This window comes from Nocardioides jiangxiensis, from assembly GCF_030580915.1.
Classification (GTDB): Bacteria; Actinomycetota; Actinomycetes; order Propionibacteriales; family Nocardioidaceae; genus Nocardioides; species Nocardioides jiangxiensis.
Window position 1 is genome coordinate 447,762 of the sequence record NZ_JAUQTA010000002.1, and the last position, 56,140, is coordinate 503,901.

Annotated in this window: 53 protein-coding genes and 1 tRNA gene (2 of these 54 only partly in view); 39 read left to right on the forward strand and 15 right to left on the reverse strand. The window is 70.7% G+C overall.

The window, feature by feature from the left end; translation table 11 throughout:
- The 3 genes from gltB to pyk all read left to right on the forward strand — a co-directional run.
- Positions 1–2,414 carry the 3' portion of a glutamate synthase large subunit gene (gene gltB, locus Q5722_RS13550; RefSeq protein WP_439652498.1) on the forward strand. 2,125 nt of this gene lie to the left of the window's left edge, so 2,414 of the gene's 4,539 nt are visible here — the last part of the coding sequence; its start codon lies beyond the left edge, outside the window; the stop codon is at positions 2,412–2,414.
- Positions 2,407–3,867 carry a glutamate synthase subunit beta gene (locus Q5722_RS13555; protein ID WP_305028789.1) on the forward strand — a complete coding sequence of 487 codons (1,461 nt, stop codon included), beginning with the start codon at positions 2,407–2,409 and terminating at the stop codon, positions 3,865–3,867. The genes gltB and Q5722_RS13555 overlap by 8 nt, the downstream gene beginning before the upstream one ends.
- 116 nt (positions 3,868–3,983) lie before the next feature.
- Positions 3,984–5,444, forward strand: coding sequence for a pyruvate kinase (pyk, locus tag Q5722_RS13560; protein ID WP_305028790.1), 1,461 nt, complete (start codon positions 3,984–3,986; stop codon positions 5,442–5,444).
- Positions 5,445–5,487: 43 nt separating this feature from the next.
- On the opposite strand, the gene Q5722_RS13565 is transcribed toward pyk, so the two are convergent.
- Positions 5,488–5,560: transfer RNA gene (locus tag Q5722_RS13565), tRNA-Leu, on the reverse strand.
- 65 nt (positions 5,561–5,625) lie between these two features.
- Between Q5722_RS13565 and Q5722_RS13570 the strand changes: the two genes are divergently transcribed.
- The 7 genes from Q5722_RS13570 (at position 5,626) to Q5722_RS13600 (ending at position 11,922) form a co-directional block, all read left to right on the forward strand.
- On the forward strand, positions 5,626–6,225 hold the full coding sequence (locus Q5722_RS13570; RefSeq protein WP_305028791.1) for an ANTAR domain-containing response regulator: 600 nt from the start codon (positions 5,626–5,628) through the stop codon (positions 6,223–6,225).
- A gap of 141 nt (positions 6,226–6,366) precedes the next feature.
- Entirely contained in the window at positions 6,367–7,476 is a 1,110-nt protein-coding gene (locus tag Q5722_RS13575) for a branched-chain amino acid ABC transporter substrate-binding protein (RefSeq protein ID WP_305028792.1), read from the forward strand.
- A gap of 73 nt (positions 7,477–7,549) precedes the next feature.
- Complete coding sequence (locus Q5722_RS13580) at positions 7,550–8,566, forward strand: branched-chain amino acid ABC transporter permease (RefSeq protein WP_305028793.1); 1,017 nt, start codon at positions 7,550–7,552, stop codon at positions 8,564–8,566.
- Positions 8,563–9,747 (forward strand): branched-chain amino acid ABC transporter permease, encoded by a 1,185-nt coding sequence (locus Q5722_RS13585; protein ID WP_305028794.1) that lies wholly within the window; start codon positions 8,563–8,565, stop codon positions 9,745–9,747. The genes Q5722_RS13580 and Q5722_RS13585 overlap by 4 nt, the downstream gene beginning before the upstream one ends.
- Positions 9,740–10,525 (forward strand): ABC transporter ATP-binding protein, encoded by a 786-nt coding sequence (locus Q5722_RS13590; protein ID WP_305028795.1) that lies wholly within the window; start codon positions 9,740–9,742, stop codon positions 10,523–10,525. Before Q5722_RS13585 ends, Q5722_RS13590 begins: the two co-directional genes overlap by 8 nt.
- Entirely contained in the window at positions 10,515–11,228 is a 714-nt protein-coding gene (locus tag Q5722_RS13595) for an ABC transporter ATP-binding protein (protein ID WP_305028796.1), read from the forward strand. The genes Q5722_RS13590 and Q5722_RS13595 overlap by 11 nt, the downstream gene beginning before the upstream one ends.
- Positions 11,229–11,343: 115 nt before the next feature.
- Positions 11,344–11,922 carry a GNAT family N-acetyltransferase gene (locus Q5722_RS13600; RefSeq protein ID WP_305028797.1) on the forward strand — a complete coding sequence of 193 codons (579 nt, stop codon included), beginning with the start codon at positions 11,344–11,346 and terminating at the stop codon, positions 11,920–11,922.
- A gap of 46 nt (positions 11,923–11,968) precedes the next feature.
- Here Q5722_RS13600 and Q5722_RS13605 read toward each other — a convergent pair whose 3' ends face one another.
- Complete coding sequence (locus Q5722_RS13605; protein WP_305028798.1) at positions 11,969–12,421, reverse strand: hotdog fold thioesterase; 453 nt, start codon at positions 12,419–12,421, stop codon at positions 11,969–11,971.
- Positions 12,422–12,481: 60 nt separating this feature from the next.
- Here Q5722_RS13605 and polA point away from each other — a divergent pair, with 60 nt between their 5' ends.
- Positions 12,482–15,175, forward strand: a complete 2,694-nt coding sequence (gene polA / locus Q5722_RS13610) for a DNA polymerase I (protein WP_305028799.1) — start codon at positions 12,482–12,484, stop codon at positions 15,173–15,175.
- 61 nt (positions 15,176–15,236) lie between these two features.
- On the opposite strand, the gene Q5722_RS13615 is transcribed toward polA, so the two are convergent.
- A complete protein-coding gene (locus Q5722_RS13615; RefSeq protein ID WP_305028800.1) occupies positions 15,237–16,496 on the reverse strand; it encodes a lipopolysaccharide biosynthesis protein in 1,260 nt (419 codons plus the stop codon).
- A gap of 198 nt (positions 16,497–16,694) precedes the next feature.
- Here Q5722_RS13615 and Q5722_RS13620 point away from each other — a divergent pair, with 198 nt between their 5' ends.
- Positions 16,695–17,240, forward strand: a complete 546-nt coding sequence (locus Q5722_RS13620) for a hypothetical protein (RefSeq protein ID WP_305028801.1) — start codon at positions 16,695–16,697, stop codon at positions 17,238–17,240.
- Positions 17,237–19,537, forward strand: a complete 2,301-nt coding sequence (locus tag Q5722_RS13625) for a hypothetical protein (RefSeq protein ID WP_305028802.1) — start codon at positions 17,237–17,239, stop codon at positions 19,535–19,537. The genes Q5722_RS13620 and Q5722_RS13625 overlap by 4 nt, the downstream gene beginning before the upstream one ends.
- 40 nt (positions 19,538–19,577) lie before the next feature.
- Here the strand turns inward: Q5722_RS13625 and Q5722_RS13630 are convergent, their stop codons facing one another.
- A complete protein-coding gene (locus Q5722_RS13630; RefSeq protein WP_305028803.1) occupies positions 19,578–20,393 on the reverse strand; it encodes a class I SAM-dependent methyltransferase in 816 nt (271 codons plus the stop codon).
- Between the two features lie 120 nt (positions 20,394–20,513).
- Here Q5722_RS13630 and Q5722_RS13635 point away from each other — a divergent pair, with 120 nt between their 5' ends.
- The 4 genes from Q5722_RS13635 (at position 20,514) to rpsA (ending at position 24,819) form a co-directional block, all read left to right on the forward strand.
- A complete protein-coding gene (locus Q5722_RS13635) occupies positions 20,514–21,356 on the forward strand; it encodes a CHAP domain-containing protein (protein ID WP_305028804.1) in 843 nt (280 codons plus the stop codon).
- Positions 21,357–21,364: 8 nt separating this feature from the next.
- Positions 21,365–22,447 carry a GH25 family lysozyme gene (locus Q5722_RS13640; protein WP_305028805.1) on the forward strand — a complete coding sequence of 361 codons (1,083 nt, stop codon included), beginning with the start codon at positions 21,365–21,367 and terminating at the stop codon, positions 22,445–22,447.
- A gap of 104 nt (positions 22,448–22,551) precedes the next feature.
- A complete protein-coding gene (locus Q5722_RS13645) occupies positions 22,552–23,178 on the forward strand; it encodes a phosphotransferase family protein (protein ID WP_305028806.1) in 627 nt (208 codons plus the stop codon).
- Between the two features lie 180 nt (positions 23,179–23,358).
- The gene (gene rpsA, locus Q5722_RS13650) at positions 23,359–24,819 is read left to right on the forward strand and encodes a 30S ribosomal protein S1 (RefSeq protein WP_305028807.1); all 1,461 of its coding nucleotides are present in this window, start codon (positions 23,359–23,361) and stop codon (positions 24,817–24,819) included.
- Between the two features lie 86 nt (positions 24,820–24,905).
- Here rpsA and Q5722_RS13655 read toward each other — a convergent pair whose 3' ends face one another.
- Entirely contained in the window at positions 24,906–25,064 is a 159-nt protein-coding gene (locus tag Q5722_RS13655; RefSeq protein WP_305028808.1) for a hypothetical protein, read from the reverse strand.
- 93 nt (positions 25,065–25,157) lie between these two features.
- Here Q5722_RS13655 and Q5722_RS13660 point away from each other — a divergent pair, with 93 nt between their 5' ends.
- Both Q5722_RS13660 and Q5722_RS13665 read left to right on the forward strand, forming a co-directional pair.
- Positions 25,158–26,117 (forward strand): helix-turn-helix domain-containing protein, encoded by a 960-nt coding sequence (locus Q5722_RS13660; protein WP_305028809.1) that lies wholly within the window; start codon positions 25,158–25,160, stop codon positions 26,115–26,117.
- 70 nt (positions 26,118–26,187) lie between these two features.
- Entirely contained in the window at positions 26,188–27,219 is a 1,032-nt protein-coding gene (locus tag Q5722_RS13665; protein ID WP_305028810.1) for an SGNH/GDSL hydrolase family protein, read from the forward strand.
- Positions 27,220–27,222: 3 nt separating this feature from the next.
- Here the strand turns inward: Q5722_RS13665 and Q5722_RS13670 are convergent, their stop codons facing one another.
- Positions 27,223–28,476, reverse strand: a complete 1,254-nt coding sequence (locus Q5722_RS13670) for a class I adenylate-forming enzyme family protein (protein WP_305028811.1) — start codon at positions 28,474–28,476, stop codon at positions 27,223–27,225.
- A gap of 29 nt (positions 28,477–28,505) precedes the next feature.
- On the opposite strand from Q5722_RS13670, the gene coaE reads away from it, so the two are divergent.
- The gene (gene coaE / locus Q5722_RS13675; RefSeq protein ID WP_305028812.1) at positions 28,506–29,102 is read left to right on the forward strand and encodes a dephospho-CoA kinase; all 597 of its coding nucleotides are present in this window, start codon (positions 28,506–28,508) and stop codon (positions 29,100–29,102) included.
- An 86-nt stretch (positions 29,103–29,188) separates the two neighbouring features.
- Here the strand turns inward: coaE and Q5722_RS13680 are convergent, their stop codons facing one another.
- Together Q5722_RS13680 and Q5722_RS13685 are read right to left on the reverse strand one after the other, a co-directional pair.
- Positions 29,189–30,133 (reverse strand): sigma-70 family RNA polymerase sigma factor, encoded by a 945-nt coding sequence (locus tag Q5722_RS13680; RefSeq protein WP_305028813.1) that lies wholly within the window; start codon positions 30,131–30,133, stop codon positions 29,189–29,191.
- Positions 30,134–30,329: 196 nt separating this feature from the next.
- Positions 30,330–32,471, reverse strand: coding sequence for a S9 family peptidase (locus tag Q5722_RS13685; protein WP_305028814.1), 2,142 nt, complete (start codon positions 32,469–32,471; stop codon positions 30,330–30,332).
- A 31-nt stretch (positions 32,472–32,502) separates the two neighbouring features.
- Between Q5722_RS13685 and Q5722_RS13690 the strand changes: the two genes are divergently transcribed.
- From Q5722_RS13690 to Q5722_RS13705, 4 genes are all read left to right on the forward strand, one after another.
- Complete coding sequence (locus tag Q5722_RS13690; RefSeq protein WP_305028815.1) at positions 32,503–33,198, forward strand: LamB/YcsF family protein; 696 nt, start codon at positions 32,503–32,505, stop codon at positions 33,196–33,198.
- On the forward strand, positions 33,195–33,809 hold the full coding sequence (locus Q5722_RS13695; protein ID WP_305028816.1) for a 5-oxoprolinase subunit B family protein: 615 nt from the start codon (positions 33,195–33,197) through the stop codon (positions 33,807–33,809). The genes Q5722_RS13690 and Q5722_RS13695 overlap by 4 nt, the downstream gene beginning before the upstream one ends.
- Positions 33,806–34,657, forward strand: a complete 852-nt coding sequence (locus tag Q5722_RS13700; protein WP_305028817.1) for a 5-oxoprolinase subunit C family protein — start codon at positions 33,806–33,808, stop codon at positions 34,655–34,657. The genes Q5722_RS13695 and Q5722_RS13700 overlap by 4 nt, the downstream gene beginning before the upstream one ends.
- Positions 34,658–34,729: 72 nt before the next feature.
- Positions 34,730–35,653 carry an alkaline phosphatase family protein gene (locus Q5722_RS13705; protein WP_305028818.1) on the forward strand — a complete coding sequence of 308 codons (924 nt, stop codon included), beginning with the start codon at positions 34,730–34,732 and terminating at the stop codon, positions 35,651–35,653.
- Here the strand turns inward: Q5722_RS13705 and Q5722_RS13710 are convergent, their stop codons facing one another.
- Positions 35,654–36,970: a DNA polymerase IV gene (locus tag Q5722_RS13710; protein ID WP_305028819.1), complete on the reverse strand. Its 1,317-nt coding sequence runs from the start codon at positions 36,968–36,970 to the stop codon at positions 35,654–35,656. It abuts the gene before it with no gap.
- A gap of 129 nt (positions 36,971–37,099) precedes the next feature.
- On the opposite strand from Q5722_RS13710, the gene Q5722_RS13715 reads away from it, so the two are divergent.
- The gene (locus Q5722_RS13715) at positions 37,100–38,062 is read left to right on the forward strand and encodes a DUF4192 domain-containing protein (protein ID WP_305028820.1); all 963 of its coding nucleotides are present in this window, start codon (positions 37,100–37,102) and stop codon (positions 38,060–38,062) included.
- Here the strand turns inward: Q5722_RS13715 and Q5722_RS13720 are convergent.
- Positions 38,024–38,455 (reverse strand): hypothetical protein, encoded by a 432-nt coding sequence (locus Q5722_RS13720; RefSeq protein ID WP_305028821.1) that lies wholly within the window; start codon positions 38,453–38,455, stop codon positions 38,024–38,026. The genes Q5722_RS13715 and Q5722_RS13720 overlap by 39 nt on opposite strands.
- Before the next feature lie 128 nt (positions 38,456–38,583).
- Here Q5722_RS13720 and Q5722_RS13725 point away from each other — a divergent pair, with 128 nt between their 5' ends.
- The 8 genes from Q5722_RS13725 to Q5722_RS13760 all read left to right on the forward strand — a co-directional run bounded on the left by Q5722_RS13725 (position 38,584) and on the right by Q5722_RS13760 (position 47,524).
- Complete coding sequence (locus Q5722_RS13725; RefSeq protein WP_305028822.1) at positions 38,584–39,621, forward strand: phosphatase PAP2 family protein; 1,038 nt, start codon at positions 38,584–38,586, stop codon at positions 39,619–39,621.
- Positions 39,618–41,804 (forward strand): glycosyltransferase, encoded by a 2,187-nt coding sequence (locus tag Q5722_RS13730; RefSeq protein WP_305028823.1) that lies wholly within the window; start codon positions 39,618–39,620, stop codon positions 41,802–41,804. Before Q5722_RS13725 ends, Q5722_RS13730 begins: the two co-directional genes overlap by 4 nt.
- 6 nt (positions 41,805–41,810) lie before the next feature.
- Positions 41,811–42,548, forward strand: a complete 738-nt coding sequence (locus Q5722_RS13735) for a PIG-L deacetylase family protein (protein ID WP_305028824.1) — start codon at positions 41,811–41,813, stop codon at positions 42,546–42,548.
- 163 nt (positions 42,549–42,711) lie between these two features.
- Complete coding sequence (locus tag Q5722_RS13740) at positions 42,712–43,125, forward strand: hypothetical protein (protein WP_305028825.1); 414 nt, start codon at positions 42,712–42,714, stop codon at positions 43,123–43,125.
- Positions 43,126–43,268: 143 nt separating this feature from the next.
- Positions 43,269–43,829 (forward strand): HhH-GPD-type base excision DNA repair protein, encoded by a 561-nt coding sequence (locus Q5722_RS13745; protein WP_305028826.1) that lies wholly within the window; start codon positions 43,269–43,271, stop codon positions 43,827–43,829.
- Between the two features lie 356 nt (positions 43,830–44,185).
- A complete protein-coding gene (locus Q5722_RS13750; RefSeq protein WP_439652503.1) occupies positions 44,186–45,466 on the forward strand; it encodes an RNA polymerase sigma factor in 1,281 nt (426 codons plus the stop codon).
- A 98-nt stretch (positions 45,467–45,564) separates the two neighbouring features.
- Positions 45,565–45,954 carry a DUF1304 domain-containing protein gene (locus Q5722_RS13755; RefSeq protein WP_305028828.1) on the forward strand — a complete coding sequence of 130 codons (390 nt, stop codon included), beginning with the start codon at positions 45,565–45,567 and terminating at the stop codon, positions 45,952–45,954.
- A gap of 250 nt (positions 45,955–46,204) precedes the next feature.
- The gene (locus Q5722_RS13760; protein WP_305028829.1) at positions 46,205–47,524 is read left to right on the forward strand and encodes a prealbumin-like fold domain-containing protein; all 1,320 of its coding nucleotides are present in this window, start codon (positions 46,205–46,207) and stop codon (positions 47,522–47,524) included.
- A 63-nt stretch (positions 47,525–47,587) separates the two neighbouring features.
- On the opposite strand, the gene Q5722_RS13765 is transcribed toward Q5722_RS13760, so the two are convergent.
- The 3 genes from Q5722_RS13765 to Q5722_RS13775 all read right to left on the reverse strand — a co-directional run bounded on the left by Q5722_RS13765 (position 47,588) and on the right by Q5722_RS13775 (position 49,183).
- The gene (locus Q5722_RS13765; RefSeq protein WP_305028830.1) at positions 47,588–48,424 is read right to left on the reverse strand and encodes a DMT family transporter; all 837 of its coding nucleotides are present in this window, start codon (positions 48,422–48,424) and stop codon (positions 47,588–47,590) included.
- Positions 48,424–48,903, reverse strand: a complete 480-nt coding sequence (locus Q5722_RS13770; RefSeq protein ID WP_305028831.1) for a DUF456 domain-containing protein — start codon at positions 48,901–48,903, stop codon at positions 48,424–48,426. The genes Q5722_RS13765 and Q5722_RS13770 overlap by 1 nt, the downstream gene beginning before the upstream one ends.
- A 79-nt stretch (positions 48,904–48,982) precedes the next feature.
- Positions 48,983–49,183, reverse strand: coding sequence for a DUF7455 domain-containing protein (locus tag Q5722_RS13775; protein WP_305028832.1), 201 nt, complete (start codon positions 49,181–49,183; stop codon positions 48,983–48,985).
- 248 nt (positions 49,184–49,431) lie between these two features.
- On the opposite strand from Q5722_RS13775, the gene Q5722_RS13780 reads away from it, so the two are divergent.
- Genes Q5722_RS13780 through Q5722_RS13790 form a run of 3 tightly spaced genes read left to right on the forward strand, consistent with a single transcriptional unit; the run spans position 49,432 to position 52,327 of the window.
- Positions 49,432–51,516 carry a DNA gyrase/topoisomerase IV subunit B gene (locus Q5722_RS13780; RefSeq protein WP_305028833.1) on the forward strand — a complete coding sequence of 695 codons (2,085 nt, stop codon included), beginning with the start codon at positions 49,432–49,434 and terminating at the stop codon, positions 51,514–51,516.
- Positions 51,513–51,872 carry a hypothetical protein gene (locus Q5722_RS13785; RefSeq protein WP_305028834.1) on the forward strand — a complete coding sequence of 120 codons (360 nt, stop codon included), beginning with the start codon at positions 51,513–51,515 and terminating at the stop codon, positions 51,870–51,872. Before Q5722_RS13780 ends, Q5722_RS13785 begins: the two co-directional genes overlap by 4 nt.
- Positions 51,869–52,327 carry a PaaI family thioesterase gene (locus Q5722_RS13790; RefSeq protein WP_305028835.1) on the forward strand — a complete coding sequence of 153 codons (459 nt, stop codon included), beginning with the start codon at positions 51,869–51,871 and terminating at the stop codon, positions 52,325–52,327. Before Q5722_RS13785 ends, Q5722_RS13790 begins: the two co-directional genes overlap by 4 nt.
- Before the next feature lie 5 nt (positions 52,328–52,332).
- On the opposite strand, the gene Q5722_RS13795 is transcribed toward Q5722_RS13790, so the two are convergent.
- Together Q5722_RS13795 and Q5722_RS13800 are read right to left on the reverse strand one after the other, a co-directional pair.
- The gene (locus Q5722_RS13795; protein ID WP_305028836.1) at positions 52,333–53,766 is read right to left on the reverse strand and encodes a glycosyltransferase family 2 protein; all 1,434 of its coding nucleotides are present in this window, start codon (positions 53,764–53,766) and stop codon (positions 52,333–52,335) included.
- Positions 53,767–53,916: 150 nt separating this feature from the next.
- Positions 53,917–54,444 carry a DUF1697 domain-containing protein gene (locus Q5722_RS13800; protein ID WP_305028837.1) on the reverse strand — a complete coding sequence of 176 codons (528 nt, stop codon included), beginning with the start codon at positions 54,442–54,444 and terminating at the stop codon, positions 53,917–53,919.
- 36 nt (positions 54,445–54,480) lie between these two features.
- Here Q5722_RS13800 and purT point away from each other — a divergent pair, with 36 nt between their 5' ends.
- The 3 genes in view from purT to Q5722_RS13815 are tightly spaced (at most 52 nt apart) and all read left to right on the forward strand, a layout consistent with a single transcriptional unit that may run on beyond the window.
- On the forward strand, positions 54,481–55,689 hold the full coding sequence (purT, locus tag Q5722_RS13805) for a formate-dependent phosphoribosylglycinamide formyltransferase (protein WP_305028838.1): 1,209 nt from the start codon (positions 54,481–54,483) through the stop codon (positions 55,687–55,689).
- 15 nt (positions 55,690–55,704) lie between these two features.
- Positions 55,705–55,941, forward strand: a complete 237-nt coding sequence (locus Q5722_RS13810) for a hypothetical protein (RefSeq protein WP_305028839.1) — start codon at positions 55,705–55,707, stop codon at positions 55,939–55,941.
- A 52-nt stretch (positions 55,942–55,993) separates the two neighbouring features.
- On the forward strand, positions 55,994–56,140 hold the 5' portion of the coding sequence (locus Q5722_RS13815) for a hypothetical protein (protein ID WP_305028840.1). 57 nt of this gene lie beyond the right edge of the window; only the first 147 of its 204 coding nucleotides appear in the window; it begins with the start codon at positions 55,994–55,996; its stop codon lies beyond the right edge, outside the window.

The following is a 56,140-nucleotide window of genomic DNA, read 5'->3' on the forward strand; positions in this document are numbered from 1 at the left end:
TCGTGAAGGGCCTCGGCAAGGGCGTCCTCAAGGTCATGTCGAAGATCGGTGTCTCGACGGTCGCCTCCTACACGGGTGCGCAGATCTTCGAGTGCATCGGCCTGTCGCAGGAGGTCATCGACCGGTACTTCACCGGTACGACGTCGCGCCTGGGCGGCATCTCGATCGACACGATCGCCGAGGAGGTGGCCAAGCGCCACGCCACGGCGTACCCGAAGGACGGCATCGCTCCGGCCCACCGCACGCTGCCCATCGGCGGCGAGTACCAGTGGCGTCGTGAGGGCGAGCCGCACCTCTTCAACCCCGAGACCGTCTTCCGTCTGCAGCACGCGACCCGCCAGGGCCGCTACGACGTGTTCAAGCAGTACACGTCGGCGGTCGACGAGCAGTCCACGGCGCTGAAGACGCTGCGCGGCCTCTTCAAGTTCGACAGCGGTCGTCCGTCGATCTCCATCGACGAGGTCGAGCCGGTCAGCGAGATCGTCAAGCGCTTCTCCACCGGCGCCATGTCGTACGGCTCCATCTCGCAGGAGGCGCACGAGACCCTGGCCATCGCCATGAACCAGCTCGGTGCGAAGTCCAACACCGGTGAGGGTGGCGAGGACCCGGAGCGTCTCTACGACCCGGCCCGTCGTTCGTCGATCAAGCAGGTCGCCTCGGGTCGCTTCGGCGTCACCTCGGAGTACCTGACCAACGCCGACGACATCCAGATCAAGATGGCGCAGGGTGCCAAGCCCGGCGAGGGTGGCCAGCTCCCCGGCCACAAGGTCTACCCGTGGGTGGCGAAGACCCGTCACTCGACCCCGGGTGTCGGCCTGATCTCGCCGCCGCCGCACCACGACATCTACTCGATCGAGGACCTGGCGCAGCTGATCCACGACCTGAAGAACGCGAACCCGGCCGCCCGGGTGCACGTGAAGCTGGTCTCGGAGGTCGGCGTCGGCACGGTCGCCGCGGGTGTCTCCAAGGCCCACGCGGACGTCGTCCTGATCTCCGGCCACGACGGTGGCACCGGCGCCTCGCCGCTGACGTCGCTCAAGCACGCCGGTGGTCCCTGGGAGCTCGGTCTCGCCGAGACCCAGCAGACGCTGCTGCTCAACGGTCTGCGCGACCGGATCGTCGTCCAGGCCGACGGTCAGCTCAAGACCGGTCGTGACGTGGTCATCGCCGCCCTGCTCGGCGCCGAGGAGTTCGGTTTCGCGACCGCGCCGCTCGTCGTCTCGGGCTGCATCATGATGCGCGTCTGCCACCTCGACACGTGCCCGGTCGGCGTCGCCACGCAGAACCCGGTCCTCCGCGGCCGCTTCTCGGGCAAGCCGGAGTTCGTCGTCAACTTCTTCGAGTACATCGCTCAGGAGGTGCGCGAGATCCTCGCCGAGCTCGGCTTCCGCAGCATCGAGGAGGCGGTCGGCCAGGTCGACGCCCTCGACGTGCGCGACGCCTCGGCGTACTGGAAGGCCTCGGGTCTCGACCTGTCGCCGATCCTGCACAAGGTCGACCCGGCCGGTGACCACGGTCAGTACGCCGGTCAGACCCTGTTCAACTCGCAGGGCCAGGACCACGGTCTCGACAAGGCGCTCGACAACGAGCTCATCGCGCTCGCCAAGCCGGCTCTCGAGTCGGGCGAGCCGGTCAAGCTCGAGCTCACCGTGAGCAACGTCAACCGCACGGTCGGCACCATGCTCGGCCACGAGGTGACCAAGCGCTACAAGGGCGCGGGCCTCCCGGACGACACCATCGACGTGACCTTCACGGGCTCCGGTGGCAACTCGTTCGGTGCCTTCATCCCGAAGGGCGTCACGCTGCGCATCAACGGCGAGTCCAACGACTACGTCGGCAAGGGCCTCTCGGGCGGTCGCATCATCGTCCGTCCGGACGCCGCCTCGACGTTCAAGGCGAGCGAGCAGGTCATCGCGGGCAACACGATCGGCTTCGGTGCGACCTCCGGCGAGATGTTCCTCGCGGGCACGGTCGGCGAGCGCTTCGGCGTCCGCAACTCCGGCGCGACGATCGTCACCGAGGGTGTCGGTGACCACGGCTGCGAGTACATGACCGGCGGTCGTGTGGTCGTGCTGGGCCCGACCGGCCGCAACTTCGCCGCGGGCATGTCGGGCGGCTACGCCTTCGTGCTCGACCTGGACGAGGCCAAGGTCAACCCCGAGCTCGTCGAGCTGGCGCCGGTCACCGGCAAGGCTGCTGCCGAGCTCAAGGAGATCGTGACCAAGCACCTCCAGGAGACCGGCTCTGCGGTCGCCGAGGAGCTGCTGGCTGACTGGGATGCGGCGCTTCCGCGCTTCACCGAGGTCATGCCGAGTGACTACAAGCGCGTGCTCGAGGCCCGTGAGGAGGCCCTCGAGGAGGGTCTCAACGAGGACGAGGCCGCCGCCCGGATCATGGAGGTGCTTCATGGCTGACCCGAAGGGCTTTCTGAAGGAAGGCCGCCAGGTCGCGACCCGTCGTCCCGTCGACGAGCGCGTGAACGACTGGAAGGAGGTCTACCCCGATGGTGGCATCGGCAAGACCCTGCTTCCGATCATCACGACGCAGGCGAGCCGCTGCATGGACTGCGGCATCCCGTTCTGCCACCAGGGCTGCCCGCTGGGCAACATCATCCCGGAGTGGAACGACCTAGTGTACCGCAACGACTGGGAGGCCGCGATCGAGCGGCTGCACGCGACCAACAACTTCCCGGAGTTCACCGGTCGCCTCTGCCCGGCCCCGTGCGAGACGGCCTGTGTCCTGGGCATCAACCAGGACCCGGTGACGATCAAGAACATCGAGGTCTCGATCATCGACAAGGCGTGGGAGTCCGGCTTCGTCCGCCCCGTCGAGGCCGAGTGGCTCTCCGGCAAGACCGTGGCGGTCATCGGCTCCGGCCCGGCCGGCCTCGCCGCCGCGCAGCAGCTCACGCGTGCCGGCCACACCGTCGCCGTCTACGAGCGCGCGGACCGTGCGGGTGGTCTCCTCCGCTACGGCATCCCCGAGTTCAAGATGGAGAAGGCGCAGGTCGACCGCCGTCTCGAGCAGATGAAGAAGGAAGGCACCGTCTTCCGCACCGGCGTCAACGTCGGTGAGGAGATCACGGGGGACCAGCTCCGTGAGCGCTACGACGCCGTCGTCCTCGCCATCGGCTCGACCGTCCCGCGTGGCCTGCCGGTCCCGGGTGCGGAGCTCGGTGGCATCCACCAGGCGATGGAGTTCCTGCCGCAGGCCAACCGCTTCGCGTACGGCGACACCGTCGAGGACCAGATCGTGGCGACCGGCAAGAACGTCGTCATCATCGGTGGCGGTGACACCGGCGCCGACTGCCTGGGCACCTCGATCCGCCAGGGCGCCAAGTCGGTCACGCAGCTCGAGATCATGCCGCGTCCCTCCGAGGAGCGGCCTGCCGGCCAGCCGTGGCCGACGTACCCGATGACCTACAAGGTCTCCTCGGCCCACGAGGAGGGCGGCGAGCGCGTCTACGCGACGTCGACCGTCGAGTTCCTCGGCGACGAGAACGGCAACGTCCGTGCGCTGAAGGTCACCGAGGTCGGTCCCGACTTCAAGGCGATCGAGGGCACCGAGCGGGAGATCCCGGCCGAGCTCGTCCTCATGGCGATGGGCTTCCTCCACCCGGAGAAGGCCGGTCTCGTCGAGCAGCTCGGTGTCGAGCTGGACGAGCGTGGCAACGTCAAGCGCGACCTCGACTACAAGTCGTCGGTCGACGGCGTGTACGTCGCCGGTGACGCCGGTCGTGGCCAGTCGCTCATCGTCTGGGCGATCGCCGAGGGCCGCTCTGCGGCCGCCGCGGTGGACCGGTTCCTGACCGGCTCCACGACGCTGCCGGCGCCGATCCCGCCGACGGCTCGCCCGCTGATGGCCTGAGCAACCACCTGACAAGAGACCCCCTCCCACACGGGAGGGGGTCTTTTGCTGTCCAAGCGACGAAAGTTCGTCGTTGTGACTGTCAGGTAACCGGCCCGGACCACTAGGGTCGAGGGGTGCGGAGAGCAAAGATCGTGTGCACCCTCGGCCCTGCCGTCTCGACCCCGGACAAGATCCGGGCACTCGTGGACGCGGGCATGGACGTGGCACGGATGAACATGAGCCACGGGTCGCACGACGACCACGCCCGGATCTACCAGCTGGTGCGCGACGCCGCTGAGCAGGCAGGCCGCTCGGTCGGCATCTTCGCCGACCTGCAGGGCCCCAAGATCCGCCTGGAGCGCTTCGGCGACGGCCCGGTCGACCTCGAGCAGGGCCAGGCCTGGACCATCACCACGCGTGACGTCGACGGCAACAACCTCGAGTGCGGCACGACCTACAAGGGCCTGCCGGGCGACGTGAGGATCGGCGACCCGATCCTCATCGACGACGGCAAGGTGCGGCTGGTCGTGACCGGTGTCTCCGACACCGACGTGCACACCCAGGTCGTCGTCCCCGGCACGGTGAGCAACAACAAGGGCATCAACCTGCCCGGCGTACCCGTGTCGGTCCCGGCGATGTCGGAGAAGGACGTCGAGGACCTGCGCTTCGCGCTGAAGCTCGGCGTCGACTTCATCGCGCTCTCGTTCGTGCGCAACGCGGCAGATGCCGAGGACGTCCGCGTGATCATGCGCGAGGAGGGCCGGATCGTCCCGGTCATCGGCAAGATCGAGAAGCCGCAGGCGGTCGAGGCGATCGACGAGATCGTCGACGCCTTCGATGGCCTGATGGTCGCCCGCGGTGACCTCGGAGTCGAGTGCCCGCTCGAGGAGGTGCCCTTCATCCAGAAGACGGTCATCGAGAAGGCGCGCCGCTTCGCGAAGCCGGTCATCGTGGCCACCCAGATGCTCGAGTCGATGATCGGCGCACCCGCGCCGACCCGCGCCGAGGCTTCCGACGTCGCCAACGCGATCATCGACGGCGCCGACTGCGTCATGCTCTCGGGTGAGACGAGCGTCGGCGCCTACCCGATCGCCGCCGTGCAGACGATGGCCCGGATCCTCGCCGCCGCCGAGGAGCACAGCCTCGAGCACATGGCGCTGATCAACTGGAACCCGCGCACCACCGGCGGCATCATCGCGAAGGCCGCCGCGGAGGTCGCCGAGCGGGTCGGCGCGAAGTACGTCGTGGCCTTCACGACCAGCGGCGACTCCGCCCGCCGGCTGTCGCGCTACCGGGGCCGGATCCCGATCCTGGCCTTCACGCCCCAGGCGGACACCCGCTCCCAGCTCTGCATGGCATGGGGCGTCGAGGTCTTCCAGACCGCGACCGTCGAGCACACCGACGAGATGGTCCGTCAGGTCGACGAGGCCCTGCTCGCCAGCGGTCGCGTCGACGAGGGCGACCTGGTCGTCATCATCGCGGGTTCGCCTCCGGGCATCCCCGGGTCGACCAACGCCCTGCGGGTCCACCGCATGGGCGATGCGATCAACGAGGTCGCTCCGGCGTACCACCGCAGCACGGTCGCCGAGGACTGAACGACATCAGGGCCGCACTCCGGGGGAGTGCGGCCCTGTTGCGTGCCCCGGGTGGGATTCGAACCCACACTGGACGGTGTTTGAGACCGCTTCCTCTGCCGTTGGGATACCGGGGCGCCAGCGGCCAACCCTAGTCGCATCGCAGGTGCGCGCCGTACGCCGGGCGGCTAGCCTTGCCGCCGTGACCAGCACTCCGCCGCGCCGTGTCCTCATCGCCGAGGACGAGGCCCTCATCCGCATGGACCTCGCCGAGATGCTCGCCGAGGAGGGCTACGACGTCGTGGGCCAGGCGGCCGACGGCGAGCAGGCGATCGCCCTGGCCGAGGAGCTGCGCCCCGACCTGGTCGTCCTCGACGTGAAGATGCCCCGCCTCGACGGCATCGCCGCGGCGCAGCGGATCGCGGGGGAGCGGATCGCGCCGGTGGTCATCCTGACCGCGTTCGCCCAGCGCGAGCTGGTGGAGCGGGCCCGGGACGCGGGCGCCATGGCGTACCTGGTCAAGCCGTTCACCCGCAACGACCTGGTGCCGGCCATCGAGATGGCGGTCAGCCGGTTCGCCGAGGTCGCCGCCCTCGAGGTCGAGGTGGGTGACCTGACCGAGCGCCTGGAGACCCGCAAGGCGGTCGACCGGGCCAAGGGCGTGCTGCAGAAGGACATGGGGCTCTCCGAGCCCGAGGCGTTCCGCTGGATCCAGAAGACCGCGATGGACCTGCGCCTCTCGATGCGCCAGGTCGCGGACGGCATCGTCGAGCACGGCGCCACCGGCGCCTCCGGTGCCTGAGCCTGCGTGTTCGGTGCCGGCAAAAGTTCGGTCACGTTTCTGTTTCCACGCGCGTCGAACCTGTCGCGTGACCCGGGTCACGCACTAGGTTTCGATCGATCGCGGACATCGCCGTCCGCCTGAATCGATCGGAGACAAATCGTGCGTTTTTCCTCGAAGGCTGTTGCGGGCCTGATGCTGGCCGGCCTCGCCACGACCTCGCTCGCGGCGTGTGGTTCCAGCGACAAGGGCTCTGCCAGCGGCGACTTCTGCGGCAAGAACATCGCGTTCCTCGGAGCGCTCTCGGGCGACGCGGGTGCCCTGGGCCAGAACATGGTCAACGGCATCAACCTGGCGCTGAAGGAGTACAACGCCAAGAACGCTGACTGCAAGATCAGCCTGAAGAAGTTCGACTCGCAGGGCGACCCGGCGAAGGCTCCCGCTCTCGCCACGCAGATCATCAACGACGACTCGATCTTCGGCCTGATCGGCCCGGGCTTCTCGGGCGAGTCGCTCGCCACCGGCAAGACCTTCTTCGAGGCGGGTCTCCCGTCCATCTCGCCGTCCGCCACCGCGGACGCGATCACCCAGTCCGGCTGGACCACGTGGCACCGCGTCATCGGCAACAACGACACCCAGGGCAAGGCGGGTGTCTCCTACCTGACCGGCACCATCGGCGCCAAGAAGGTCTTCGTCGTCGACGACGGCCAGGACTACTCGAAGGGCCTCGCCGCCACGGTGAAGAAGGCGCTCGGCAGCAACATGGTCGACTCCGACCAGATCTCGGTCGGCGACACCAACATGTCTGCCGTCGTCCAGGCCGTGAAGGCCTCCGGTGCCGACGCCGTCTACTACGCCGGTTACTACACGGAGGCGGGCCTGCTCGTGAAGCAGCTCCGCCAGGGTGGCTTCAAGGGCACCTACATGTCGGGTGACGGCTCCGAGGACCCGCACTTCGTGCAGGTCGCGGGTCCGCAGGCCGCCGAGGGCGCGATCCTGACGGCTCCCGCGGGTCCGGCACCGAAGTCCTTCGACGCCACGGGCCTCTACGCCACCCAGGCCTACGACGCGTCGAACATCTTCCTGGCGGCCGTCGAGAAGGGCGTCAAGACGGAGAAGGACCTCAACGACTTCATCGGTTCGTACACCGGTGAGGGCGTCAGTGGACCGATCGCCTTCGACGACAAGGGCGACATCAAGCAGACGACGATCTACGCCTACTTCGTCAAGGACGGCAAGCTCCAGGTGAACACGCCGAAGGCGATCTCCTGACCGACTGACTCGTCCGAGCCAGGCTGCGGCCGGGGTCACCCGGCCGCAGCCCACTCACGTGGAGGGAAAGCCCTTGCACTTCGACAAGCTCTTCGGAAGTCTCGACGGCTTCCTGAGCTACACCACAGGCGGGTTGGTCTTCGGAGCCATCTACGCCCTGGTCGCCCTGGGCTACACGATGGTCTACGGCGTTCTGCAGCTCATCAACTTCGCCCACTCCGAAGTGTTCATGTTCGGTACCTTCGCGGTGGCCTGGGTGTTCGTGCTGCTGCACGGCACCGACGGCGTCACATGGAGCCTCGGCAAGGCCTTGCCCATCCTGCTCGCGGCGCTCATAGCCGCGATGGTCGTCTCCGGACTCGTGGCGCTCCTGCTCGAGCGCGTCGCCTACCGGCCGCTCCTCAAGAAGAACGCTCCCAAGCTCATCGCGCTGATCTCCGCGATCGGCGCCTCCTTCGCCCTCTCCGAGGCGATGGGCCTGCGCGACCACTTCGCCAGCTGGTTCGGCCTCGACGACAACCTGGCCGACTACGTGAGCCCCGGGGGAGCGCGTGACGTCTACTCGAACCCGGTGACGATCGAGCCGACGCCGCTGTTCTCCATCGGCGGTTACCAGGTCACCGACGTCGACCTCGTGGTGGTCATCGCCGCCATCCTGATGATGGTGGCGCTGGACCAGTTCGTCCGTCGTACCCGCTTCGGCCGCGGCATCCGCGCCGTGGCGCAGGACCCCGAGTCCGCCTCCCTGATGGGCGTCAACTCGCAGCGCGTCATCCAGGGAACGTTCCTCATCGGCGGCCTCATGGCCGGTGCTGCAGCGACGCTCTACATGATGAAGATCGGCTCCACCCGTCAGAACGCCGGGTTCATCCTGGGCGTCAAGGCGTTCACCGCCGCCGTCATGGGTGGCATCGGCAACCTCCGTGGCGCCCTCCTCGGCGGCCTGGTCCTCGGTGTCATGGAGAACTGGGGCTCCGCCGTGTTCGGCGCACAATGGAAGGACGTCGTCGCCTTCGTCCTGCTGGTCCTCGTCCTCCTCCTGCGGCCCTCGGGACTCCTGGGCGAGGCGCTCGGAAAGGCACGCGCATGAACGTCGCCACCAACGCAGGCCTCGCCTGGAACAGGGCGCTGGACCGGTTCGCCCGGATGCCCTTCATCGCCCGGTTCGCGCTCCTCTTCCTGGGCGTGCTGCTGGTCTACTCGCTCCCGTTGCTGCGTCCGCCCGTCATCACCACCACGGGTACCGACTTCGGCGGCGTGCTCTTCCTGTGTGCGGCGTTCGCGCTCGTCGCGCTGGGCCTCAACATCGTCATCGGCTACGCCGGCCTGCTCGACCTCGGTTACGTCGGCTTCTACGCGGTCGGCGCCTACGCGATCGGCGTCCTGACGTCGGAGCACTGGCACTGGCCGTTCTTCCTGATCCTGCCGTTCTCCGTCGCCATCACGATGGTGACGGGAGTGATCCTCGGTGCGCCGACCCTCCGCGTGCGCGGTGACTACCTGGCCATCGTCACGCTCGGCTTCGGTGAGATCATCCGGATCACCGTCAAGAACGTCGAGTGGCTCGGTGCCTCCTCCGGAATCAAGGACATCCCGCACCCGCCGACGATCGGGTCCGCGCCGACGCCGCCGTTCGACGAAGGTGGGCTCTTCGCCATCCCGCACCTCAAGTGGGACGGCATCGTCCCCTCGATCGATCACGAGCACACGACGGCCTTCCTCGCCTTCGGGGCGAAGGACGCCATCCCGTTCTACTGGCTGCTGCTGACGGTGCTGATCCTGGTCATCCTCGGCGACCGGCTCGTCAAGGCGAGCCGTGTCGGCCGTGCGTGGGAGGCCACCCGGGAGGACGAGGACGCCGCCGAGCTGATGGGCGTCAACACGTTCAAGTACAAGCTCATGGCCTTCGCGCTCGGCGCTGCGATCGGCGGCCTCGCGGGTTCGTTCCTCGCCAGCAGCCAGAGCGGCTTCATCAGCCCGGACAGCTTTCTGCTGATCTACTCGATGATGTTCGTCTCGGCGGTCATCCTGGGCGGCGCCGGCAACCGCTGGGGTGTGATCGTCGGTGCGGTGCTGATCGAGTACCTTCCGGAGCGCTTCCGGTCGGTCAGTGACTATCGCTACCTCCTCTTCGGCATCGCGCTGATGACGCTCGCGATCTGGCGCCCGCAGGGCCTCCTGCCCTCGGGACGCAGCCGCCGGGTGCAGGAGGTGGAGGCCGAGATCGAGGCACTCGAAGAGGGCGAGATCGAGGAGGAGAGCAATGCCTGACGCAACCCCGCTCCTGGAGGTCGACAACGTCACGATCCGCTTCGGTGGCCTGACGGCGCTCGACCAGGTGACCTTCGACATCAAGCAGGGGGAGATCCTCGGCCTGATCGGTCCCAACGGCGCTGGCAAGACGACCTGCTTCAACGTCATGACGGGCGTCTACCAGGCGACCTCGGGACAGGTGCGCTTCGCCGGCGCGCCGATCGGCAAGCTGAAGCGCCACCGGATCACGCGGCTCGGCATCGCCCGGACCTTCCAGAACATCCGGCTCTTCAAGTCCATGACGGTCCTCGAGAACGTCATGGTCGGTGCGGACGCACACAGCAAGGTGGGTTTCTTCGATGCCCTGCTGCGCACCCCGCGACACCGGCGCACGGAAGCCGAGTCCGTCGCCCGGGCCAAGGAGCTCCTCCGGCTCGTCGGTGTGAAGGCACGCCCCGACGAGATCGCTGCCAACCTCTCGTACGGCGAGCAGCGGCGCCTGGAGATCGCCCGGGCGCTCGCCACCAGTCCGAAGCTGCTCTGCCTCGACGAGCCCGCAGCCGGCTTCAACCCGGCGGAGAAGCTCGAGCTGACCAACCTGATCAAGAAGATCCGGGACGCCGGCTACACGGTGTTGCTGATCGAGCACGACATGCGGCTGGTGATGGGCGCGGTCGATCGCATCGTCGTGCTCGAGTTCGGGCGGAAGATCGCGGAGGGGACGCCTGCGGAGATCCGCGACAACCCGGCCGTCATCGCCGCGTACCTGGGAGTGGATGAAGAAGATGCTTCTTGAGGTGAAGGACCTGCGGGTCAACTACGGGCACATCGAGGCGATCAGGGGCATCAGCTTCGAGGTGCCGGAGGGCTCCGTCACCGCGCTGATCGGTGCCAACGGTGCCGGCAAGACGACGACCCTGAAGACGCTGTCCGGTCTGCGACCGGTCCGCTCGGGCACGGTGGTCTTCGACGGTGCCGACATCACGAACCTGGCTCCCTACGAGCGGGTCAAGCGAGGCATCGGCCAGTCACCCGAGGGTCGTGGGTGCTTCGTCGGCATGACGGTTCGCGAGAACCTCGACATGGGTGCGTACGTGCGCAACGACAAGGCCGCCATCGCCGAGGACCTCGAGCGTGCCTTCACGCTCTTCCCGCGCCTGAAGGAGCGCGAGAAGCAGGTCGTCGGCAGCATGTCGGGCGGCGAGCAGCAGATGGTCGCGATCGGCCGTGCGCTGATGGCCCGCCCGCGGCTGCTCCTCCTCGACGAACCCTCGATGGGGCTCGCGCCGAAGCTCATCCAGCAGATCTTCTCGATCGTGAAGGAGATCAACGACCAGGGCACGACGGTCCTCATCGTCGAGCAGAACGCCGCTCAGGCGCTCAAGCTCGCCCACCACGCCCACGTGCTGGAGACCGGTGAGATCGTCCGCTCCGGCGGTGGGCAGGAGCTCGCCGGCGACCCGGCCGTCAAGGCCGCCTACCTCGGCGGAGACGTCTGACCACCGCATGAGCGGTGCTCTGCCGGGTGTCATGAGATCTCGTGACACCCGGCAGACAACTCTTGTTGTTGAGGCATAGGCTGCCTCTCGCATCGACGACACCGGGGAGGTAGTCATGAGCCGTGCACCGTTCCAGATCCGCACCGTGCAGGCGGACGACGCTGCCTCGCTCGGTGCGCTCTGGCACGCCGACAACCGCGTCGGCCAGCACGAGGCCCTGCGGCACGACATCCCGTCGACGATCCGCAAGGTGCTCGCCAGCATGCACGACCGGATCGTGGTGGCGGTGGTCGACGAGCGCATCGTGGGTGCGGTCTACCTCCGGCTCGGGCCGCTGATGCCGCTGACCACCGACCAGGCCGTCTTCATCCACCTGCTGAAGGTGGACGAGGAGTTCCGCCGCCGCGGGGTCGCACGTGGCCTCATGCAGGCGGCCGTCAGCTGGGCCGAGGAGCACGGCACGAGCCACGTCGTCAGCGTGACCGGTGGCAACTCCCGTGACACCAACCGCTTCCTGGCCCGTCTCGGCCTCGCTCCCGCGGCGACGATCCGCGTGGCGCCGACGGCCGCCCTGCGCGCCAAGCTCCCCGTCGAGGTCCCGGCCCGCATCGGCGCCGCCGCCCCGGGCCAGCGCAACAACCTCGGTCAGGTGCTGGCCGCCCGGCGCGCCACGCGTCGTTCGCAGTCGGTCTGAGGCCGCGCGGCCTGACCCGCCCCGCAGCCTTCGGCGGCCTCGCTCCTCAGCCCTTGCTGCCCATCGGCACGAGGGCGCAGGTGATCCGTGAGGTGCAGAGGCGCTTGCCCTCCTCGTTGGTGATCACGACCTCGTACGCCGCCGAGCTGCGGCCCAGGTGGATCGCCGTCGCGACGCCCGTGACGGTGCCGCTCATCGCGGAGCGGTGGTGGGTGGCGTTGATGTCGACGCCGACCGCCATCTTGTCCGGGTAGGCGTGGATCGAGGAGCCGACCGAGCCGAGCGTCTCGGCGAGGACGACCGAGGCGCCACCGTGCAGCAGGCCGAACGGCTGGGTGTTGCCCTCGACCGGCATCGTCGCGACGATGCGCTCGGCCGAGATCTCGACGAGCTCGATGCCCATCCGCTCGTTGAGGGCGCCCATGCCCGCGGGCAGGAGGGCCAGGTACTCGTCGATCGGGAGCCCCTCGAGGGTCTCCGGCATCTCACGCTTGCTCATGACCCCATCCTGCCGGACGCCGTACAACGGCCTGTCGGCGACGGTCGCTAGAGTCGCGGGGTGACTCGCCCCCGCCTGCTGCTGCTCGACGGACACTCCCTCGCCTACCGCGCGTTCTTCGCGCTGCCGGTGGACAACTTCGCCACCGCGGCCGGCCAGCACACCAACGCGGTCTACGGGTTCACCTCGATGCTGGCCAACGTCCTGCGCGACGAGCAGCCGACGCACATCGCGGTCGCCTTCGACCTGAGCCGGCAGACCTTCCGCATGGCGGAGTACAGCGAGTACAAGGCGAAGCGCAACAAGACGCCCGACGAGTTCCGGAGCCAGCTGCCGCTGATCCAGCGGATGCTCGACGCGCTCAGCATCAAGTGGCTGCACCACGAGGGCTACGAGGCAGACGACATCATCGCGACGCTCGCCACGCAGGCCAACGCCGAGGGCATGGACGTCCTGGTGCTGACCGGTGACCGCGACTCGCTGCAGCTGGTCAACGAGGCGACGACGATCCTCTACCCGATGCGGGGCGTGTCCGACCTCGCCCGGATGACCCCGGCGGCAGTCGAGGAGAAGTACGGCGTGCCCCCGCACCGCTACCCGGAGCTGGCGGCGCTGGTCGGCGAGCAGTCGGACAACCTGCCCGGCGTGCCCGGCGTCGGCCCCAAGACGGCTGCGAAGTGGATCGCTACCTACGACGGCCTCGACAACCTGATCACGCACGCCGACAAGGTCGGTGGCAAGGCGGGGGAGAACCTCCGTGAGCACCTGACCGACGTCATCCGCAACCGTCGCCTCAACGCACTGGTCTGCGACCTGCCCCTGAGCCTGGCGCCCGCCGACCTCGGCCGCGGCGAGTGGGACCGCACGACCGCACTCGAGCTGCTCGACGAGCTCGAGTTCCGCGGCGAGCTGCGCACCCGTCTCCTCGACGTGGTGGGCGCCGACGACGAGCCCGTCGCCGAGGACACCGGCTTCGCGCTCGACGGTCGGGTGCTGGCCCCCGAGGAGGTCTCGGCCTTCCTGGCCGAGCTGGGCAACGAGCCCGTCGGCGTCCAGGTGCGGGGCACGTGGGGTTCGGGCACCGGCCGGGTCGAGGGCGTGGCGCTGGCGACGGCGGACGACCGCGCTGCCTACATCGATGCGCAGGGGCTCACGCCGGAGGCCGACGCGGCGCTCGCGGCGTGGTTCGCCGACGACGACAAGCCGAAGATCCTGCACGACTCCAAGGGACCGGGCCACGCCCTCGCGGCCCAGGGGTGGAGCCTGGCCGGGCTGGCCACCGACACCGCCCTCGCGGCGTACCTCGTCCAGCCGGACCAGCGCTCCTACGACCTCGGCGACCTGACGTTGCGCTACCTCAAGCGCGAGCTGCGGCAGGAAGCGGCCCAGGAGCAGGACGCCCTCTTCGACGAGGCGTTCCTGGACGGTGACGACGCCATCGACGCTGCTGCCACGGCAGCGATGCTCCAGGCGCGCGCCGTGCTCGACCTGGCCGTGGTGCTGACGGCCGAGGTGGAGGACCACGGCGGCACTCGCCTGCTCGCCGACGTGGAGCTGCCGCTGGTGGGCAACCTCGCCCGCATGGAGCGCACAGGCATCGCCGTCGACGTCGCCTACCTCGAGGGGCTCGAGGCGGACTTCGCCGGCGAGGTGCGGGCTGCCGCCGAGGACGCCTTCGCCGTCATCGGCAAGGAGATCAACCTCGGATCGCCCAAGCAGCTGCAGGTCGTGCTCTTCGACGAGCTCGGGATGCCGAAGACGAAGAAGACCAAGACCGGCTGGACGACGGATGCCGACGCGCTGCAAAGCCTGTTCGAGAAGACCGAGCACCCGTTCCTGCTGCACCTGCTCCGTCACCGGGACGTGACCCGTCTGCGACAGACCGTCGAGGGCCTGCTCAAGACGGTGCAGCCCGATGGACGCATCCACACGACGTTCAACCAGCTGATCGCGGCGACGGGCCGGCTGAGCTCGACCGAGCCCAACCTGCAGAACATCCCGGTCCGCACCGAGTCCGGACGCAGGATCCGGGAGGCATTCGTCGTCGGTGACGCCTTCGAGGCGCTGATGACCACCGACTACAGCCAGATCGAGATGCGGATCATGGCGCACCTCTCCGAGGACGAGCTGCTGATCGAGGCGTTCCGCTCGGGGCAGGACTTCCACGCCATCACGGCGTCGAAGGTCTTCGACACCCCGATCGACGAGATCACCGTCGAGCAGCGGGCGAAGATCAAGGCGATGAACTACGGGCTGGCCTACGGGCTCTCGGCGTTCGGGCTCAGCCAGCAGCTCAAGATCACGCCGGCCGAGGCACGGGTGCTCATGGACGAGTACTTCGAGACCTTCGGGGGCATCCGCGACTACCTCGGCGGCATCGTGGACGAGGCCCGCCGTTCCGGCTACACCGAGACCATCATGGGCCGACGCCGCTACCTCCCGGATCTCACGAGCGACAACCGGCAGCGACGCGAGATGGCCGAGCGCATGGCGCTCAACGCGCCGATCCAGGGGTCAGCGGCGGACCTGATCAAGGTCGCCATGCTCGATGTCGAACGTGCACTCGAGGCCGAGGGGCTGCGGAGCCGGATGCTCCTGCAGGTCCACGACGAGCTCGTGCTCGAGGTGGCCCCCGGCGAGACCGAGGCGCTCACCGCCCTCGTGCGCGAGCGCATGGGTGGTGCTGCGGAGCTCGCCGTGCCGCTCGACGTGTCCGTCGGCACCGGCCGTTCGTGGCACGAGGCTGCGCACTGACCCGAGGGGCACGCTGCTCACCTGAGGGGAACGCTGACCGGGACCGGCCGATCACCCGTGGTCAGGCCGCGGCGGGCACCGGCTCGTCGGCGACGACCGGGGCCGGCTGCTCGACGAGCCAGTAGCTCAGGCCGAGGAGTGCCACCAGGAGCGCGGTGTCCGCGCCGATGACCACGGCGAGCAGGCCACCGAGCGAGCCGGTGGTCAGGCCCAGCGCGACCATGCCGACGAGCGCGGCCCAGACCAGCAGGACCGAGTAGCGGCCCTGCCGGGCGATCACCGCGTAGACCAGCAGCTGCAGCATCGACAGCAGCGTGCCGAGCACGGCGAACATCCACAGCCGCGGCTCGATCGCGGCGTACTCGCCGCCGCCGACGAAGACCATCGCCAGACCGGGCAGCAGGAGAGCGCCGAGCACCGCCACCGCTCCCAGTGCCGCGACCGCGAGCAGGCTGCGGGTCAGGGCGCGTCGGCGCTCGCTGGCGGTCGACATCTGCGGGAACGCCACCACGACCACGAACTGCGGGAGGAAGAGCACCGCCTTGGTGAGGATCAGGCCCCCGGCGTACAGGCCGGCGGCGTGGTCGTCGAGGACGTTCCGGGCGATGAGGATGTCCAGGTTCGACAGGGCGAAGAACGCGAGCAGGGCCTGCGAGTTGTGCAGCGTCTCGCGGAGCACCGCGCCGGCTCCGTGCTCTCCCAGGTCGGCACCGGGAGAGCGGGTGTGCCGGAGCGTCCACCAGCCGCAGGCGACGGGCACGACCTGGCCGAGCGCCACACCGACGATCGCCGTCAGCTCGTCCGGACGCCACGCCATCAGGGCCACGCCGATCAGCAGGCGGGGGAGACCGTTGGCCATGTAGACGACCGCAAGGGGGTACCAGCGTCGCTCGCCCTGGAGGATGCCGAGCTGTCCGCCGAGCAGCGTCATCGGCACGGCCGTGAGACCCATGATCACGGCGGTCGGCAGGCTGTCGAGCCGCAGCACCGCGTCGACGACCGGAGCGAGTGCCAGCATCAGCGCGCCGAGGACCAGCGAAGCGCGCCAGCTGAGGCGCAGGATGCCGTGCTCGATCTGCGCGACGTGGTCGGGTGCCGCGGCGATCCTCCGTGCGGCCGTCGCCTGCAGGCCTAGCTGGAGGACGGAGACCACCAGGAGCGTGTTCATCATCGCCACGAGGGCGCCGTAGGCGCCGGGGCCCAGCATCCGCGCCGCGATCATGGTGAAGCCGTACGTCGCGATGCTCATGACCGCCATCGCCACGGCGATGGAGCTGCCACTGCGGAGCGCGCGGTCGATGGCACCATGCAAACGGTTCACGTCGTCGAGTCTCGCACGCGGTGGATGACGGGATCGTGAACGCACACCAGACCCCACATGACCCCCTCGTGTTGCGTGGGTCACACGCGCGATACGCTTGCCTCGGCGCTGTCATGGGGCAACGGCGGGCGCCGCGGGTTGGGAGGCCCGCTTGGAGGGAAGGGCGCCGTCACGCGCGCCCAAGAAGGGACGCCCCACATGCGCGTCAACCTGTTGTCCGGGCTGCTGCTCACCATCGCAGCAGTCCTCGTCGCCGGTCCCGGAGCCGCACTCGACTCCGGCCTCGGCGCCGTCGCACTCGCCGGCCTGGGAGCTGGCGCGGTCCTCGGACTGGTGCCCGACCACGGAGTGGCGGCCCGTCTGGCCGGCTTCGTGCTCGGCCTGGTCCTCACGTGGGCCGCGTACGCCGCCCGCGCGGCCGTGCTGCCCGACTCGACGTCCGGTCGCGTGGTCGCGACCGCTGCCGTCGTCGTCCTGGCGACGGCGGCGGTGACGGCACTGCGGCTGCCGCTGTGGTCGGCGCTGCTCGGGGCAGCGACGCTGGCCGGGACCTACGAGGCCGCCTACAGCGACGCGCCGTCGCAGGTCGCCACGACCTCGACGGACGCGGTGACGGCGCTGGTCGTCCCGCTGGTCCTCGGCGTGCTGGCCGCCGTCGGGGGCGCTGTGCTCGACACCCTCGTGGGCCGCGCCTCGGCCGCCTCGAGGTCCCACACCGCCGCGCACGCGGAGGTGACCCGATGAAGCGCCTCACCGCCCTGCTCGGGGCCTCGGCCGCGCTCGCCCTGGGCGCCTCCGCCCCCGTCGCTGCGGCTCCGCACCTCGGCGACCGGGACTCCGGCCACGCGGACATCGTCGACACCGAGACGGTCCAGGCCTACGCCGACGCCACCGGGCGGATCGACAGCAAGCGGGTCTACGAGCAGCTCGTCCTGCGCGGGTCGGGCACGGTCTCGGTGACCAACCCGGTCAGCACCAAGGGCCTGCGCAACCTCGACGGTTTCGGGGGCTTCCGCGTGGAGCACGGTGCGCAGGTCGCGACGTACGACCTCGACGAGGCCGGCGGGGTGGTCCGCGAGCGGACCGTCAGCGACCACACGGCCGCGATGCCGCTGAAGGTGTCGGTGCGCTACCTGCTCGACGGCCGGGAGGTGAAGCCCGGGGACGTGGTCGGCGCTTCGGGCCACCTCGAGGTCGAGTACACGGTGGAGAACACCACGGCCCGGACGCAGTCGGTCCGGATCCCCGATGGCAAGGGCGGTACGACGAGGCGCGACGTCCCCGTCGCGGTGCCGTTCGCGGGCTCGCTGGACACCACGCTGCCCGAGCAGTTCAGCGACGTGACCTCCGAGCGCGCCAATCTCGCGGGTGACGGACACGGTGGCACCAGGGTCGCCTTCAACCTGGTGCTGTTCCCGCCGATCGGGGCCGCGACCACGAAGCTCACCTGGGCGGCCGACGTGAAGGACGGTGTCGTGCCGGAGGCGGAGCTGATCGCCCTCCCGGTGAACCCGATGGAGAGCCCGACGTTCGCCACCGCTGCCGACGGCTACGCCAACGGCACCAAGAGCGGCAACGAGCTCGCCAGTGGTGCGCGCGAGATGGACGCCAACCTGCTCAAGCTGCGCGACGGTGCCCAGGACCTGCTCGGGGGCCTCGTGCAGCTGCGCGACGGCGCCGACACCCTCAGTGCCGGTCTCAAGGACGACGCGCTGCCGGGTGCCCGCAAGCTCGCGGACGGCTCTGCCGCGCTCGACGCGGGTCTCGCGAAGATCGACAGCGGCTCGGGTCGGCTCGCCGCCGGTGCGACGAGGCTGAGCAGCGGCACCCACGACGCGGCCCAGGGGTCGACCGACCTGCGCGACGGGCTGGCCCGGATCAGCGACGGCCTCGGCAAGCTCGCCGACGTCGACGGTCTCCCGGCTGCTGCCGACGGGGCCGCCAAGCTCAAGGCGGGCGTGGACCAGGTCCTCGCCGGCTTCGGCGCCGTCGGCACGACGGGCACGTTGCTGGACGGCCTCGCCCGGCTGGAGACCGGGCTCGGCCAGCTGGCAGGCGGCCTCCAGCAGCTCGACGGTGGACTCGGTCAGGCCAAGGGTGGCGTGGACCAGGTCAAGGCGGGACTCGACGCCGCCGTCACGGCCGGTGGCTCGATCGACCAGCTGCTGGGCGGGCTGCAGGTCCTGCTCGGCCTCGACTGCGGACCGGTCTGCCAGGGGGTCGTGACCACGAAGATCATCCCCGGCGTGCAGCAGAGCAAGACCCAGCTCACGGCGGCCCGTGACGGGCTCGGCCAGGTGTCGGCCGGTCTCGCGCAGGCGATCGGCGGGCTCCAGACGCAGCTCATTCCCGGAGCCCAGCAGGCGGCTGACGGTGCTGCCAAGGCCAACACGGGCGCGAAGCAGCTCGCGGGTGGCATCACCACGATCCGGACCGGCCTCGTCGACCTCGAGGCGGGCCTCACGGACGCGGTGGCCGGCGTGCTCCAGCTCGACGACGGCGCGGGGGCGGCGTACGCCGGGGCGGGCAAGCTCAGCTCCGGCCTGGGGCTCCTCGACGGTGGCGCCGGCACGCTGGCGTCGAAGACGGGCGAGCTCGCAGCGGGTGCCCGGGAGGCGCATGCCGGGTCGACCAAGGTCGCGGGCGGCACCCGGGAGCTCGCTGCCGGTCTCTCCGACGCGGCAGACGGGTCGGGTCAGATCGCGGACGGGCTCCACGAGGCCGCCGGGGGAGCGCCGCAGATCGTCGACGGCGCCGGGCGCCTCTCGACCGAGGGTGCCAAGGTGATCGCCGGCAAGGGCGAGAAGGCTGCCCAGGACTACGGCGAGCTCGTCGCGGTGATGAAGGCCGGTGCGACACGTGCCGACGCCGAGAAGATGGCCTACGGCGCACCCGCGGGTGCGGTCGGGCTGACGGCGTACGACGTGGTGCTGAAGGGGGAGGACGGCGCCTCGTCGCGCAACCTCACCCGGGGGCTGGTCGGCGGCGGGCTGCTCGCCGCCACGGCGGGCACCGTGCTGTTGCGCCGCCGCCTGGTCTGACCGCGTCCTCCCGCGCGGTTCAGCAGGGGCCGCGGGCGGGTCAGGTGGTGGCGACGAAGATGGCCGTACCCGGGGTGTACTTGCCCCGGATGTGCGACCAGCCGCCCCAGACCCGCTCGTGGCCCTCGGGCCACTCCGGCTCCTCGAGGCGCGTGATCCGCATGCCGGCTCCGGCCAGGATCGCGACCCAGTCCCCGAGGGTGCGGTGGTGCTCGACGTAGGACACGACGCCGGTCGCGTCGTCCACCTCGACGTAGGGGGTGCGGTCCCAGTAGGACTGCGACGCGGTCAGGCCCTCCTCGGACGGGTCGTCCGGGAACATCCAGCGCGTGGGGTGCGTGATCGAGAAGGCGAAGGTGCCGCCCGGCCGCAGCACGCGCCGCGCCTCCGCGACGGCGTGCTCGATGTCGTTGACGAACTGCAGCGCGCCGAACGACGAGAAGACGATGTCGAAGCTCGCGTCGGCGAAGGGCAGGTCGGTGCCGGTGCCCTGGACGACCGGCACGGCGATGCCGGTCTGGTCGTCGATCCGCCGCGAGTGCTGGAGCTGCCGGTGGCTCAGGTCCAGCCCGATGGCGCGGGCGCCCTGCGAGGCGAGCCAGCGTGAGCACTGCCCGGCGCCGCTGCCCACCTCGAGCACGTCCTTGCCGGCGAGGTCGGGGCCGAGGATGCGGAGCTGCTCCTCCGTCCAGCCCTCCGGCCCCCAGAGGAAGCCGACGTCGCCGAGGTACTCGCCATGGGTGGCCTGGTACTCGTCGGCATAGTTGTCCCAGTCGGGCCCGTTGGCCCGTCGTGACTCCTGCTCCGAGACCGGTCGACGCTCGACGCGGACCGGGCGGTGGGGCTGCTGCTCCATGGCGCAGGAGCCTAGGACATGCCCAGGTCGCAGGGGAGTTCTCCCCATTCCGCTGGTTCCCGTCCGCCCCGAGGGTTGGTCTCACCAACCACCGTCCACCCTCACGAACGGGAGACTCCCATGCACCGCATCCGGACCATGGCGCTGACCGCGTCGGTCGCCACCGTCGCCTCGCTCTTCGCCGCGACCGCCGCCCCCGCCCAGGCCGCGACCGCTCGCAACGGCGTCTGCGAGACCGGCGAGTTCTGCTACTCCTACAACAGCGACTTCGCCGGCTCGGTCTCCGACCACGGCACGAGGCTGGGTGACTACGGCTCGACCACGCCGTCCTGCTACACCTTCCGCACGCCCGGCAAGGCCGGCTACGGCCAGTGCGTCAAGAACAACGCCGCCTCGGTGTGGAACCGCACCTCCCAGACGATCCGCGTGTACTACAACAGCAACTACTCCGGTGCGTACGTCGACGTCGCGGCCGGCGTGAAGAGGAACCTCGCGGGCACGGCGCTCTACAACCAGAACGCCTCGCACGGCCCGAAGCCGTCGACCGTCGGCACGACGTACCCGGCGACCAACAACTATCCGTACAAGGGTGCGACCTCGGGCGTGGACCCGTGGAACTTCTACAAGGGTCAGTGCACGAGCTGGGCTGCCTGGGCCGTCCGCGACCGTCTCGGCGTCGCGTTCTCGAACTCCTACAAGGGCCAGCACTGGGGCAACGCCAACCACTGGGACGACGCCGCGCGTGCTGCCGGCATCCCGGTCTACAGCACCCCGAGGGCCGGCGACGTCGCGGTCCGCAACTCCGGCACCTACGGCCACGTGGCGTTCGTCCGCGCGGTCTACTCCGACGGCTCGTTCGTGATCGAGGAGTACAACCACGTCTCCCCGAACACGTACAGCACCCGCCGCACGACCCGGGGTGAGGGTGCCGACCAGTTCAGCGCGTTCATCCGGCTGAAGTGAGCCCGACGTTGAGGATCACTGCACACCGTCTGGCGGGTTCGCTCGCCGCCGCGGCTCTGTCGCTGGGCACCCTCGCCGGCATCGGGGCGACCGCCCCGGCCGCCGAGGCAGCCACCTCGAGCGTGACCGGCGTCGACGTCAGCGCCAGCCAGCACCCGAACGGTGCCGCCATCAACTGGACCAGCGTCGCGACGACCGAGGAGTTCGCGATCGTGAAGGCCACCGAGGGGATGTCGGGCAGCTACGACAACCCCTGGTTCGGCCGTGACTTCGACGGGGCCAAGGCGGCCGGGCTGGTCGTCGGTACCTACCACTTCGCCGACCCGGGCCTGCCCGCCGCCGACGACGCGGTGGGCGAGGCACGCCACTACTACGCCGTGGTGAAGAGCCGTCAGGGAGCGGGTGTCCTCCCGCCCGCGCTCGACATCGAGGAGGCCCAGGGCCTGACACCGGCGCAGCTGCGCACGTGGGTGTCGTCGTTCCTCGCGGAGTCGAAGCGGCTCTTCGGGCGGACGCCGATCGTCTACACGGGGCCGTCCTTCTGGGACTCGGCCGTGGGGTCGACGAGCTATGGCGGCTACCCGCTGTGGATCGCGCACTACACGACCGCGACCAGCCCGCGCCTGCCCGCCGGCTGGACCAGCTGGAAGATGTGGCAGTACACCTCGAAGGCGTCGGTGCCGGGCATCAGCCACGTCGTCGACCGGAACTACTTCAACGGCACGCTCACCCAGCTGAAGTCCTTCGCCAGCGGCACCAGCACGACGCCGGCCCGCAACGGCGTCTGCGAGGCGGGGGAGCTCTGCTACTACTACAACAGCTATGAGGCCGGCTCGATGTCGGACCACAAGGCCTCCCAGGCGGACTACGGCGCGACGCAGCCGACCTGTTACGAGTTCAAGACCGCGGGCAACGGCCAGGGCACCTGCGTGAAGAACCACGCTGCCTCGGTCTGGAACCGCACCGGCCACACCGTCCGGGTCTACTTCAACTCCAGCTACGGCGGTGCCTACCAGTCCGTCGCCGCGGGCGCGAAGGTGAACCTGAACAGCACCCTGAAGAACCAGAATGCCTCGCACCGCACGGTGTGAGGGCAGGTCGCAGCACCGGGAGGTCCCGACACGCCGCTCAGCCAGCGAGTCGGGGCCTCCTTGTTGTTGCGATCCGCCCCGGGTGCTCTGGAAGGATCGGAGTCGTGGACCCGTTCGCTGCCGACCTCAGCCCGCTGCCCGGCGGCCGGTCGGCGCAGTCGTTCCTGGCCACCGCCGGCGACGAGGTGAGCGTCGTACGGCTGTGGGCGGAGCCGGACCGCCGTGGCGCGGACGCCTATGCCATCGAGGTCGCCCTGCTGACCCTGCTCCGCGGGATCGTCCCGGTCCCCGAGGTGCGGGAGGTACGCCGGCCTGCGGGCGACATGCCCGCGCTGCTGGTCACGAGCTACCTGCCCGGGGAGCGTCTCGACGTGCTGCTGCCCGACCTCGACGACGAGGCACTGCGTCGCGTCGGTGCTGGCCTGGGTCGGGTGCTGGCCCGGCTTTCCGGCGTCGCGATGCTGCGGAGCGGCGAGTTCAGCGACGCGGAGCTGGCGATCAGCCCTTTTCCGCCGGGGGAGCGGACGACCGGTCGCGCCGTGCTCGTGCACGGTGAACTGACAGCCGCGCGGATCCTCGTGGACCCGGTGTCGTTGCGGGTCACCGGGCTCCTCGACTGGGAGGCTGCGCACGCCGGCGCTCCCGGTGACGACCTCGCGTCCGTCCTGCGCTGGGCGCCCGAGCCGCTCGCGGACGCCGCCCGATCGGCGTACGACGCTGTCTGGGGCTAGACCCGGGGGACCGCCCCGGTTGGACCTGCGTCCGTGCCCGCGCGTATCCTTACGGTTGCACCAGTTGTCTGCCCGAGTCCCGGACAGAGTGGACTTCTCGCTCACCGCCTTCCCGGTGGTGGATCGACGGCTTCTGGTGTGCCCGCACGACTTCATCCATCCAAGGACTACTTCCTTCTCATGACGAGCACCCTCTCGACTGCCCCGGACTACGACGCGCCCCAGGTGGCCGTCAACGACATCGGTTCCGAGGCCGACTTCCTCGCGGCGATCGACGCGACCATCAAGTACTTCAACGACGGCGACATCGTCTCCGGCACCATCGTCAAGGTGGACCGTGACGAGGTCCTCCTCGACATCGGCTACAAGACCGAGGGCGTCATCCCCTCGCGCGAGCTGAGCATCAAGCACGACGTCGACCCCAACGAGGTCGTTTCCGTGGGCGACGAGGTCGAGGCCCTGGTCCTCCAGAAGGAGGACAAGGAGGGTCGTCTGATCCTGTCCAAGAAGCGCGCCCAGTACGAGCGCGCCTGGGGCACGATCGAGAAGGTCAAGGAGGAGGACGGCGTCGTCGAGGGCACCGTCATCGAGGTCGTCAAGGGTGGTCTCATCCTCGACATCGGTCTCCGTGGCTTCCTGCCGGCCTCGCTCGTCGAGATGCGCCGCGTCCGCGACCTGCAGCCGTACGTCGGCCAGACGCTCGAGGCGAAGATCATCGAGCTCGACAAGAACCGCAACAACGTGGTCCTTTCGCGTCGCGCCTGGCTCGAGCAGACCCAGTCCGAGGTTCGCCAGGGCTTCCTGACGCAGCTCCAGAAGGGTCAGATCCGCAAGGGTGTCGTCTCCTCGATCGTGAACTTCGGTGCGTTCGTGGACCTCGGCGGCGTCGACGGTCTCGTCCACGTCTCCGAGCTCTCCTGGAAGCACATCGACCACCCGTCCGAGGTCGTCACCGTCGGTGACGAGGTCACCGTCGAGGTCCTCGACGTCGACATGGACCGTGAGCGTGTCTCCCTGTCGCTGAAGGCGACCCAGGAGGACCCGTGGCAGCACTTCGCCCGGACCCACCAGATCGGCCAGATCGTCCCGGGTAAGGTCACCAAGCTCGTTCCGTTCGGTTCCTTCGTCCGCGTCGAGGAGGGCATCGAGGGTCTCGTCCACATCTCGGAGCTCGCCGAGCGCCACGTCGAGATCCCGGAGCAGGTCGTCCAGGTCAACGACGACGTCATGGTCAAGATCATCGACATCGACCTCGAGCGTCGCCGGATCTCGCTGTCCCTCAAGCAGGCCAACGAGACCGACACCGCTGCGAACGTCGAGGAGTTCGACCCGACGCTCTACGGCATGACCGCCACCTACGACGAGGCCGGCAACTACGTCTACCCCGAGGGCTTCGACCCGGAGACCGGCGAGTGGCTCGAGGGCTTCGACGAGCAGCGCGCGGCCTGGGAGGAGCAGTACGCCAAGGCGCACGCTCGCTGGGAGGCCCACGTCAAGCAGCAGGCCGAGGCGAAGGCTGCCGACGCCGAGGCCGGCGAGGCGTCGTCGTACTCCTCCGAGGCCCCGGCCTCCGAGGGCGGCTCGCTCGCTTCCGACGAGGCGCTCCAGGCGCTCCGCGAGAAGCTCACCGGCGGTCAGTGATCCGTCACTGACACCCGCTGTCAACGCACGAACGGCGGTCACCCTGCGGGGTGGCCGCCGTTCGGCGTTTCCGGGACATGTGCCGGTCAGCGCGGGAAGAGCCGGGTGACCTCGCTGACCAGGAAGCCGTCGGAGTCGCGGAAGCGGTCGAGGGGAGCGGGGCCGGCGAACCGGTCGTTGCGGGCCAGGTGCACGAGGAGGCCGAACCCGGCGATCAGGACGAGGAGTGCGAGTACGGTGGTCATGGCAGAAACTTTCCTCTGATTCAATTCCTGCCACCAGTGGCAGGTATGCCGTCATCCGTTGATTTCCTGCCACGGGGGTGCGATGGTGGCGGAATGCTGACGAACGTGGCCGTGATGGTCTGGGACGGGGCCGCCCCCTTCGAGCTCGGTGTGCTCTGCGAGGCCTTCGGGCTCGACCGCCGCCAGCACGGTGTGCCGTCGCTGGACTTCGCCGTCTGCTCGCCCGGAGCGGGGCCCGTGCGGATGTCGATGGGCATGACCATGCAGCCCGAGCATGACCTCTCCCGCGTCGCCGAGGCCGATCTGGTCGCCGTGTCGGCGACCCCCACCCTCGGTGGGACGCCGGAGCCCGTGCTCGAGCAGCTCCACGCCGCGTACGCGCGCGGGGCGCGGATCCTCTCGGTCTGCAGTGGGGCGTTCGCCCTCGGCGAGGCCGGACTGCTCGACGGCCGCGAGTGCACGACCCACTGGATGTACACCGACACGCTCCAGCAGCGGTTCCCCAGAGCCCGCGTCGTTCCCGAGGTGCTCTACGTCGACGCCGGACAGGTGGTCACCAGCGCCGGCTCCGCTGCCGGGCTGGACGCCGCCCTCCACCTCTGGCGTCAGGAGTACGGCGCGAACGTCGCGAGCATGGTCGCCCGGCGGGCGGTCGTGCCTCCCCACCGGGACGGCGGCCAGGCGCAGTTCATCGCCCGGGCCGTGCCTGCATGCGACGCCGAGACCCTCGGCCCGCTGCTCACCTGGGTCCTGGAGAACCTGCGCGAGGACCACAGCGTCGAGACGCTCGCGAAGCGCGCCCTGATGTCGCCGCGGACCTTCGCGCGCCGCTTCCGCGACGAGACCGGTGCGACGCCGCACAGCTGGGTGCAGCGACAGCGGATCGCCGCGGCCGAGGAGCTGCTGGAGACCACGGAGCAGCCGGTCGAGTGGATCGCAGGGCAGGTGGGCTTCGGCAACGCGGCCACGCTGCGCCACCACTTCCTGCGGGCGCGTGGCGTGAGTCCGCAGCAGTACCGCCGGACGTTCTGTCCGGGTAGTGTCACTCCCTGAAGTGGGGTGACCTACATCGCACGGATGCGCGTGCGGGCCGTCCCGACGTCGTGGGGCTGGGAGGACCGACATGGCGAAGACAGCGCGTGCGCTCGTGGCACTCATCGTGGCGGTCTCGGGGCTGCTGGTGGCGACCGGACCTGAGGGTGCGGCCGATCCCGCTCCGGTCCGGATCCTGCTCTACGGCGACTCGATGACCCAGGGCTCGGGTGGCGACTGGACGTGGCGCTACCGCCTGTGGCAGTCCCTCACTGCGGCCTCGACGTCGTTCGACTTCGTCGGCCCGCGCAACGACCTCTACACCTACGGTCGCTGGACGCTGGGCAACGACGAGTACAAGGGGGGCGCGTTCGACCGCGACGTCGCTGCCGTGGCCGGCATGACGATGACCGCGCCGTGGTGGACGGTCGAGGCGCTGCAGTCGGAGTTCCAGCCCGACGTCGTCGTCGGCTACATCGGGATCAACGACCTGGTGAAGGGCATCGCCACCGCTGACCAGCTGGTCCAGGACTGGCGCGACCAGATCGCCGCGGCGCGTGCGGTCAACCCGACCGTCGCGTTCGTCCTGGTGCCGCTGCCGCACACCTGGCTCGGCCCGGAGATCCAGCAGTACGACGACGGACTCGCTGCGCTGGCAGCGGAGCTGGACACCCCGGAGTCGCGGGTCGTCGCCACCGCGGTCCCCGCGTTCAGCGAGTACGCCGACACCTACGACAAGGCCCACATGACGGCCTCGGGTGAGCGGAAGGTCGCGACGGTCGTGACCGAGGCGCTGGCCGGTCTCGGGATCGGAACCGGCAACACCGGCTGGCAGCCCGACCCGGTGTACTCGTGGGTTTGGGCGCCCACCCCCACGCTCAGCGTGGCGGGCGCCGACATCACGGTGACCTGGCCTGCCGTCGACTACGCGAGCAGCGAGTGGGTCCGCCTGACCGACCGGACGACCGGGGCGACCGGAGTGGTGCGGTGGGTGACCGGCACGACCTACACCTTCACGGGCACCCCGGGGCACACCTACCGGGTGAACCTCTCGCCCGCCAAGGGGTTCAACCTGACGGGGCAGACCTCCTACCCGCGCGACATCACGGTGCCGGCCACCTGATGCTCAGCGGGCGAGCTCGCGCCGGCGTACCTTGCCGGTGAGGGTGCGTGGCAGCTCGGCGATGCGGCGGTACTCCTTCGGGCGCTTCGGCGGCGCCAGCCGCTCACGCGCCCAGGAGTCGAGCTCCTCGGCGGTCGCCGTGCCGACGTACGACGCGACCACGCGCTGCCCCCAGTGGTCGTCGGTCACGCCGTAGACCGCGACGTCGTCGACGCCGGGGTGGGCCGCGAGCGTGCTCTCCACCTCCGCCGGGTAGACGTTGACGCCACCGGTGATGACGAGGTCCTCGCGGCGCCCGTCGAGCCAGAGGTAGCCGTCGGCGTCCATGCGCCCCAGGTCGCCCACGCTGAACGCCGGTCCCGCGTCCGTCTCGCGCCAGGCCGCCTGCGTCTTGACGGGGTCGTTGAAGTAGCTGAACCGTGCGTAGGGCGGCACGGTGCACCAGATCTGGCCGTCGTCGTCGAGGTGGAGCGTCCGTCCCGGCCGTGCCCGGCCGACCGTGCCGGGGCGCTCGAGCCACTCCTCGCTGCGGCAGGCGGTGAACTGGCCCTCCGTCGAGCCGTAGAACTCCCAGGTGCTGCCCGCGGGGAAGGTCGCGATCACCCGCCGCTTGAGCGCCTCCGGGCAGGCTGCGCCCGCGTGGGCCACGAGCCGGAAGCTGCTCAGGTCTGGCGTGCCGTGCTCGTCCCAGTGCGCCAGGAGGCGCTGCAGGTGGGCGGGCACGCAGAACATCGTCGTGGGACGCTCCTGCTCGATGACGGTCGTGATCCGCCCGGGGTCGAACGCCGGCTGGCCGCCGTCAGCGTCGAACCCGGTGATCCGCCCGCCGGCGAGCAGCGTTCCCATCGCGAAGCGCAGGGGAGCGGAGTGGTAGAGCGGGCTGAGCACGAGGTTCACGTCGCTCTCCGCGAAGCCCCACAGCGCGCGCTCCTCGGCGACGAGCGCCGTGGCGTCCTCTGTGGCCAGCAGGCCGCTGAAGACGCCCTTCGGCGTGCCCGTCGTGCCGCTGGTGACGTGCATGGGGCGGCCGAGGGGAAGCGGTCGCCCCGCCCGGACGAGGGGCGGAAGGTCTGCCGGATCGGTGACCACGGCTGCCGGCTCGAGGTTGGCCAGGATCCGCTCGCGCTCGTAGGCCGTCAGCCGCGGGTCGAGGGGGATCGGGAAGACGCCCTCCGCGAGGAGGGACAGCACGACGTCGACGTACGTCCGGGAGCCGGGGACGAGGAGGGCGACGCGATCGCCGGGCTGGAGAGGCATGTGCACATCTTCCCTCTAGGCTCTCGCCCATGACTCTCCGACTGGGACTGACCGGTGGCATCGCGAGCGGCAAGAGCACGGTCTCGCGGATGTTCGCCGACCTCGGGGCGATCATCATCGACTCCGACGTCCTGGCCCGCGAGGTCGTCGCGCCCGGCACGGAGGGGCTGGCCGAGGTGGTCGCCGCCTTCGGTGAGGACGTGCTCACCGATGCCGGCGAGATGGACCGGGCGAAGGTCGGCGCGATCGTCTTCGCGGACCCCGAGAAGCGCAAGGTCCTCGAGCAGGTGATCCACCCCCGGGTCTTCATGCGGGCCCTCGAGATCGACCAGGCTGCAGGGGAGCACGATGTCGTCATCAACGACATCCCCCTGCTGGTCGAGACCGACCAGGCCGACCGCTTCGATGCTGTCGTCGTGGTCGACGTGCCGAGGGAGCTCCAGGTCGAGCGGATGGTCCGTGACCGGGGTATGACGGTCGAGGAGGCGACCGCGCGGATCGGCGCCCAGGCGACGCGTGAGCAGCGGCTGGCCGTGGCCACCTACGTCATCGAGAACACCGGCACGCTGGAGGACCTGCGCAGGCAGGTCGGACAGGTGTGGGCCCAGCTCCAGCGCGGCGCCTGAAGCCCCGGGTGGCCGCCCCGTGAAACGGCGTCAGCCCGCCTCGAGGAGGCGGGCTGACGACGGGCTGCTTCTGGGAGGGAGCAGGGTCAGGCGGCGAGGTCGGGGTCTGCGAAGCGGCGGAGCTTCTGCAGGGCCTCGCGCTCGAGCTGGCGCACGCGCTCGGCCGAGATGCCGTGCTTCGCGCCGATGTCGGCGAGCTTGTGCTGGCGGCCGTCGGTGAGGCCGTAGCGCGAGCGGATGATGTCGGCGGCGCGCTCGTCGAGCTGCTCGACCAGCGTGTTGAGCCGGTCGCGCGCCTCGACGTCGAGGAACTCCAGGTCCGGTCCGGGTGCGGAGTCCTGCGCCATCAGGTCGCCCAGCGAGGTGTCACCGTCGTCGTCGATGGGGGCGTCGAGGCTGACGTGCTCGCGGCCCCACGCCATCAGGTCGAGGACACGCTCGACGGAGGAGCCGAGCTCCTCGGCGATCTCGTGCGGCTCGGGGTCGCGGCCGAGCTGGCGCTCGAGGGTGCGGCGTGCAGAGCCGATCTGGTTGATCTCCTCGACGACGTGCACGGGGAGGCGCACGACGCGAGCCTGCTGCGCGATGCCGCGCGTGATCGCCTGGCGCACCCACCACGTGGCGTACGTCGAGAACTTGTAGCCCTTGGTGTAGTCGAACTTCTCGACCGCGCGGATCAGGCCGGTGTTGCCCTCCTGGATCAGGTCCAGCATGGGCATCTGGGCACGGCCGTACTTGCGGGCGATGGAGACGACGAGACGCAGGTTCGCGGTGATGAACCGGTCGACGGCGCGCTGCCCCTCGGCGGCGAGCCACTCGAGCTCCTCCCGCGTGGCGCCGCCGGGCGCGCGGTTCTTGCCGCTGCGCGCGTAGCGTCCCTCCGCCAGGAGGTGCTCGGCGAGCAGGCCCGCCTCGATGGTCTTCGAGAGCTCGACCTCGGTCGCTGCGTCCAGCAGCGGGTTGCGGGCGATCTCGTCCAGGTAGAGGCCGACGCTGTCGCGTCCCTCGATCTCACGGGTTACTGCAGTCATGGCAGCCCTCCTTCCCGTCTGCGTGGCAGCGGGGTGGTGCCGCCACACGTACCTGCAACACCCCGTGTGGGTTCGGAATTCCTCCGTACCCGGGTGTTGCCTTCACACACCCTGACGTGTGGAACAGGAAGGAAGTTGCCCCGACAAACGAATCTCAGGCACTTCTCAGGACGCCCCGTGGAGCGTCAGGAAATCCTCAGGCGCGGCCCATCCGGTCCAGGATCCACGCCAGCGTGAACGCCCGGTCCCTCCACGCCTGGTAGCGGCCGGAGACGCCGCCGTGGCCGGCCGCCATCTCGGTCTTCAGCAGGAAGTCCCGGCGACCGACGGCGGTGTCGCGCAGCTTCGCGATCCACTTGGCCGGCTCGACGTAGAGGACCCGGGTGTCGTTGAGGGAGGTCTCCGCGAGGATCGGGGGATAGTCCACCGCCGCGACGTTGTGGTACGGCGCGTAGCCGCGCATGTACTCGTAGGTCGCGGGGTCGTCGGTCGGGTTGCCCCACTCCTCGTACTCCATGACGGTGAGCGGGAGGCTCGCGTCGAGCATCGTCGTGAGGGCGTCCACGAACGGCACCTGGGCGACCACGCCGGCCCACAGCTCGGGAGCGAGGTTGGTGACCGCGCCCATGAGCAGGCCGCCGGCCGAGCCGCCCTCGGCGACGAGGTGGTCGGCCGAGGCCCAGCCCTCGGCGACCAGATGGCGCGCGCAGGCGATGAAGTCGGTGAACGTGTTGCGCTTCTTCAGCAGCTTGCCGTCCTCGTACCAGTGCCGGCCCATCTCGCCGCCGCCGCGCACGTGCGCGATGGCGAAGCCGACACCCCGGTCGAGAAGGCTCAGGCGAGCCACCGAGAAGTAGGGGTCGATGGAGGACTCGTAGGAGCCGTAGCCGTAGAGCAGTACGGGCACGGATCCGTCGCGCGGGGCGCCCGCCGGGACGACGAGCGAGATCGGCACCTGCGTGCCGTCGTCGGCGGTCGCCCAGATCCGGTGCTCCTCGTAGGCCGCCGGGTCGAAGGGGCGGCCGTCGGGTGCGGGCAGCACCTCGCTCTCCTTGAGCACGGTGAGCTCCCGCGACGCGACGTCGTAGGAGTAGACGGCGCCGGGACGGGCCATCGTCGTGTACCCGAGCCGGACGACCGGCTGGGTGAACTCGGGGTTGCTGCCCGAGCCGATCGTGTAGACCTCGTCGTCGAACTCGACGAGGAAGTCGTCGGCGATGCCGGCGGGGTCGAGCGGCAGGATGCGCAGGCGGGTGAGGCCTCCGGAGCGCTGGTGCACGACCAGGTGACCGGCGAACGCGTCGACGTCCTCCAGCCGCACGCCCGCGGTGTGCGGGATGAGTGGCTTCCACGCGTCCACGGAAGTGGGCGTGATCGGTGCGGTGGCGAGCTCGAAGTCCGGGCCCGTGGCGTTGTGCAGCACGAGGAAGACGTCCTCGCCGCCGATGACGGCGTGCTCGAGTGAGTACTCCACACCCTCGACGCGGGGCCACTCCTGCCAGCCCTTGTCGCGGTCCTGCGTGTCCAGGACCCGGTAGGCCGAGGTGGTCTTCGAGCCGCTGGCGACCATCAGGAACCTGTCGCTGCGCGTGCGCCCGATGCCGAGCCAGAAGCGGGCGTCGGGCTCGGTGTAGACGACCTCGTCGTCGGCCTGGCTCGTGCCGAGGACGTGGCGCCAGATCTTGTCCGGGCGCCACGACTCGTCCACCGTCGAGTAGTAGAACGCCGAGCCGTCGGCGTCCCACGTCGCGCCGCCGAGGACGCCGGTGATCTCGTCGGCGAGGTGCTCGCCGGTGCCGACGTCCAGCACACGGATCGTGTAGCGCTCGTCGCCGACGACGTCGGTCGCATAGGCGAGCAGGCGCTCGTCGGGCGCGATGGAGGAGCCGCCGAGCGAGAAGAAGTCGTGCCCGTCGGCGAGAGCGTTGAGGTCGAGCAGCACCTGCTCGCCCGGCAGTGCGGGCTGGTCGGGAGCGGAGTCCTCCGCGGGGCGCGGCGGGGTCCAGTCGTCAGGACCCGCGACGGGCACGCGACAGCTCGCGCCGTACTCCCTGCCCTCGAAGCTCCGCGAGTAGTACCAGTGCCCGCGGATCCGGTAGGGGACCGACAGGTCGGTCTCGCGCGTGCGCGCCTTGATCTCGTCGAAGATCCGCTCCCGCAGGTCGGCGAGGTGGGCCGTGCGCTGCTGCGTCCAGGCGTTCTCGGCCTCGAGGTGGGCGACCACCTCGGGGTCGTCCTTGGCGCGCAGCCACTCGTAGTCGTCGACGAAGGTGTCGCCGTGGTGCGTGGTGGTGACGGGGACCTTCTTCGCGACAGGCGCCGCAGGCTGCTCGGGCATGCGGGCGAGCCTACTTGGGCAGAATGGGGACATGACCCGACGGATCGACCTCAACGCGGACCTCGGCGAGGAGATCACCGACGACGCGGCGCTGCTGGCGGTGGTCACCTCGGCCAACGTCGCGTGCGGCTACCACGCAGGTACGCCGGAGACGATGCGCCGCGTGTGCGAGGAGGCGGCCCGTCGCGGCGTGGCGGTGGGCGCGCAGGTCTCCTACCTCGACCGTGAGCACTTCGGCCGTCGTCCCCTCGACGTGGAGCCGTCGCTCCTGCGCGAGCACGTCTTCGACCAGGTGGGTCAGCTCTGCGACATCGCCGAGGCGGCGGGCACGACCGTGTCCTACGTGAAGCCGCACGGCGCCCTCTACAACCGGGTCGTGACCGATGCCGACCAGGCAGCGGCGGTGCTGGCGGGGTCGGGCGACCTCCCGGTGCTGGGCCTGCCCGGCGGCGTGCTGCTGGCGCTGGCCACGGAAGCCGGTCGCGCCGTGTGGCGCGAGGGCTTCCCGGACCGCGGCTACACCTCCGACGGGCGGCTCGTCCCGCGCGACCAGCCGGGTGCCCTCGTGCACGATCGCGACGAGGTCGCTGCCAACGCGGTGCGGCTCGCGGAGAGCGTCGACTCCGTCTGCGTCCACGGTGACTCGGTGGGAGCGGTCGCTGCGGCGGTCGCCGTGCGCCGGACCCTGGAGGACGCAGGCTGGGTGCTGGAGCCCTTCGGCCGATGAGCGCGGTGCTCGGCGTACGGCCGGTCGGTCACGCCGCTGCCCTGGTCGAGGTCGCCGACGCAGCGGCTGCGCTCGCCCTGTCCCTGTGGCTCCGCGAGCGGCTGCAGGCGGTCGACATCGTGCCCGCCGCCGCGACGGTGCTGGTCGACGGCTGCGCGGTCGCCGACCTGCACGCCGTGGTGGGGCACTGGACGGGGGAGTCCGCTGCGGCGTCCGGCCCGCTGGTCGAGGTGCCCGTGGTCTACGACGGCCCCGACCTGCCCGCCCTCGCCGGGCAGCTGGGGCTGAGCCCCGCCGAGGTGGTCGCGCAGCACGCGGCGGTCGAGCATGTCGTGGCGTTCTGCGGCTTCGCGCCCGGGTTCGGCTATCTCCAGGGGTCGGTGTGGGACGTGCCGCGGCTGGCGTCGCCCAGGCCGCGCGTCGAGCCCGGGTCCGTCGCGCTGGCAGGTGGCTGGACCGGCATCTACCCCTCGGCCTCGCCGGGCGGGTGGCAGCTGGTGGGCCGGACCGACGCCGTGCTCTGGGACCCCTCCCGCGAGTCCCCGGCGCTGCTCGCGCCGGGGACGCGGGTGCGGTTCCGGCCCGTCGCCTCGCTGGAGGAGGGACGATGAACCTGACCGTCCTCGACACCACCGGACTGGTGACCGTGCAGGACGCGGGTCGCCCCGGACACGCGCACCTCGGTGTGCCGCGTGCAGGCTGGCTCGACGAGCCGGCCGCAGGACTGGCCAACCGGCTGGTCGGCAACGAGGCGTCCTGCGCCGTGCTGGAGCTGACCCTCGGGTCGGTGGCCCTGCGCTGCCCGTCCGCTGTCTGGGTCGCGGCCACCGGTGCGCCGTGTGCGGTGACCGTCGACGGACACGCGGTCGCGTTCGCCGAGCCGGTGCGGGTCGCCGCCGGCTCCGTCCTCAGCCTCGGCACACCGGCTTCGGGTGTGCGGACCTATCTCGCGGTCGGCGGCGGGATCGCCGTCGACCCGGTCCTCGGGTCGCGCTCGACCGACACCCTGGCGTGGGTAGGGCCGGCTCCCGTGACGGCCGGCGCCACGCTGCCGGTCGGCACGGACACGGGCGAGCCGCAGGCGCTGGACACTCCGCGTCCACCCGTTCGCGGGCCGCTGCGCCTCCTGCCGGGGCCGAGGGCGGACTGGTTCGACGCCGACCCCGTCGACCTGCTCGCCGGATCGACCTGGTCGGTCGGGGCCGCCTCCAACCGGGTGGGGATGCGGCTGGAAGGCCCGGGCCTGCGCCGAGCCGCGGCGTACGACGGACGCGAGCTGGCCAGCGAGGGCATGGTGCTGGGGGCGGTGCAGGTGCCACCCGACGGGCAGCCCGTCGTCTTCCTCGCCGACCACCCCGTGACGGGTGGCTACCCCGTGGCGGCGGTCGTCCACCCGGACGACCTGTGGATGTGCGCGCAGGTGAGGCCGGGGGAGACCGTGCGCTTCCGACGGGGCTGACGTCGTCGCGGGTTCGCCGGCGCGACACCGCGGCGTTCCATCCGGGTCCGGCACCTGTGTTGTGATGGAGGCGTGAATCGTGCTGCCCGGATCGCCGTTGCCCTGGTCACCCTCGTCGCCACCGTCGTCGCCGTGGCGGCGCTGCTCGGCGTCGTGCGCGACGACGGCGCCAGGCGGCCCGAGGCGCGGGGCACCATCGCGCCCGCGGCGACGTCGGTCCCCCGGGTGACCAAGGTGCTGGTGGTCATGGTCGAGAACCACTCGCTGGCGCAGATGCAGAGCGGGATGCCGAAGACCTTCGCGTTCGCGTCGAAGTACGCCTACGCGACCGACTACACCGCGATCACCCACCCGTCGCTTCCCAACTACATCGCGATCGCGTCGGGCTCGACGTACGGGATCACGGACGACAAGGCACCGTCCGCGCACCGGCTGAAGGGGCGCAGCGTGTTCAGCCAGGCCCTCCGCAACGGCAAGACCGCCCGCACCTACGCGGACTCCATGCCGTCGAACTGCTACCTCTCCAACGCCGGCTACTACGCCGTGCGGCACAACCCGTGGACCTACTTCGTCGACAGCCGGACCGGCTGCACGAAGTACGACACGAGCGTGAAGCGCCTCGCCTCGGACGCCGCCAACGGCACGCTGCCGAACGTGGGCTTCCTGATCCCCAACCTGGTCCACGACGCGCACGACGGCACGCTCGCGGAGGCGGACACGTGGATCTCCAACCGCCTCGCGACACTCACCGCGGGCAAGGACTGGCTCGCCGGGCGCCTGGCGATCGTGATCACGGCCGACGAGGACGACAAGAAGTCAGGCAACCGCGTCCTGACCGTGGTCGCGTCGAGGTACCAGCAGAAGAAGGTCGTGACCACGCACCTGACCCACTACTCCCTGACCCGCTTCATCGAGCAGGTGCTCCACGTGCCGCTGCTGCGGAACGCGTCGAACGCCCCCGACATGCGGGCGGCGTTCGGTGTGAAGGTCAGCTGATCAGGCCTCGGCCGGGTCGGGACGCTGCCACGCGCTGAGCTCGGGGTCGTCCGCACGGTAGGAGCGCACCGGTCCGGGCCCGGTCTCGGCGGTCTCGAACCGGACGGTGACGACGCCCCTGCCCGCGCCCCATACCCAGCCGCGCCCCATCGCCGTGTGGACGACGTCCTGTCCGGGCCACCACTGGGCGCGCATGCGCGAGGGGACCTCGGGGATCTCCGCGTCCTCGGCCGGTGCATCGGCCACGGCCCCGAAGAGGTCGTCCTGCACCCAGTCGGCCAGGCCGGAGACGCCCACCCCGAGCAGGCGTACGCCGCCGCTGGTGTCGAGGTCGGCGAGCAGGGTCCGGGCCAGGCGCGCGATGGTGGTCGCGCTGTCGGTGGGGCTGGGCAGCGTGGTGGAGCGCGACAGCGTGGTGAAGTCGTGCAGCCGCACCTTGATGCTGATCGTGCGGCCGGAGAGACCGTGGCGCGCGAGCCGCGCGGCGACGTTGCCGGCCTGACGGGTCAGGAGCGCCTCCATGACCCGCGGGTCGGTGAGGTCCTCCTCGTAGGTGCCCTCGACGCTGACCGACTTCGCCTCGCGCTCGGCGATGACCGGCCGGTCGTCGAGTGCGCGGGCGAGGCGCCAGAGGCTGTGGCCGTGGGACTGGCCGAGCTCGATGACCAGCTCCTCCTCGGAGCGCTGCTCGAGGTCGGCGACGGTGTGGATCCCGGCCCGGCGGAGCCGCTCGGCCGTCGCGGGTCCGACGCCGGGGATCACCTTCACGGCCATGGGACGCAGCAGCTGCTGCTCGCGACCGGGCTCGACGATGACCAGTCCGTCCGGCTTCTGGAGGTCGCTCGCCACCTTGGCCATGAACTTGCTGGTGCCGATCCCCACGCTCGCGGTGAGACCGCCCGTGGCCTCCGCGACGCGGGCGCGCAGGTCCTCCGCGAACGCGGTGAGCGCGTCGACGCCGAAGTCGGTCAGCCCGCCGGCAGCCAGGTCGACGAACGCCTCGTCCAGGCTGAGCGGCTCGACCAGGGGCGACACCTCGCGCAGCAGGGCCATGACGATGCGGGAGGCCTCGCCGTACGCCGCGAAGCGCCCGCCGAGGAACGCCGCGTGCGGACAGCGCGCCCGTGCCTCACGCGTCGACATCGCCGAGCGGACGCCGAACGCCCGGGCCTCGTAGGAGCAGGTCGCGACGACCCCGCGTCCGCCGGTGCCGCCGACGATCACCGGCTTGCCGCGCAGTGACGGCTTGTCGCGCTGCTCGACGGACGCGTAGAACGCGTCGAGGTCGAGGTGCAGGACCGAGGCTTCCTGCCTCATGACACCGCCCCCATGCGGCGGAACCTACCTGAGCCCGCTATCAGCGCACAGGCGACGTCGATGGCCCCTCCTCCACGGCGGCGAGCGGCCACGGCGCACGTCGCGGGGTCCGCGGCGCACCGTCGGGGCATGACCGAGACCACCAGGGCCGGTGCCGTCTTCACCGCCCGGACGCCCGAGGACCTGCTCGCCGTCGTGCCGCGCGTGCTGGGCTTCCATCCCGAGGAGTCGCTCGTGATGCTGACCTTCGGCGGGCGTCGCTCCTTCCACGCGCGCGTCGACCTCCCCAGGAGTCCCTCCGACATCGACGCCGTGGTGCAGACGCTGCTGGTCCCGGCCCTGCGGGAGCGCCCGCCGACGGTGCTCTTCGTGGCGTACTCGTCCGACGCCGGCCGCGCCGCCCGCACGGCCCTGCGAGCGAGTGACGTCTTCGACGGCCGAGGCTTCGCCGTGATCGCGCCGATGCGCAGCGACGGGCGCAGCTGGTTCGACGTCGTCGCCGGCGCCGATCCGGACCAGGCGGAGCCCCATCCGTACGACGTGGCTGCGCACCTGCTGACCGCGCAGGCCGTCCTTGAGGGGCGGGTGACCCTCGGCTCGCGCGACGAGCTCGTGGCGTCGGTCGCCGTGGACCCGGGCGCCGCGGCGGGAGTGCTGGTGGCGGCGAGGGCCGACGCGGGGTGGCGCCCGACGCAGCGGTCGCTGCGTGTGCTCGTCGGGAGGGCCAGGAGCCGGTCCGGGCCGCTCACCGACCTCGAGGTGGCCCGCGTGGCTGTCGCCTGCCTGCATCCGTCCGTCCGTGACGCCGCCTGGTGCGGGCTCTCCCGGGAGACAGCCGAGGAGCACGTGGAGCTGTGGCGCGCCCTCGTCGTGCGCACCCCCGACGAGCTGGTCGCGGGAGCGGCAGCGGTGCTGGCCTTCTGTGCCTGGCTCGCCGGCCACGGTGCACTCGCCTGGTGCGCGGTCGACCGCGCCCGGCTCGCCGACCCGCACTGCTCGCTGGCGGTGCTCGTGGCCGACCTGCTCGAGGGCGCGGTGCCGCCCGCGGCGTGGTCACCCATCGACGGGCCGGGCGGCGCCGCGAAGGCGTAGCCGCTGCCAACGACGGCCCTCGTCGGTGGCGGGGCGACGCCATCCCTGTTTGGTCACGACCACGAACCACGGCAGGTCAGCCGCTGACTCGCGGAAGCCCGCACGGGCCGCGGCCAGCCACGCGAGGTCGAGATCGTGCTCGTCCGGAGTGCCGCTGCGGGTCAGCCAGACGCCGGGGCGGGCCTCGTCGCGATGCATCGCGAGGAGCGTGAGCACGAGGTCGCTGCGGAGCGCGTGGTCGGCGACGTCGGCCGGCGCGACGTACACCTCTCCGCCCGGCACCCCCACGTGGACGACGGGGGAGAAGGTGCGTGCACGGGTGCCGCGCCGCAGCCCGAAGACCAGCAGGCGCAGTGCTGCCGTCGTGCCGGCGTCGAGGGGGGCGAGGTCCACGGGCCCGAGCCTGCCGGACGCCACCGACAGCGGGGAACGGCCTTCCACAGGAGCGGTGTGGGCAACGTCTTCGTCCGGGAATCGGTGTCTTCATGTCCGTTTAAGACATCTGTTGGCAAGATGCAAGGGTGGACCAGCTGATTGCGCGCGAGAGCACGCCGACCTCGTCACCGGCGACGACCTCCCGCATCTGGCTCGCGGGGCCCCTCGGCCTGTGGGCCGTCGTCGGCACCTTCATCGTCCTGGGCGTCATCCGCTCGATGCAGGTCGACGTCCCGTTCCGCGACCCGCACGGCGCCTACTGGACCAGCCGACTCGAGCTGACCGCCGCGATCTTCGTGGGCTGCGTGCTGCTCGAGGGCATCGTCCGGGCAGGCCTGCCGCTGTCGCCGGCGCGCGTGTGGCGGGTGATCCGCGAGAAGTGGTCGCTTGCGCGCCTGGTGTACTCGTGGCTGGCCCTGCTGGCCTACCACGCGACGTACCTGACCTATCACAACCTGAAGAGCTGGAACGACCTCCGCACCCCGCGCGACGGAATGCTCCTCGACTGGGACCGGGCGCTCTTCCTCGGTCACAGCCCGGCCGTCCTGCTGCACGACCTGCTCGGCGAGCACGTCGCCGCCTGGGTCCTGTTCGTCTGGTACGAGACCTTCCCGACCCTGGTGGTCATCGCGTTCCCCGCCTGCGTCGCCCTCGCCGGGCGGGTGAAGGACGCCTACGTCTGCATCGCCGCGTTCGTCTGGGTGTGGATGCTCGGCACGGGCACCTACTACCTGATCCCCACGCTGGGGCCCTTCCACTCCGCTCCGGAGGAGTTCTCCGGGCTGCCGCACATGCCGATCCAGGACACCCAGGCCCGCTACATGGGGCAGTGGGAGCACCTCCGTGCCGACCCGCACGCGCACGACGCGTTCGCCCAGGTGGCGGCGTTCGCGAGCCTCCACGTGGGTGTCGCCGCGGTGATCCTCGGCGTCGTCTGGTGGCACCGCCTGCGCCTGGCCACCATCGCGATGACCGTCTTCGTGGCCGGCACGATGGTCGCGACGGTCTACCTCGGCTGGCACTTCTTCGTGGACGACCTGGCCGGTCTCGCCATCGCGGCGCTCGCCTGGGTCCTCGGCCCGCTGACCGTCGGCGTACGACGTCGGCCGGTGCGCGCCTCATGAGCGAGCCGGGGAAGCGGTTCTGGTCCCGTATCCGCTTCCTCGTCTCCTGGACGCTGGCCCTCGCGCTCGTCGGCATCGGCCTGCCCCGGGCGGTCGACGTGTCGTGGCACGGTGTCGTGCCGGTGCTCAAGTCGCTGCACTGGCCGGCCCTGGTGGTGCTCGTCGTGATCTGGTTCCTCGGCCTGTTCGTGCACTCGTTCGTGCTCACGGCTGCGGCACCGAGCCTCACGCACCGGCGCGCGCTGACCCTCAACGTGACCGGCAGCGCCGTGTCCAACGTCGTTCCCCTCGGGGGTGCGGCGGGCGTCGAGCTCAACCGGCGCATGATGCGCGGCTGGGGCATCGAGTCCCACTCGTTCGTGGGCTACACGTTCCTCACCAACCTGTGGGACGTGCTCTCCAAGCTGATGCTGCCGATCATCGCGGTGGCCGTCTTCGCGCGCTCCGACGAGACGGTGACGGGTCCGCTCAAGTGGGCGTTCATCGTCGGCGCGATCTCGTTCGCCGTGGTCGCGGGCGTCGCGGTGATGCTCCTCGGAAGCGTGCGCTGGGCGACCTTCCTCGGACGGGTCATTCAGCGGGCCCTCCACCCGTTCTTCTCGGCCGTCGGCAGGCAGGAGCCGGACGTCGTCCACGCCCTGCTCGAGACCCGGCGCGAGTGCAAGCAGCTGGTCGCGAACGGCTGGCTCCGCATGTCGCTGGGCATCATGGGATACGTCGCGCTGCAGTGCCTCCTGCTCGGGATCTGCCTGCAGCTGACCGGTGCCAACGTCACCTGGGTGGACGTGCTCGCGGGCTTCGCGGTCGAGCGCATGCTCACGGTGCTGCCCATCACGCCGGGCGGTGTTGGCGTCGCCGATCTCGGCCTGGTCGGCGTCCTGCTCGCGTTCGGTGGCGATCCCGCCGGTGTGACCGCTGCAGCCGTGCTCTACCGCGGCTTCGTCTTCGCCGCCGAGATCCCGGTCGGCGGCGGCACCCTCGGCCTGTGGCTGCTCGGCCAGCGGCTGAAGGCCCGCAACGCCCCGCTGCGGGTGCGCGTCCCGGGGGAGACCCGGCGCATCGCCCACGTGACCGACGTCTTCCTGCCCCGACTCGGCGGGATCGAGACCCATGTCGACGACCTCGTCCGTCACCAGCGCGCGGTCGGGCTCGAGGCCGAGGTGCTCACCCCGACGCCGGCCGGCGACGGCCGGGACCCGTCGTGGGTACGCCGGCTGCCTGCGGGTCGCGCCCGCGCACTGGTCGCCGACTACGACGTCGTCCACGTGCACGTCTCGATGTGGTCTCCCTACGGCGTCGGCGTGGCCCGGGCGGCGATCGCTGCAGGCCTCCCGACGCTGATCACCGTGCACTCGATGTGGGCTGGTGCCGGTGGTGTCATCCGGCTCGCTGCGCTGGCCGGGCTGCGCCGCTGGCCGGTGGCCTGGTCGGCGGTGAGCGGCGCAGCGGCCGACACGTTCCGGCGTTCGCTCGGCGACGGTGAGGTCGCGGTCCTGCCCAACGCCATCGACGTGGAGGCGTGGCGCCCTCCCGCGCCCGCGCTCGCGGAAGCGACGGCCGCAGCCCCCGATCCGCAGGGACCCGTCACGCTCATCTCGGTCATGCGCCTCATGCCCCGCAAGCGCCCCGTGCACCTGGTGCGGCTCTTCGAGTCGGTGCGCGCCGCCGTTCCCGGTGCCGACGTCCGCCTCGTGGTCGTCGGCGACGGCCCGCTCCGCCGGCGCATGGAGCGCCGGATCCGCCGTTCGGGTCTCGGCGACGTCGTCCGGCTGACCGGGCGCCTGCCGCGCGAGGACGTGCTCCAGGAGCTCCGCGCCGCGTCGGTCTACGTCGCGCCGGCCCCCAAGGAGTCGTTCGGCATCGCCGCGCTCGAGGCGCGGTGCGCCGGACTGCCGATCGTGGCCAGCCGCGCGAGCGGGGTGGGGGAGTTCGTCCGCCACCAGGAGGACGGCCTGCTCGTCGCCGGTGACGTGGAGATGACCCGCGCGCTGGTCCGCCTCGTCGTCGACGGCGACCTGCGGGCCCGGATCACGACGCACAACCGCGACGTCGCGCCGCCCTTCGACTGGACCGACGTGCTGGCCCAGACCGACGACCTGTACGCCGTGGCCGCAGCGCGAGCCGGGGTACCTGCAGCGGCCGACGACGCCGTCGTGGTGCCCCTGCTCGCCGAGGAGGCCTGAGGCGGCGTGGCGACGATCGTGTCGCTGCACGCCCACCCAGACGACGAGGCGTTGCTGACCGGCGGCTGGCTGGCCCAGCGCGCCCGGGGCGGTGACCGGGTCGTCCTCGTCTTCGCGACCGACGGCGAGGCCGGCCTCAGCGACCACCACGGTCCCCTCGGCGTGCTGCGGCGGGCGGAGGGCGAGGCGTCGGCCCGCGCTCTGGGTGCGGCCCGCGTCGTCTGGATGGGCCACGCCGACTCGGGGATGGCAGACGCACCCACGACCGTCGCGGGCCGTTTCGTCGACGTACCGGTCTCCGTCGCGGCCCGCACCGTCGCCGACGTGCTCGACGTGGAGGACGCCGACATCCTCACCGGCTACGACGCCAACGGGGGCTACGGGCACCCCGACCACGTGGCGGTCCACCGGGTCGCGCGGGCCGCGCAGGAGATCGCCCGGCGGCGGCCGTTGCTGCTGGAGGCGACCCGGGACCGCACGGGGCTGGTGCGCCTGCTCCGCGTCGTACGCCCGCTGGCGTCGCTGCTGCCCGGACTCACGCTGCCCCGGGACGACATCTACGCCGACCCGGCCGAGGTCGTGCGGGTCGACGTGCGGGACGCGGTCGAGGCCAAGCGCGCCGCCCTGGCCGCCCATGCCAGCCAGGCGACCGGGGGTGTCCGCACCGTACGGATACTGCTCGCGCTCCCGGGTCCGCTCGCGCGGCGGGTTCTGGGCCGCGAGTGGTTCGTCGAGGTGCCCTGACCCTGCGGGCGCGGGTGACGGCACCGCATGTCGCACCGGGGTGTACCTGCGGGGCCCCGGGCAGGGGTGCCAGACCTCGAACTCCACCCGTCGGCGTCATGCCTGCCTGCGCCGGACGAGCGGAGGCTGTGGGGAGCCACTCGATTCGAAAGGGAGTCTCCTCATGTCCAGATGGATCGCCCGGGTGCTGCTCCTCCCGGTGCTCCTGATCTCGGCCCTCGTGGCCGGCCCGGCGTGGGCCGGCAGCGCGCACTTCGTCAAGAGCGCGACGTCCGTCAGCATCGACGGCGCCACGATCACGGTCTCCGGCAAGGAAGCCGGCCTGGGTGACGAGACCCAGGTCCACATCGTCCTCACCGCGACCGCGTCCTGCATCAACCCCGGCGACCACCACCCGAAGGCGGCCAACAAGGCCTCCGTCACCGTCGCCGGCGACTTCCCGGTCCAGAACGGCCGTGCCGAGTTCACGCTCACCGGCACCGCGTCGTTCCAGCCCGACTGCACCCCGCCGATGACGGTCGTCTGGAGCCCGATCATGATCACCGACACCGAGCACGGCATCTCGATGACGCTCTGAGCCCGTCACCATCCCGCCGCCATTCCGCCGCCGTCGCGGCGAGATGGCGGCTCCTCGGCGGCCCGTGTCCTGGCCGGCTTCCTCCACCGCGGGTGCGGAGGAGATGCCCGAGATCCGCGACGCCGATGCGGCAGGATGGGCGCATGGCCTTCCAGATCGCCCAGGACCCCGCTGCCGACCAGGTCCTCACCGACAGCTCCTTCGCCCTGCTCGCCGGCATGGCCCTCGACCAGCAGTACCCCATGGAGCACGCCTTCCGCGGCCCGGCCAAGATCCTCGACCGGTTCGGCAGCATCGATCCGCGCGACATCGCCGCTGCCGACCCGGAGTCGTTCGCGGCCCTCTGCGCGACGACCCCGGCGATCCACCGCTTTCCCGGCTCGATGGCCGGCAAGCTCCAGGCGCTGGCCCAGCTGATCGTCGACGAGTACGACGGTGACACCGCGCGCCTGTGGAACGAGGCGAAGGACGGCAAGGACCTCCTGAAGCGGATGACCGCGCTGCCGGGCTTCGGCAAGCAGAAGGCGCAGATCTTCATCGCGCTCCTCGCGAAGCAGGTCGGCGTTCGCCCGGAGGGCTGGGAGACGGTCGTCGGTGACTACGCGCTCGAGGGCCACCGCTCCGTGGCGGACGTCGTCGATGGCGCGTCACTGCTGAAGGTCCGCGAGTACAAGCAGGCGAAGAAGGCCGCCGCCAAGGGCTAGCAGAGGGCGAGCGGAGGGCTCCGCCGCACCACTGCTGACGCCAGGACGACGCGCCTCGTGCACCCCGTGGCGGGAAACATTGGGAGACCGTGGCAGACTGTGCGCGCGGCTCTTGACGACAGCGGGCCTTGCCGCGCCCCAAACCCAGATTTCTCCAAGAGGTGTTCGTGTCGCGCAACCTGCTTCCGGCCGAGGTCCTGTCCCACCCCGATATCGTCGGGCTGGTGACCGTCGCCGAGCCGACCGGCACCGTCACGCCGGAGCAGGTCCGCAAGGCCGCCGAGGCCGCTGCGATCGAGCCGAAGCACCTCAAGGCGCTGCTCGTGCACCTGGCGGCCGAGGGCATCACCGTCGTGATGAACGCCGACGACCACAAGGCCGTCGCCGCGACCACGCCGCGCAAGACCACCACCGCCAAGGCCCCGGCCAAGAAGGCCGCCGCGACCCCGGCCGCCGCGCCTGTCGCGAAGAAGGCTGCGGCTCCGCGCAAGGCCGCTGCGAAGAAGGCGGAGGCCGTTGTCTCCTCCGCCGAGGTCGAGGAGGCCCTGTCGGCCCCCGCGATCGTCGACGCCGCGGGCAACAAGATCCTGGCCGACGTCTCCGACGCGATCGTCGAGAAGCAGCTCGACTCCGAGGAGATCAAGGAGGTCGAGAAGGAGTCCGAGTCCTTCGTCATCTCCTCCAGCGACGACACCGACGAGCCGGTCCAGCAGGTCATGGTCGCGGGCGCGACCGCCGACCCGGTCAAGGACTACCTCAAGCAGATCGGCAAGGTCCCGCTCCTCAACGCCGAGATGGAGGTCGAGCTCGCCAAGCGCATCGAGGCCGGTCTCTTCGCGTCCGAGAAGCTCGCCCAGGGCGGCAAGATCTCCCCGAAGCTCCAGGACGAGCTCGAGTGGATCACCGCCGACGGCGGCCGCGCCAAGAACCACCTGCTCGAGGCCAACCTGCGTCTCGTCGTCTCCCTCGCCAAGCGCTACACGGGCCGCGGCATGCTCTTCCTGGACCTGATCCAGGAGGGCAACCTCGGTCTGATCCGCGCCGTCGAGAAGTTCGACTACACCAAGGGCTACAAGTTCTCGACCTACGCGACGTGGTGGATCCGCCAGGCGATCACCCGCGCCATGGCCGACCAGGCCCGCACCATCCGCATCCCGGTGCACATGGTCGAGGTCATCAACAAGCTCGCGCGCGTGCAGCGCCAGATGCTCCAGGACCTGGGCCGCGAGCCCACGCCGGAGGAGCTGGCCAAGGAGCTCGACATGACCCCGGAGAAGGTCATCGAGGTCCAGAAGTACGGCCGCGAGCCGATCTCGCTGCACACCCCGCTCGGTGAGGACGGCGACTCCGAGTTCGGTGACCTGATCGAGGACTCCGAGGCGATCGTCCCGGCCGATGCGGTCTCGTTCACGCTCCTCCAGGAGCAGCTGCACGCGGTCCTCGACACGCTCTCCGAGCGTGAGGCGGGCGTCGTCTCGATGCGCTTCGGCCTCACCGACGGCCAGCCCAAGACCCTCGACGAGATCGGCAAGGTCTACGGCGTGACGCGTGAGCGCATCCGCCAGATCGAGTCCAAGACGATGTCGAAGCTGCGGCACCCGTCGCGCTCGCAGGTCCTGCGCGACTACCTCGACTGAGGTTCCGCTCCTCCAGCAGCACGACGCCCCGACCACTCCGGTCGGGGCGTCGTCGCATTTCCGGCGCGTACGCCGCGGCGTACGGCAGGATGGCGCGCATGCTGACTGCTGCCGCCGTGTTCGCTGCCCTCGCGGGTCTGCTGCACGTGTACATCTGGGCGATGGAGTCGCTCGTCTTCACCAGCCGGGGCCGCAAGGTCTTCGGGCTGAGCGCGGAGCAGGCCGCGGACGAGCGGGTCCGCGAGCTCTTCTACAACCAGGGGTTCTACAACCTCTTCCTGGCGGTCGGTGCGCTCGTCGGCGTCGTCCTCGTGCTGACCGACTGCGCGGGAGGTCGCGCGCTCGTCTGGTTCACCACGGGGTCGATGCTCGGCGCAGCGCTGGTGCTGGTGACCCACAACCCGAAGATGCTGCGCGGCGGCGTCGTCCAGGGCACGCTTCCGCTGCTGGCCCTGGCCGGCCTCGCCGTCGACGCGCTCACGCGCTGAGCCCGCCGGCGGCCATCGGCCACCCCGGCCCCGGGCCACTGCCCGGGGCCCCGGTCTGGGGGTCACCCGTCACGACAGGCCCGTAGGGGTGATGGTCGCCGACGCCGTCGCGGAGCAGAGTCGGGACCGGTGCTGGCGCTGCCAGGTGCGTCATTCCCGGGAGCACCTCGTCCGGCGGCTGGGAGGGAGCTGACGGGCGGACCCGGGCGCGCACCGTGCGCACCGGCCGACATCCGTCGGAGGCATCGAGATGCTCCACAGCTCCCTCCGGGCGCGCATCCGTACGCTGCGCCTCGTCCCTGCTGCGTTCCTGATCGCGTTGGCGCCCGCCCTCGTCCCTGCGGGGTCACAGGCCGTCGTCGACAGCACCTTCAACACCCAGGACGGCGACCTCGCCGTCAACCCGGCCCCCGACTGGGCCGGCGTCTCGGAGACCCGCCAGCCCGACCAGCCGACCGGAGCCTCGGACGACTCCTTCGGCAACGGCACGAAGGAGGACACGGCGGTCCCCGCCGTGATCGACGGTTCCATCCCCAACAACAAGTCGGACCTGAAGAACTTCGGCGTCTACTTCGAGGACAGCGCCCAGGGCCGCTTCCTCCACCTGTTCTGGCACCGCGTCCAGGAGCCGTCCGGTACGACCAACATGGACTTCGAGTTCAACCACTCCAGCACCCTCTCGGCCAACGGGGTCACGCCGGTGCGCACCGAGGGCGACCTGCTGATCCAGTACGACCTGTCGCAGGGCGGGGTCAACCCGGTCCTCAGCCTGTCGCGCTGGGTGACCACGGGCGCAGCGTCCCAGTGCGAGGCGTCCAACAAGCTGCCGTGCTGGAGCGCCAAGCAGGCGCTTGCCGGGGACGCGGTCGGGTCGATCAACACCTCGGCGATCCTGGCGGCGGACTCCGACGGCCTCGGGCCGGTCTCCGCACGGACGTTCGGCGAGGCGACGATCGACTTCGACGCCCTCGTGCCCGGGGCGGGCTGCAACGCCTTCGCCTACGCCTACCTGAAGAGCCGCTCCTCCGACTCGTTCACGGCGGCGGTGAAGGACTTCATCGCTCCGGTGAACCCCGGCCTCAACACCTGTGGCGCGCTCAAGATCCACAAGACGCGCGACCACTACGCGGCCACGACGCACCCGAGCCCGCAGGCCGGCGTCCAGTTCGCGGTGACCAGGGGTGGCGTGGCGATCGCGGGCTCGCCGTTCACCACCGATGCCAACGGCGACATCTGCATCAGCGGCCTCGAGCAGGCCACGTACCGGGTCACCGAGACGGTCCCGACGGGTTACACCGTCTCGACGGCGAACCCGCAGGACGTCGCGGTCAGCGGAGTCGGTGACTGCACCTCGGGTGCGGCGACGGCGAACTTCCACAACGTGCCGAAGACCGACATCGCCGTCAGTGCGACCAGTCAGGTTACCGGCGGCACGGCATCGACGATCTCGTGCACCAACGGAGGCGGTTCGGTCACGACGCCGAGCGGCACGGCATCCCTGTCCACCCTCAACCTCGCACCCGGAACCTACGTCTGCACCATCACCGTCCTGGCCGCCCCTGCGCCCTGACGGGAGCTCGACTGCCCGGCCGCGGCACGGCCCCCGTGAACGTGCCGCGGCCGGGTCATGCCGTCAGCCGGCCGCGACGAGGACCACGGCGGCACCACACAGGGCCAGCCCGAGGGCCTGGTCCCGGAGGATCCGCTCGCGCAGCACGATCGCCGCCAGCAGGATCGTGAACGCCGGGTAGAGGGACGTGAGGATCGCGGGAACCGTCAGTGAGCCGCGCTGAGCCGCCACCGTGAACGCCGCGGTCGCGGCCAGGCCGAGCAGGCCGGACACGACGCCGCCGTACGCCGCACGGTCGCGCGGGGCCCACGCCGCCCGCGTGCCGAGGGCCAGGGCAGCCACGACGGCCGCCCCGACGAGCTGGTTGACGCCGAGCGGGAGGTACCCGGCGCCTTCCTGGATCTGCCCGAGCGCGGCGAACTGGGCCCCGAAGCCCAGGCCTGCCAGGAGGCCGTCGAGCACTCCGGCCGCCGCACCGCCGCTCGCGGGGCCGCGCGGGTCACGTGCGACGAGCCAGATGCCGGGCAGGGCGCAGGCCACACCGACCCAGACCAGGAGGTCGGGCCGCTCGCCGAGTGCGAGCGCGACCAGGACCGGAACGACCGCCGCACCGACTCCCGAGATCGGGGCCACGACACCCATGCGGCCGGCGGCGAGGCCGCGGTAGAGGAACCCGGTGCCGACGCCGGCGCCGACGCCACCGGCAGCGCCCCACCACAGGTCGTGGGCCGTGGGGGAGCCGGGCAGGAACGGGGCGGCCAGGACGGCCAGCACGCCGGCGCCGAGCGCGGCCGTGAAGGCGACCGCCCACGCCGACGTACGCCGGGAGAGGAGACCGCCGACGAAGTCGGCGACGCCGTAGGCCGCGGCGCCGCCGAGGGCGAGGACCACGACGAGCATCAGGTGGTGGCCATGCCGACGACGAGGGCGGTGACGGAGGCGAGCGCGAAGGCGAGCTCGATCAGCATCGAGAGGCCGACGGCCTTCACCGCGCTCCACGTGCGGGAGCGGGCGGCGTCCGGTCCGATCCGGCGCGACTCGGCGAGGAAGACACCGAGGACGAAGCCGAGGGGCAGCCCGACGACCGGCACCACGAAGAACCCGACGACGCCGGTCAGGGCTCCGACCAGGAGCGTCGACCGGGGTACGCCGGCCGACTGGAGGCGGCGTCCCGGCACGGCGTACTGGAGGAAGGTGCCGGTGAGGCTCAGCGCCACCACGAGGGCGGCGACCCACCACGCGGCGGGCACGCCCACCGTGGCGGCCCAGCCGATCGAGGTGCAGGCGATGAGGATCGTGCCCGGGAGCACGGGAACGAGGATGCCGACCAGCCCGACCACGGTGAGCAGCAGGAAGATCAGGTCGTAGCGGAAGTCCACGCGGATGACTCTCTCAGAAGACGCGACCGGCCCCGGACCGCCCACCAGGGCGGCTCCGGGGCCGGTCACAGGGTCTGGGTCAGGAAGAAAGCTTGGCGGTCTCGTCGACGACGTTGACGGCGACCTCACGCAGCTTCGTCTCGTGCTCGCGAGCGTGGTGGGCGCAGAAGAGAAGCTCGAAACCGGAGGCGAGCTCGACCTTGAGGTAGGCCTGCGCGCCGCAGCGGTCACAGCGGTCGGTGGCGGTCAGGGTGCTGGCGGGAGCAACTGCAGTGGTCACAATCGGCCCTTCTTTCTTCCGTGGTGCCCGGCTCAACGAGCGGTCGAGGAAGATGATTCCCCCAACTTCCCGTGGCTCCGGCCACATCCTCACCAGCTGGACATCTCTTCGTGCCCAGAAGCGGCTGCTTCCAAGTGTGAGCGTGATGAGCGCTGGTGTCCGGCCAACATACAAACCCGGGCAAGCTATTTACGCGAGGGCGTGCCTGCGGGGCGCCGTGGCGTGTCGCCGGTAGATTCACGCTCGAGATGACTGCTGTGAAGGACACCGAGATCGACAACTCGTACAACGCCGCGCACCTCCTGGTCCTCGAGGGCCTGGAGGCGGTGCGCAAGCGCCCCGGCATGTACATCGGCTCCACCGACACCCGCGGGCTCATGCACTGCGTGTGGGAGATCATCGACAACGGTGTCGACGAGGCCCTGGCCGGCCATGCGCACCGGGTCGAGGTCACCCTCCACGGAGACGGCTCCGTCGAGGTCTACGACGACGGTCGCGGCATCCCGACCGACAAGGAGCCGCGCACGGGCCTGACCGGCGTCGAGGTCGTCGCGACCAAGCTGCACGCCGGCGGCAAGTTCGGTGGCGGCTCCTACAACGCCACAGGTGGCCTTCACGGTGTCGGCCTCTCGGTCGTCAACGCACTCTCCAGCCGCATGGACATCGACGTCGACCGCGCTCCGGCACAGCAGGGCATCTCCTTCCGCCGTGGCGTGCCGGGTGTCTTCGACGGCGACAAGCCGACCGCGGCGTTCACGCCGGCCGGCGGCCTCTCCCGCAAGGGCAAGCGCGTCGCCAAGGACAGGTCCGGCACGCGCGTCCGGTTCTGGCCGGACCGGCAGATCTTCACCAAGGACGCCGATTTCGTCTACGACGAGCTCGTCACCCGCGCCCGCCAGACGTCGTACATCGTGCCGGGCCTGGAGCTGGTGATCAGCGACCTGCGCGGCAGCGAGCCGGTCACGGAGTCGTTCAAGCACGACGGCGGCATCGCGGAGTTCGCCGAGTTCCTCTCCTCGGGGGAGCCGGTCACCGAGGTGCTGCGCCTCCAGGGCACCGAGACCTTCACCGAGACGGTGCCCATGCTCGACGAGGCGGGCCACATGACCCCGCAGGACGTCGACCGCGAGCTCTTCGTCGACGTGGCGCTGCGCTGGTCCAACAACTACGACACCGAGCTCCGCTCCTACGTCAACGTCATCGCGACGCCCAAGGGCGGCACGCACGTCAGCGGCTTCGAGAACGCCGTGACCAAGGCGTTCAACGACGTCATGCGCAGCGCGAAGGTGCTCAAGGTCAACGACACCGACGTGGTCAAGGACGACGTCCTCGAGGGCCTCACCGCCGTCGTGACCGTGCGACTCGCGGAGCCCCAGTTCGAGGGCCAGACCAAGGAGATCCTCGGCACGCCCGCGGCGCGCACGATCGTCCGCAAGGTGGTCATGGCCGAGCTCAAGAAGTGGCTCACCTCGACCAAGGCGGCCGACAAGCGGCAGTCGAAGCTGGTCATGGAGAAGGTCGCCGGCGCCGCCAAGACCCGCATCGCGGCCCGCACCCACAAGGAGACGCAGCGCCGCAAGAACGCGCTGGAGTCCTCGGCGCTGCCCGCCAAGCTCGCCGACTGCCGCAGCAACGACAACGACCGCACCGAGCTCTTCATCGTCGAGGGTGACTCCGCGCTCGGCACCGCGAAGCTCGCGCGCAACAGCGAGTTCCAGGCGCTGCTGCCGATCCGCGGCAAGATCCTCAACGTGCAGAAGGCGTCCGTCGCCGACATGCTCAAGAACGCCGAGTGCGCCTCGATCATCCAGGTCGTCGGCGCCGGATCGGGGCGCACGTTCGACCTCGACGCGCGCCGCTACGGCCGGATCATCTTCATGGCCGACGCCGACTCCGACGGCTCGCACATCCGCTGCCTGCTGGCGACGCTCTTCATGAAGTACATGCCCGACCTGATCACCGACGGACGCGTCTACTCCGCCGTGCCCCCGCTCCACCGGATCGAGGTCATGCAGCCCAAGAAGGGCCAGGACAAGTACGTCTACACCTACTCCGACGACGAGCTCCAGCGGAAGCTCGCCGAGCTGAAGAAGAAGGGCATGCGGGTCAAGGACCCGGTCCAGCGCTACAAGGGTCTCGGCGAGATGGACGCCGACCAGCTGGCCGAGACGACGATGGACCCGCGCCACCGCACGCTGCGCCGGATCACGGTCGACGACGCCGAGGGCGCCGCCCAGATCTTCGAGCTGCTGATGGGCTCCGACGTCGCCCCGCGCAAGGAGTTCATCGTCCAGGGCGCCTACGAGATCGACGCCAATACACTCGACGCGTGAACCCAGCGCAGGCCCGAGCGGCCGCCGTCAAGCAGCTCAAGGCCCGGGGCGCGAAGGCCCGCAAGGGCCAGCTGCGCCTCGAGGCCGGCGACCTCTTCTGGTACGTCGACCCCCGGCTCTCCGGTGGCACGCTCGTCATCGAGACCGGGTGCTGGCTGCCGTCGCTCGGCGCGGAGCCGGAGGGTGGGGCGGTGGACTGCCCGCTGCTCTTCGACTGGCCGGCTCCCGACCCGGCCGTCGACGCCGACCTGCTGGTCGACCTCGTGGCGGGCATCGACTCGCTCGACGTCCTCGCTGCCCGCCTGGCCGACCTGCCCGGCGTACTCGTGGACAAGGCGCTGAAGGAGCTGCTGTGACCGACCTCGCCATCCAGGACCGGCTCTTCCCCGACGTGCGCTGCTTCGGCTGCGGCCCGGCCAACGCGGAGGGGCTGCGGCTCAAGAGCTTTCCGGCGTCGGACCTCGTCGTCACGGCCCGCTTCCGGCCGTGGCCGCAGCACGACAACGGCGTCGGATTCCTCAACGGCGGCATCATCGCGACGCTGCTCGACTGCCACAGCGGCGCGGCGGCGTTCCACCACGCCGACCTGCGCGGGTGGGGCCCGCTGCCCGGGGCGGCGTTCGCCTACGTGACCGCGGGCATCGACGTCCGCTACCTGCGTCCCGCACCGCTCGAGGCGGAGGTGGGGCTCGTCGCCGAGGTGCGCGAGGCCTCCGAGGACGAGATGACCGTCGACGTGCGTCTCGAGCACGACGGGAAGGTGCGCGCCGAGGCGGTCGCGCTCTGGAAGCGCTGGCGCCCGCGCGACTGAGCGGCTCAGACGTCGGCGGTGGAGCGCGCGGGTTCCCCGGCAGCACCGGCGAGCTTCGGCGTCGGCGTCCACGTGACCGAACGGGCTCCGCAGAGCCAGCGCACCAGGGCGACGAGTGGCCCCGCGGTGTCTGCGATGCCGGCGAAGGGGCTCGCCACCAGGACCAGCACGTGCTCACGGACGCGGGCCCACCGGCCCAGCCCGGTGTATCGCAGGTTGTGCCACAGCCCGAGCTGGATCGCAGTCGTCCACAGGACGAGGCCGACGGTCATCAGGGTGGCGGTGGGCGTCCAGGTGGGTGCCGCGACGCGCTCGCCGTCGACGAGGTGGCCAAGGGCGGCGGCCGCCATGAGGGTGTTCGTGTAGAGCGCGAACGCGGTCACCGGGAAGCCGAGGGCGTAGGTGATGATGCGGCCCCAGACGACGGTGACGATCTGCGAGCGGCGCAGCGCGGGCAGGCGCTTCCACCGTTCCTCGCGCCGGAGGTGCGCCAGGCCCTGCAGGGTGCCGAAGATCCAGCGTTCGCGCTGGCGGAACGCGTCCTTCACCGTGAACGGCGGCTGTTCGACCATCTCGGCGTAGTGCCAGCCGAAGACCTCCGGCCCGAACTCCAGGTACGACGCGAGACCGAAGACGAGGTCCTCGGCGATCAGGGCGACACCGTCGAGCGTGCCGATGTCCCATCCGATCCGGTTCTCCAGGTCCTGACGGATCACGAGGTTGGAACCGTGCAGGTGCATCGGCGGCGGGTTGGTCATGACCGAGTAGCACTCGTGGCAGCCGAAGGGCCGGTTGGACTCCATGGCCCGGTTGAGGAGGGAGGCGTCCTCCCAGTCCAGGCCGTAGGAGATCGATCCCTCGGAGATCCCGACCGGGTGGGTCAGCAGCTGGCGCACCAGCCGGGCCAGGTTGTCGGGGGTGAACACCGACTCCTCGTCGTAGTGGACGACGTAGCAGTCGCGCGGGGCTGCACGGTGGACCTCGACCATGTAATGGAGGGCCCGCGCCTTCATGAGCGACCCGCGCGGGGTGGCGTACGTCGGCGGCAGGAGGAACCCCGTCACCGGGACCGGCGAGTCGGCGTACCGGTCGTGCAGGGAGTCGATCTCGTCGGGGGACTCGGTGACCACCTCGACGCGCACCAGGGTGGCGAGCGTCGGAAAGCGCCGGACGGCCTCCATGACGTTGTCGATGCCGCGTTCGACGACACTCAGCGCGCCGCCCTTCGTGGTGACCTGGATGAGGAACTCGCGGGTGGAGCCGGCCCCGGCGGCGACCGCGAGTCCGGCGACCAGGTCCGCATCCGAGATCGGCGTCCGGTCGATGTGCTTGCCGCGGATCGCGCGCACGGCCATGAACCAGTAGTAGGCGTACGTGGCGACCAGGACCGCCATCGCGGTGGTCACGATCGCGCGCTGTGGATCGTCGGTGAAGTGCATGGTCGTGCGTCCCCCGGGGAAGAGCGGAGGGCCATCGATGCCGGCGACCCTGTCGTGCAGGTCCCCGAGCGGACCACTGCGCGCACGCTAGCCTCCGGGCCGAGCTCCGCGCCGTGATCACCAGCACTGGTCTAGTGGTCTAGTCGGTGGTCACAGCCGGTGCGCCAGAGCCTTCGTGGTGTTCCAGTTGCGCACCGACATCTCCCGGTAGACCTTCGTGCCGACGGCCTTGGTGAGCCGGCTCTTCGACGCGAGCTCGGCGATCCGCGTGGTGTAGAGGACGCCGGGGCCGGTCCAGATCCGGTCGACCTCGGGGTGCGGCTCCGGCATGGCCGCCAGTGCAGCCTCGGGGGAGAGGGACGCGCGCAGGAACCAGACGTCGGGGCGCACGGCGGCGTCGTCGAGCTCGGCCGGAGCCTCGGCGACGACCGCCGCGATCTCGTCCTGGCTCCGCACGAGCACTGCGATGTCCAGCCCGAAGGCGTCGGTGACCACCCTCTCCAGTGCCTCCGGGGTGGGCCGCGACGCGGCGGAGAAGAGCACGTTGCCGCTGTTGATGTACGTCGACACCTCGGCGTAGCCGGCCGCGCGGAAGGCCTCGGCGAGCTCCTTCATCACGATCCTGTTGTTGCCGCCGACATTGATGCCGCGGAGCAGGGCGACGTAGCGCTGGGACATGGGCCTGACGCTAGTCGCACCTGCCACAATGCGCGCATGACTGACGCGCCGACCATCGGCACCCCGCTCTCCGGTTCCGCCACCCGCGCGCTGCTGCTCGGCAGCGGCGAGCTCGGCAAGGAGGTGGTGATCGAGCTGCAGCGGCTCGGTGTGGAGACCATCGCCGTCGACCGGTACGCCGACGCCCCGGCCATGCAGGTCGCCCACCGCTCCCACGTCATCGACATGCAGGACGCCTCCGCGCTGCGGGAGCTGCTCCTGGACGAGCAGCCCGACGTCGTCATCCCCGAGATCGAGGCGATCGCCACGGGCGTGCTCGCCGAGCTCGAGGAGGCCCAGGAGTGGTCGCTGCGGGTGGCGCCGACCGCGCGCGCGACCGTGCTCACCATGAACCGTGAGGGCATCCGGCGCCTTGCCGCCGAGGACCTGTCGCTGCCGACCTCGCCGTACGCCTTCGTGGACACCTACGAGGAGCTGGAGGCGGAGGCGTCGCGCCTCGGCTGGCCGGTCGTCATCAAGCCCGTGATGTCCTCGAGCGGCCACGGCCAGTCCGTGGTGCGCACGCCCGAGGAGCTGCCGGCTGCGTGGGAGTTCGCACAGACCGGCGGCCGCGGCTCGCAGACCACTCGCTGCATCGTCGAGGGCTTCGTCGACTTCGACACCGAGATCACGCTGCTGACCGTGCGGCACGCCGGTGGCACCACGTTCCTCGACCCGATCTTCCACCGCCAGGTGGACGGCGACTACGCCGAGTCCTGGCAGGAGCCGGCCGGCACCGCGTGGCCGTGGCTGGCCGCCGCCCAGGAGGTCGCGGGCGCCGTGACCGGGGCACTCGGCGGCTGGGGCATCTTCGGGGTGGAGCTCTTCATCTCCGGTGACGAGGTGATCTTCAGCGAGGTCTCGCCGCGTCCCCACGACACCGGCCTGGTGACCCTCGTCGGCCAGGACGTGTCCGAGTTCGGCCTGCACGCGCGAGCGGTGCTCGGGTTCCCGGTCGCGGTCACCCGCTGGCCCGGCGGGTGCGCCAGCTGGCCGGTCAAGGTGCACGGCGAGGGCGTGCCGGAGTTCGCCGGCCTGCCGGCGGCGTACGCGGTCGACCCCTCCGTGCAGGTGCGCCTCTTCGGCAAGCCGCGGGTCGACGGCGAGCGCCGGGTCGCCGCCACGCTCGCGCGCGGGGCGTCCGCCGACGAGGCTCGGGAGCGGGCGAAGGCAGCCGCCGACGCCCTGACCGTCGAGCTGCGCTGAGGCTAGGGTCGGAGCATGCTCGCTCTCGGTGGCCTCGAGGCCGTCCTCCTGATGGCCTTCTTCTGGCTGGTCAGTGCCTGGGTCTTCTACATGATCATCAAGGCCGCCGTCCGCAACGGCATGCTGGAGGCCGACGAGGTCCGTGAGGGCCGGCGGCGCCGTGACGGTTCCCGGCCCTACGTCGGACCGACCAGCGAGGCGCTTCGTCGCCGGGTCGACGAGGGCCGCACCCGCGACACGCTCGACGACTGACGCGTGCAGCTGTCTCCTTCGGGGCACCGGAGGAGATCGAGAGGAGGCAGCCATGAGGGGAGTCGTCGGACTCGTCGTGCTGGCCTGGCTGGTGATCGGGGTCGTCGCTGCGTGGCAGCGGGGGTACCTCACCAACGAGCGCGACGTGAACTGCCGGACCACCGCCGACACCGCGCTGACGGTGCTCGCGGGGCCGCTG

Excerpts from the sequence above, each read along its gene's own strand:
- Q5722_RS13555 (WP_305028789.1), top strand. The coding sequence starts at position 2,407 with ATGGCTGACCCGAAGGGCTTTCTGAAGGAAGGCCGCCAGGTCGCGACC.
- Q5722_RS13585 (WP_305028794.1), top strand. The coding sequence starts at position 8,563 with ATGAACGTCGCCACCAACGCAGGCCTCGCCTGGAACAGGGCGCTGGAC.
- Q5722_RS13590 (WP_305028795.1), top strand. The coding sequence starts at position 9,740 with ATGCCTGACGCAACCCCGCTCCTGGAGGTCGACAACGTCACGATCCGC.
- Q5722_RS13595 (WP_305028796.1), top strand. The coding sequence starts at position 10,515 with ATGCTTCTTGAGGTGAAGGACCTGCGGGTCAACTACGGGCACATCGAG.
- Q5722_RS13600 (WP_305028797.1), top strand. The coding sequence starts at position 11,344 with ATGAGCCGTGCACCGTTCCAGATCCGCACCGTGCAGGCGGACGACGCT.
- Q5722_RS13605 (WP_305028798.1), bottom strand. The coding sequence starts at position 12,421 with ATGAGCAAGCGTGAGATGCCGGAGACCCTCGAGGGGCTCCCGATCGAC.
- Q5722_RS13620 (WP_305028801.1), top strand. The coding sequence starts at position 16,695 with ATGCGCGTCAACCTGTTGTCCGGGCTGCTGCTCACCATCGCAGCAGTC.
- Q5722_RS13625 (WP_305028802.1), top strand. The coding sequence starts at position 17,237 with ATGAAGCGCCTCACCGCCCTGCTCGGGGCCTCGGCCGCGCTCGCCCTG.
- Q5722_RS13630 (WP_305028803.1), bottom strand. The coding sequence starts at position 20,393 with ATGGAGCAGCAGCCCCACCGCCCGGTCCGCGTCGAGCGTCGACCGGTC.
- Q5722_RS13635 (WP_305028804.1), top strand. The coding sequence starts at position 20,514 with ATGCACCGCATCCGGACCATGGCGCTGACCGCGTCGGTCGCCACCGTC.
- rpsA (WP_305028807.1), top strand. The coding sequence starts at position 23,359 with ATGACGAGCACCCTCTCGACTGCCCCGGACTACGACGCGCCCCAGGTG.
- Q5722_RS13655 (WP_305028808.1), bottom strand. The coding sequence starts at position 25,064 with ATGACCACCGTACTCGCACTCCTCGTCCTGATCGCCGGGTTCGGCCTC.
- Q5722_RS13660 (WP_305028809.1), top strand. The coding sequence starts at position 25,158 with ATGCTGACGAACGTGGCCGTGATGGTCTGGGACGGGGCCGCCCCCTTC.
- Q5722_RS13665 (WP_305028810.1), top strand. The coding sequence starts at position 26,188 with ATGGCGAAGACAGCGCGTGCGCTCGTGGCACTCATCGTGGCGGTCTCG.
- Q5722_RS13670 (WP_305028811.1), bottom strand. The coding sequence starts at position 28,476 with ATGCCTCTCCAGCCCGGCGATCGCGTCGCCCTCCTCGTCCCCGGCTCC.
- coaE (WP_305028812.1), top strand. The coding sequence starts at position 28,506 with ATGACTCTCCGACTGGGACTGACCGGTGGCATCGCGAGCGGCAAGAGC.
- Q5722_RS13680 (WP_305028813.1), bottom strand. The coding sequence starts at position 30,133 with ATGACTGCAGTAACCCGTGAGATCGAGGGACGCGACAGCGTCGGCCTC.
- Q5722_RS13685 (WP_305028814.1), bottom strand. The coding sequence starts at position 32,471 with ATGCCCGAGCAGCCTGCGGCGCCTGTCGCGAAGAAGGTCCCCGTCACC.
- Q5722_RS13690 (WP_305028815.1), top strand. The coding sequence starts at position 32,503 with ATGACCCGACGGATCGACCTCAACGCGGACCTCGGCGAGGAGATCACC.
- Q5722_RS13695 (WP_305028816.1), top strand. The coding sequence starts at position 33,195 with ATGAGCGCGGTGCTCGGCGTACGGCCGGTCGGTCACGCCGCTGCCCTG.
- Q5722_RS13700 (WP_305028817.1), top strand. The coding sequence starts at position 33,806 with ATGAACCTGACCGTCCTCGACACCACCGGACTGGTGACCGTGCAGGAC.
- Q5722_RS13710 (WP_305028819.1), bottom strand. The coding sequence starts at position 36,970 with ATGAGGCAGGAAGCCTCGGTCCTGCACCTCGACCTCGACGCGTTCTAC.
- Q5722_RS13715 (WP_305028820.1), top strand. The coding sequence starts at position 37,100 with ATGACCGAGACCACCAGGGCCGGTGCCGTCTTCACCGCCCGGACGCCC.
- Q5722_RS13730 (WP_305028823.1), top strand. The coding sequence starts at position 39,618 with ATGAGCGAGCCGGGGAAGCGGTTCTGGTCCCGTATCCGCTTCCTCGTC.
- Q5722_RS13740 (WP_305028825.1), top strand. The coding sequence starts at position 42,712 with ATGTCCAGATGGATCGCCCGGGTGCTGCTCCTCCCGGTGCTCCTGATC.
- Q5722_RS13745 (WP_305028826.1), top strand. The coding sequence starts at position 43,269 with ATGGCCTTCCAGATCGCCCAGGACCCCGCTGCCGACCAGGTCCTCACC.
- Q5722_RS13750 (WP_439652503.1), top strand. The coding sequence starts at position 44,186 with ATGAACGCCGACGACCACAAGGCCGTCGCCGCGACCACGCCGCGCAAG.
- Q5722_RS13755 (WP_305028828.1), top strand. The coding sequence starts at position 45,565 with ATGCTGACTGCTGCCGCCGTGTTCGCTGCCCTCGCGGGTCTGCTGCAC.
- Q5722_RS13760 (WP_305028829.1), top strand. The coding sequence starts at position 46,205 with ATGCTCCACAGCTCCCTCCGGGCGCGCATCCGTACGCTGCGCCTCGTC.
- Q5722_RS13765 (WP_305028830.1), bottom strand. The coding sequence starts at position 48,424 with ATGCTCGTCGTGGTCCTCGCCCTCGGCGGCGCCGCGGCCTACGGCGTC.
- Q5722_RS13780 (WP_305028833.1), top strand. The coding sequence starts at position 49,432 with ATGACTGCTGTGAAGGACACCGAGATCGACAACTCGTACAACGCCGCG.
- Q5722_RS13795 (WP_305028836.1), bottom strand. The coding sequence starts at position 53,766 with ATGCACTTCACCGACGATCCACAGCGCGCGATCGTGACCACCGCGATG.
- Q5722_RS13800 (WP_305028837.1), bottom strand. The coding sequence starts at position 54,444 with ATGTCCCAGCGCTACGTCGCCCTGCTCCGCGGCATCAATGTCGGCGGC.
- purT (WP_305028838.1), top strand. The coding sequence starts at position 54,481 with ATGACTGACGCGCCGACCATCGGCACCCCGCTCTCCGGTTCCGCCACC.
- Q5722_RS13810 (WP_305028839.1), top strand. The coding sequence starts at position 55,705 with ATGCTCGCTCTCGGTGGCCTCGAGGCCGTCCTCCTGATGGCCTTCTTC.